38 protein-coding genes (1 of these 38 running past the window's edge) are annotated in these 57,671 nt (G+C 73.6%); 20 read left to right on the top strand and 18 right to left on the bottom strand.

Annotation, left to right across the window (positions count from 1 at the left end; all coding sequences use genetic code 11):
* A protein-coding gene (locus ACZ4TV_RS20220) for an MFS transporter (RefSeq protein WP_468136056.1) crosses the window boundary here: on the bottom strand, positions 1 to 704 show its 5' portion. 595 nt of this gene lie to the left of the window's left edge; 704 of the gene's 1,299 nt are visible here — the first part of the coding sequence; it begins with the start codon at positions 702 to 704; the stop codon falls past the left edge of the window.
* A gap of 250 nt (positions 705 to 954) precedes the next feature.
* Between ACZ4TV_RS20220 and ACZ4TV_RS20215 the strand changes: the two genes are divergently transcribed.
* The gene (locus tag ACZ4TV_RS20215) at positions 955 to 1,851 is read left to right on the top strand and encodes an arginase family protein (protein WP_468136055.1); all 897 of its coding nucleotides are present in this window, start codon (positions 955 to 957) and stop codon (positions 1,849 to 1,851) included.
* A gap of 42 nt (positions 1,852 to 1,893) precedes the next feature.
* Here the strand turns inward: ACZ4TV_RS20215 and ACZ4TV_RS20210 are convergent, their stop codons facing one another.
* From ACZ4TV_RS20210 to ACZ4TV_RS20175, 8 genes are all read right to left on the bottom strand, one after another.
* Complete coding sequence (locus ACZ4TV_RS20210; protein ID WP_468136054.1) at positions 1,894 to 2,307, bottom strand: PaaI family thioesterase; 414 nt, start codon at positions 2,305 to 2,307, stop codon at positions 1,894 to 1,896.
* Between the two features lie 56 nt (positions 2,308 to 2,363).
* Positions 2,364 to 4,388, bottom strand: a complete 2,025-nt coding sequence (locus ACZ4TV_RS20205; protein WP_468136053.1) for an NADPH-dependent 2,4-dienoyl-CoA reductase — start codon at positions 4,386 to 4,388, stop codon at positions 2,364 to 2,366.
* A gap of 246 nt (positions 4,389 to 4,634) precedes the next feature.
* Positions 4,635 to 5,795: an NHL repeat-containing protein gene (locus ACZ4TV_RS20200; RefSeq protein ID WP_468136052.1), complete on the bottom strand. Its 1,161-nt coding sequence runs from the start codon at positions 5,793 to 5,795 to the stop codon at positions 4,635 to 4,637.
* 19 nt (positions 5,796 to 5,814) lie between these two features.
* Entirely contained in the window at positions 5,815 to 6,879 is a 1,065-nt protein-coding gene (locus ACZ4TV_RS20195; RefSeq protein ID WP_468136051.1) for a gluconolaconase, read from the bottom strand.
* A gap of 366 nt (positions 6,880 to 7,245) precedes the next feature.
* Positions 7,246 to 10,269 carry an alpha-mannosidase gene (locus ACZ4TV_RS20190; RefSeq protein ID WP_468136050.1) on the bottom strand — a complete coding sequence of 1,008 codons (3,024 nt, stop codon included), beginning with the start codon at positions 10,267 to 10,269 and terminating at the stop codon, positions 7,246 to 7,248.
* Positions 10,270 to 10,320: 51 nt separating this feature from the next.
* Positions 10,321 to 11,247: a carbohydrate ABC transporter permease gene (locus tag ACZ4TV_RS20185; RefSeq protein ID WP_468136049.1), complete on the bottom strand. Its 927-nt coding sequence runs from the start codon at positions 11,245 to 11,247 to the stop codon at positions 10,321 to 10,323.
* Positions 11,244 to 12,137, bottom strand: a complete 894-nt coding sequence (locus tag ACZ4TV_RS20180) for a carbohydrate ABC transporter permease (RefSeq protein ID WP_468136145.1) — start codon at positions 12,135 to 12,137, stop codon at positions 11,244 to 11,246. The genes ACZ4TV_RS20185 and ACZ4TV_RS20180 overlap by 4 nt, the downstream gene beginning before the upstream one ends.
* 92 nt (positions 12,138 to 12,229) lie before the next feature.
* The gene (locus ACZ4TV_RS20175; protein ID WP_468136048.1) at positions 12,230 to 13,564 is read right to left on the bottom strand and encodes an ABC transporter substrate-binding protein; all 1,335 of its coding nucleotides are present in this window, start codon (positions 13,562 to 13,564) and stop codon (positions 12,230 to 12,232) included.
* Between the two features lie 400 nt (positions 13,565 to 13,964).
* Here ACZ4TV_RS20175 and ACZ4TV_RS20170 point away from each other — a divergent pair, with 400 nt between their 5' ends.
* Together ACZ4TV_RS20170 and argG are read left to right on the top strand one after the other, a co-directional pair.
* The gene (locus ACZ4TV_RS20170; RefSeq protein WP_468136047.1) at positions 13,965 to 14,183 is read left to right on the top strand and encodes a VOC family protein; all 219 of its coding nucleotides are present in this window, start codon (positions 13,965 to 13,967) and stop codon (positions 14,181 to 14,183) included.
* Positions 14,184 to 14,238: 55 nt separating this feature from the next.
* Positions 14,239 to 15,684 carry an argininosuccinate synthase gene (gene argG / locus ACZ4TV_RS20165; protein ID WP_468136046.1) on the top strand — a complete coding sequence of 482 codons (1,446 nt, stop codon included), beginning with the start codon at positions 14,239 to 14,241 and terminating at the stop codon, positions 15,682 to 15,684.
* A gap of 83 nt (positions 15,685 to 15,767) precedes the next feature.
* On the opposite strand, the gene ACZ4TV_RS20160 is transcribed toward argG, so the two are convergent.
* Complete coding sequence (locus ACZ4TV_RS20160; protein WP_468136045.1) at positions 15,768 to 16,340, bottom strand: GNAT family N-acetyltransferase; 573 nt, start codon at positions 16,338 to 16,340, stop codon at positions 15,768 to 15,770.
* Between the two features lie 231 nt (positions 16,341 to 16,571).
* Between ACZ4TV_RS20160 and ACZ4TV_RS20155 the strand changes: the two genes are divergently transcribed.
* On the top strand, positions 16,572 to 17,039 hold the full coding sequence (locus tag ACZ4TV_RS20155) for a universal stress protein (protein WP_468136044.1): 468 nt from the start codon (positions 16,572 to 16,574) through the stop codon (positions 17,037 to 17,039).
* Between the two features lie 33 nt (positions 17,040 to 17,072).
* Here ACZ4TV_RS20155 and ACZ4TV_RS20150 read toward each other — a convergent pair whose 3' ends face one another.
* Together ACZ4TV_RS20150 and ACZ4TV_RS20145 are read right to left on the bottom strand one after the other, a co-directional pair.
* Positions 17,073 to 18,014, bottom strand: a complete 942-nt coding sequence (locus ACZ4TV_RS20150; RefSeq protein ID WP_468136043.1) for a serine/threonine dehydratase — start codon at positions 18,012 to 18,014, stop codon at positions 17,073 to 17,075.
* 14 nt (positions 18,015 to 18,028) lie between these two features.
* Positions 18,029 to 18,688 (bottom strand): TetR/AcrR family transcriptional regulator, encoded by a 660-nt coding sequence (locus ACZ4TV_RS20145; protein WP_468136042.1) that lies wholly within the window; start codon positions 18,686 to 18,688, stop codon positions 18,029 to 18,031.
* A 192-nt stretch (positions 18,689 to 18,880) separates the two neighbouring features.
* Between ACZ4TV_RS20145 and ACZ4TV_RS20140 the strand changes: the two genes are divergently transcribed.
* Genes ACZ4TV_RS20140 through ACZ4TV_RS20130 form a run of 3 tightly spaced genes read left to right on the top strand, consistent with a single transcriptional unit; the run spans position 18,881 to position 24,556 of the window.
* Positions 18,881 to 20,569, top strand: coding sequence for a ricin-type beta-trefoil lectin domain protein (locus ACZ4TV_RS20140; protein WP_468136041.1), 1,689 nt, complete (start codon positions 18,881 to 18,883; stop codon positions 20,567 to 20,569).
* Between the two features lie 28 nt (positions 20,570 to 20,597).
* The gene (locus ACZ4TV_RS20135; protein ID WP_468136040.1) at positions 20,598 to 22,967 is read left to right on the top strand and encodes an alpha-N-acetylglucosaminidase; all 2,370 of its coding nucleotides are present in this window, start codon (positions 20,598 to 20,600) and stop codon (positions 22,965 to 22,967) included.
* On the top strand, positions 22,964 to 24,556 hold the full coding sequence (locus tag ACZ4TV_RS20130) for a molybdopterin-dependent oxidoreductase (RefSeq protein ID WP_468136039.1): 1,593 nt from the start codon (positions 22,964 to 22,966) through the stop codon (positions 24,554 to 24,556). The genes ACZ4TV_RS20135 and ACZ4TV_RS20130 overlap by 4 nt, the downstream gene beginning before the upstream one ends.
* Positions 24,557 to 24,599: 43 nt before the next feature.
* Here ACZ4TV_RS20130 and ACZ4TV_RS20125 read toward each other — a convergent pair whose 3' ends face one another.
* Positions 24,600 to 25,892: a putative Ig domain-containing protein gene (locus ACZ4TV_RS20125; RefSeq protein WP_468136038.1), complete on the bottom strand. Its 1,293-nt coding sequence runs from the start codon at positions 25,890 to 25,892 to the stop codon at positions 24,600 to 24,602.
* 89 nt (positions 25,893 to 25,981) lie between these two features.
* The gene (locus ACZ4TV_RS20120; RefSeq protein ID WP_468136037.1) at positions 25,982 to 26,875 is read right to left on the bottom strand and encodes a LysR family transcriptional regulator; all 894 of its coding nucleotides are present in this window, start codon (positions 26,873 to 26,875) and stop codon (positions 25,982 to 25,984) included.
* Between the two features lie 436 nt (positions 26,876 to 27,311).
* Between ACZ4TV_RS20120 and ACZ4TV_RS20115 the strand changes: the two genes are divergently transcribed.
* From ACZ4TV_RS20115 to ACZ4TV_RS20070, 10 genes are all read left to right on the top strand, one after another.
* Positions 27,312 to 34,955, top strand: a complete 7,644-nt coding sequence (locus tag ACZ4TV_RS20115; RefSeq protein WP_468136036.1) for an SDR family NAD(P)-dependent oxidoreductase — start codon at positions 27,312 to 27,314, stop codon at positions 34,953 to 34,955.
* On the top strand, positions 34,948 to 39,732 hold the full coding sequence (locus tag ACZ4TV_RS20110; RefSeq protein ID WP_468136035.1) for a beta-ketoacyl synthase N-terminal-like domain-containing protein: 4,785 nt from the start codon (positions 34,948 to 34,950) through the stop codon (positions 39,730 to 39,732). The genes ACZ4TV_RS20115 and ACZ4TV_RS20110 overlap by 8 nt, the downstream gene beginning before the upstream one ends.
* Positions 39,722 to 40,042: an acyl carrier protein gene (locus tag ACZ4TV_RS20105; protein WP_468136034.1), complete on the top strand. Its 321-nt coding sequence runs from the start codon at positions 39,722 to 39,724 to the stop codon at positions 40,040 to 40,042. The genes ACZ4TV_RS20110 and ACZ4TV_RS20105 overlap by 11 nt, the downstream gene beginning before the upstream one ends.
* Positions 40,043 to 40,049: 7 nt before the next feature.
* Positions 40,050 to 40,874: an alpha/beta fold hydrolase gene (locus ACZ4TV_RS20100; RefSeq protein WP_468136033.1), complete on the top strand. Its 825-nt coding sequence runs from the start codon at positions 40,050 to 40,052 to the stop codon at positions 40,872 to 40,874.
* Complete coding sequence (locus ACZ4TV_RS20095) at positions 40,871 to 42,064, top strand: glycosyltransferase (protein WP_468136032.1); 1,194 nt, start codon at positions 40,871 to 40,873, stop codon at positions 42,062 to 42,064. Before ACZ4TV_RS20100 ends, ACZ4TV_RS20095 begins: the two co-directional genes overlap by 4 nt.
* Positions 42,061 to 43,974: a methyltransferase domain-containing protein gene (locus ACZ4TV_RS20090; protein WP_468136031.1), complete on the top strand. Its 1,914-nt coding sequence runs from the start codon at positions 42,061 to 42,063 to the stop codon at positions 43,972 to 43,974. The genes ACZ4TV_RS20095 and ACZ4TV_RS20090 overlap by 4 nt, the downstream gene beginning before the upstream one ends.
* 50 nt (positions 43,975 to 44,024) lie before the next feature.
* Positions 44,025 to 44,990 (top strand): galactokinase, encoded by a 966-nt coding sequence (locus ACZ4TV_RS20085; RefSeq protein WP_468136030.1) that lies wholly within the window; start codon positions 44,025 to 44,027, stop codon positions 44,988 to 44,990.
* Between the two features lie 97 nt (positions 44,991 to 45,087).
* Positions 45,088 to 46,374, top strand: coding sequence for an alkaline phosphatase family protein (locus ACZ4TV_RS20080; RefSeq protein WP_468136029.1), 1,287 nt, complete (start codon positions 45,088 to 45,090; stop codon positions 46,372 to 46,374).
* Between the two features lie 20 nt (positions 46,375 to 46,394).
* Positions 46,395 to 47,645: an MFS transporter gene (locus tag ACZ4TV_RS20075; RefSeq protein ID WP_468136028.1), complete on the top strand. Its 1,251-nt coding sequence runs from the start codon at positions 46,395 to 46,397 to the stop codon at positions 47,643 to 47,645.
* Positions 47,646 to 47,654: 9 nt separating this feature from the next.
* A complete protein-coding gene (locus ACZ4TV_RS20070) occupies positions 47,655 to 48,578 on the top strand; it encodes an SDR family oxidoreductase (protein ID WP_468136027.1) in 924 nt (307 codons plus the stop codon).
* A gap of 199 nt (positions 48,579 to 48,777) precedes the next feature.
* On the opposite strand, the gene ACZ4TV_RS20065 is transcribed toward ACZ4TV_RS20070, so the two are convergent.
* The gene (locus ACZ4TV_RS20065) at positions 48,778 to 49,860 is read right to left on the bottom strand and encodes an enoyl-CoA hydratase/isomerase family protein (protein WP_468136026.1); all 1,083 of its coding nucleotides are present in this window, start codon (positions 49,858 to 49,860) and stop codon (positions 48,778 to 48,780) included.
* Between the two features lie 36 nt (positions 49,861 to 49,896).
* On the opposite strand from ACZ4TV_RS20065, the gene ACZ4TV_RS20060 reads away from it, so the two are divergent.
* Positions 49,897 to 50,460, top strand: a complete 564-nt coding sequence (locus tag ACZ4TV_RS20060; protein ID WP_468136025.1) for a dihydrofolate reductase family protein — start codon at positions 49,897 to 49,899, stop codon at positions 50,458 to 50,460.
* Here the strand turns inward: ACZ4TV_RS20060 and ACZ4TV_RS20055 are convergent.
* Positions 50,445 to 51,194 (bottom strand): AraC family transcriptional regulator, encoded by a 750-nt coding sequence (locus ACZ4TV_RS20055; RefSeq protein WP_468136024.1) that lies wholly within the window; start codon positions 51,192 to 51,194, stop codon positions 50,445 to 50,447. The genes ACZ4TV_RS20060 and ACZ4TV_RS20055 overlap by 16 nt on opposite strands.
* 63 nt (positions 51,195 to 51,257) lie before the next feature.
* Between ACZ4TV_RS20055 and ACZ4TV_RS20050 the strand changes: the two genes are divergently transcribed.
* A complete protein-coding gene (locus ACZ4TV_RS20050) occupies positions 51,258 to 52,487 on the top strand; it encodes an MFS transporter (RefSeq protein ID WP_468136023.1) in 1,230 nt (409 codons plus the stop codon).
* Between the two features lie 48 nt (positions 52,488 to 52,535).
* Entirely contained in the window at positions 52,536 to 54,530 is a 1,995-nt protein-coding gene (locus ACZ4TV_RS20045) for a CASTOR/POLLUX-related putative ion channel (protein WP_468136022.1), read from the top strand.
* 16 nt (positions 54,531 to 54,546) lie between these two features.
* On the opposite strand, the gene ACZ4TV_RS20040 is transcribed toward ACZ4TV_RS20045, so the two are convergent.
* Together ACZ4TV_RS20040 and ACZ4TV_RS20035 are read right to left on the bottom strand one after the other, a co-directional pair.
* Positions 54,547 to 56,508 (bottom strand): flavin monoamine oxidase family protein, encoded by a 1,962-nt coding sequence (locus ACZ4TV_RS20040; RefSeq protein WP_468136021.1) that lies wholly within the window; start codon positions 56,506 to 56,508, stop codon positions 54,547 to 54,549.
* Positions 56,509 to 56,685: 177 nt separating this feature from the next.
* The gene (locus tag ACZ4TV_RS20035) at positions 56,686 to 57,423 is read right to left on the bottom strand and encodes a carbonic anhydrase (RefSeq protein ID WP_468136020.1); all 738 of its coding nucleotides are present in this window, start codon (positions 57,421 to 57,423) and stop codon (positions 56,686 to 56,688) included.
* Positions 57,424 to 57,671 lie beyond the last annotated feature (248 nt).

The following is a 57,671-nucleotide window of genomic DNA, read 5'->3' as shown; positions in this document are numbered from 1 at the left end:
ATGGTCAGCGGGCGCAGCAGCGGGTGGGCCCACAGGAAGCGGAAGCCCACGACGAACATCTCCCGCAGTCCCCCGGATGCGGCCCCGGCCCCGGATCCGGCCCCTGCCCCGGCCCCGCCGCTGCGCTCACCGGTCGGCCGGGTGAACCTCACCCATCCCAGGCTGGCGGCGGAGACCAGGAAGGTCGCCCCGTCCACGCCCAGCGCCCAGTCCGCGCCCACGCCGGCCGTGATGAAGCCGGCCGCCACCGGCCCGAGCAGGGTCCCGAGCGCGAAGGTGCCCATCAGCCGCCCGTTGGCGGCGGTGAGGTCCTGCGTACGCACCAGATTCGGCACGGCCGTCACGTACGCCACATCGAACAGCGTCTTCAGTACGGCGACCAGCGCGGTCAGCACGTACAGCAGCCAGATCTGCGGTCCGGCGACCCACCAGACGAACGGCACCGCGCCGAGCAGGACCGCCCGCACCAGATCGCAGACGATCATGAGTCGGCGGCGGTCCGCCCGGTCCACCACGTAGCCGGCGAACAGCCCGGTGCCGATGGCGGTGGCGCCGGAGACGACCGTCAGCAGGCCCATCTGGACGACGGACCCGGTGGCGTCGAGGACGAGCAGCGGAAGCGCGAGCAGCGAGATGGAACCGCCGAGGACGGACAGCGCCTGGCCAAGCCAGAAGACGTTGAAGTCCTTGTTGTGCCGAAGCACACGGCTCGTACTGCGGGGTCCGGATGTGGAGGTGATGGTCCCGGCCTTTCTGACATCGGTCCGCCGCTGTGGTCCGTCCGTCGATCTCCGACACGGGGACGGTAAGTGACGAGATCCCGGTCTGTCACTCGCCTTTTCCCTTTCCGGGTGCGCGCCCCGGCGCGCTCCTCCCGGGGCACCCCGGCGTGTTGTCCGACTGCGCACCACGGCTTCTGATGGGGTGGCAGCCGGCGAGGGAAAGGGGTCGGGCGTGCGGGAACGGGCGGTCATCGAGGCGCCGTCGGTGCTGGGGCTGCGGCCATCGGGTGTCCAGGACCTGCCGACGGCCCTCCTCGAAGCCGGCCTGCTGGCCCGGCTCGGGGCGGTGTGGGCCGACCGGGTCGAAGCGCCCCCGTACGACCCGAGGCGCGACGCCGACACCGGCGTCCTCAACCCCGCCGCCATCGCGGAGTACTCCGTCAAGCTGGCCGACGCGGTCGGCCGCGTCCTGGACCGCGGCGGTTTCCCGGTGGTCCTCGGCGGCGACTGCAGCATCCTCCTCGGCAACCTCCTGGCCCTGCGGCGCCGCGGACGCCACGGGCTGCTGTTCATCGACGGCCACACCGACTTCTACCAGCCGTCGGCGGAGCCCACCGGCGAGGCCGCCTCCATGGAACTCGCCCTGGCCACAGGTCACGGCCCCGGGCTGCTCACCGACCTCGAAGGCCGCGGCCCCCTGCTGCGCGAAGAGGACGTGGTCGCCTTCGGCTTCCGTGACTCCGCCCAGTCCGCGGAAGCCGGGATGCAGCCGCTGCCGCCCCGACTGCACACGCTCGACCTCGACGCCGTGCGCGCGACGGGAGCCGCGGCAGCGGCCCGCCAGGCCGTCGATCGGCTCACCGTCGACGGCCGCTGCGGATACTGGGTCCACCTCGACGTCGACGTACTGGACGACGCGATCATGCCGGCCGTGGACTACCGGCTGCCGGGCGGACTGACGTGGGCCGAACTGGAGGGCGTGCTGGAGACGGCACTGTCAGACGAGCGGGCCCTCGGACTCGATGTCACGATCTTCAACCCGCGCCTCGACCCCGGCGGAAGCATCGCGGCGCGCCTCACCGAGTGCCTGCGCCGAGGATTCTCCGGGCGTGCCCACCCCGGAGGGTGAACCGGGCCGTTCTCCCCGATCAGGCCCTGCGTCCGGTCGAACTCACCCGAGCAGGGCGTAGACGGTGGAGGCCGTCGCGGCCGGTTCTCCGGCGCCGTCGGGGGTCAGGGTGATGTCGGCGAAGGCCATGCGCTTGCCCAGCTTCGTGACCCGTACGTGGATCAGCACGTCGGCGCCGACCACCGGCCGCTGGAAACTCGTCGACTGCTGAACGGTGGTCATCGGCCCGTACGCGCCGCGCGCGGCGGAGATCGCGATGACCGTGGCCGTGTCGGCGGCCGCCATCATGGCCTGCCCCGAGAGGCCGCCGCCGTCCCGGGCCAGTTCCTCGGACCAGGGCAGCCGCAGTACGGCGTGCCGCTCGCCCGTCTCCTGGACGGTCAGTCCGAGGGCGAGCACCCAGGGGGCGAAGTTGTCGGTGAGGATCTTGTCTGCGTCTGCGGGTGAGAACGTCACCCGGGAGATTGTGGCGGCCCGGCCGGGCCGCCACAATCCCTTTCGGCCGGCGGGTGTCAGAGGGTGGCGGCCAGCTCCGTGCCCTGCCGGATGGCGCGCTTGGCGTCGAGCTCGGCGGCCACGTCGGCGCCCCCGATCAGGTGCGCCTCCACGCCGGCCGCGCGCAGCGCCTCGTACAGGTCGCGGCGCGGCTCCTGGCCGGTGCACAGCACCACCGTGTCGGCGGGTACGAGGCGCTTCTCCCCGTCGACGGTGATGTGCAGGCCCTCGTCGTCGATGCGGTCGTACGTGGCCCCGGCGACGGAGACGACCCCGCGGTGCTTGAGCTCCGCGCGGTGGATCCAGCCGGTGGTGGTGCCGAGGTTGGCGCCGACCTTGGTCGCCTTGCGCTGGAGCAGGTGGACCTGGCGCGGCGGCGTGGGGCGGGTCGGGGCGGTGAGGCCGCCGGGGCCGGCGTACGTGGTGTCCACGCCCCAGTGACGGAAGTAGACGGCGGGGTCCTGGGAGGCGCCCTCGCCGCTGTCGGTGAGGTACTCGGCGACGTCGAAGCCGATGCCGCCGGCGCCGACGACGGCGACGCGCTCGCCGACGGGGGCGCCGTCGCGCAGCACGTCGAGGTAGCTGACCACGTGGGGGTGGTCCACGCCGTCGATGTCGGGGGTGCGGGGGGTGACACCGGTGGCGACGACGACCTCGTCGTAGCCCTGGAGGGTCGCCACGTCCGCGCGGGTGTTCAGGCGGACCTCCACACCGCTCTCCACGAGCTGGGTCCCGTAGTAGCGGATGGTCTCCTCGAACTCCTCCTTGCCCGGGATGCGGCGGGCGATGTCGAGCTGGCCGCCGATGTGCCCGGAGGCCTCGAAGAGGGTGACGGCGTGGCCGCGGCCGGCGGCGGAGACGGCGCAGGCCAGTCCGGCCGGGCCGGCGCCGACGACGGCGACGCGCTTCTTCGTCCGCGTCGGGGACAGGACGAGTTCGGTCTCGTGGCAGGCGCGCGGGTTGACCAGGCAGCTGGTGATCTTGCCGCTGAAGGTGTGGTCGAGGCAGGCCTGGTTGCAGCCGATGCAGGTGTTGATGGTCTCGGAGCGGCCGGCGGCGGCCTTGGCGACGAAGTCGGCGTCGGCCAGGAAGGGCCGGGCCAGGGAGACCAGGTCGGCGCGCCCGTCGGCGAGCAGTTCTTCGGCGATCTCGGGGGTGTTGATGCGGTTGCTGGTGACGAGGGGGATGCCCACCGCGCCCATCAGCCGCTTGGTGACCCAGGTGTAGGCGCCGCGCGGGACGGAGGTGGCGATGGTGGGGATGCGGGCCTCGTGCCAGCCGATGCCGGTGTTGATGATGGTGGCGCCGGCCGCCTCGATCTCCTTGGCGAGGTGGACGACCTCGTCGAGGGTGGAGCCGCCGGGGATCAGGTCGAGCATGGAGAGGCGGTAGATGAGGATGAAGTCCTCGCCGACGGCCGCGCGGGTGCGGCGCACGATCTCCAGCGGGAAGCGGACGCGGTTCTCGTAGGCGCCGCCCCAGCGGTCGGTGCGCTTGTTGGTCGCGGCGGCGATGAACTCGTTGATGAGGTAGCCCTCGGAGCCCATGATCTCGACGCCGTCGTAGCCGGCGAGCTTGGCGAGGCGGGCGGCCCGGACGAAGTCCTCGACGGTCCGCTCGACCTCGATGTCGGTGAGCTCGTTCGGCACGAAGGGGCTGATGGGGGCCTGGAGGGCGGTGGGGGCGACCAGGTCCTTGTGGTAGGCGTAGCGGCCGAAGTGGAGGATCTGCATCGCGATCTTCCCGCCCTCGGCGTGCACGGCCTCGGTGATCACCCGGTGCTCGGCGGCCTCGTCCTCGGTGGTGAGGCGGGAGCCGCCCTCGAAGGGGCGCCCGGCGTCGTTGGGGGCGATGCCGCCGGTGACGATCAGGCCGGCTCCGCCGCGGGCGCGCTCGGCGTAGAAGGCGGCGAGGCGCTCGAAGCCGCGCTCGTGCTCTTCGAGGCCGGTGTGCATCGAGCCCATGATCACGCGGTTCGGCAGGGTGGTGAAACCGAGGTCCAGGGGGCTCAGCAGGTGCGGGTACCGGCTCTGGGAACTCATGAGGGGCGCCTCCTCGCGCGGGGGGTGATGCACCTGTTCTAGCGAGGGGAGGGTGGTTTTGCAACTAAGTGCATAACCCGGTGGCCGCGGTCCGGCCCCGAAACCCGGTGGTCCCGGGCCTGGCCCGCTCGCCCTGTGGCGGAGTTCACTCCGACCCACCCAGCGCGCCCCACGCAGGACGCCCCACGCAAGACGCCCCCGGCTGGACGGACAGGCCGGGGGCGATGGAGGGATTGCGGTTGGCGCCTAGGGGGTGACCTTGCCGACGCCCCCCATGGCCTGGGTGGCGCGCTGGTTGATCTGCCACAGCTGGCCTTCACGGTTGCTGACGTAGATCCAGCCGTTGACGGTGTCCAGCGCGAGTCCCCCGCACGTCCCCAGGCCGGTGGCCACCACGCGCTGCGCGCCGTCCGCGAGGGTGATCTCGTGCAGGCGCCCGCCGTTCAGGTGGTCGATGGTGTACGCCCGGCCGGCGCCGTCGAGGGCCACGCGGATGGTGCTCGCCCCGGGAAGGTGGGCCACGACGCGGTGGGTGCGGGCGGCCAGGTCGAACTCGTACAGGTAGCCGCCGCTCTCCTTCCGTCCGACGTACGCCTTGCCCCGCCCGTCCAGCTCCACTCCGCCGGTGCCCTGCCCCAGGGCGGTGGCGATCGCCTGCTTCTGTCCGCCCGGCAGGTCGACGGCGAACAGCTGCCCGTCGAGCCAGCTGGCGACATAGGCCTTGCCCGCCGCGTCGAGCGCGACACCGTACGCGTACGCTACGTCGGCGACCTTGCGGAAGGTGCCCTTGTGCAGATCCACCGCGAGCAGGCGCGCACCGCCGTAGTCGGCGATGTACGCCGTGCCCTGACTGTCCACCCGCACATCGCCGATCTCGCCCAGGGCGCTCGCGACCACGCGCTGGGCGCCGGTGTCGACCTTCACCGCGTAGAGCTTCTGGCCGCCCCGGTCGGCGACGTACACCGTGTTCGACGACGGGTCGACCGCCAGGCCTTCGGATGTTCCCAGACCCGTCGCGATGAGGGCGTAGCTCTTCTTCTTGCCGATGAGCTCCGACAGGTCTTCGAGCTTCGGCATGTCCGCGTCGCCGATGCTCACCTTCGGCGGTCCGAACGCCTTCGTGGTCGCCGAGGCCATGGTGGAGGTCGAACCGGGGTCTTCGGAGACCTGGCGCTGCGCGGCGGCCATGCCCTGGGCGTTCTGGAAGAGCGGGCCCAGGAAACCCATGACGTCGAACGCCCCGTGCGCGGTCTGGCGCACAAGCCACGGGTCCCGCTCGCTCTCCAGCTTGCGCACGGCCTCCGAGACGTCCCCGGCTCCTGGAGTGTCCTTGTCCAGCGCCTGAGCGGACTTGTCGGCGGAACCGGCCTCGTCTCCGCCGTTGTCAAAGATGTTCTTGAAGGACATGGGGTTTCCTCCCGGCCCCTTAGAGGGGCTGCTTCTGGTTCTGGTAGTCGAGCACTTCCGGTTGGAAAACCCGGTGTTCTCCGGTACGGACAGCGACGATCTCGGCCGTCCCCTTCTGCAGGAACCGCTTTCCTTCGTCGGCCAGGTCGAAGCGACTGGCGTCGAGGGCGGACTCGCCGAGTTTCCACGCGATGACCCTGGAGTGTTTCGGGCCGGGGGCCTTCGACGGAGTCTCCGTCACCTCCACCGGCTCGGGATAGTGCAAGGCGACCCAGCCGCCGAACGTGACCGGGAATTCGTAGTCGAACTGGCGGATCTGGCGACGCGTCGTGGCCATCACGTCCGCCCGGCTCATGACTTCGAAGCTGACCGCCGACTGGTGCTTCCATTCGGTGGTCAGGGAACCACTGACGGATCCGGTGATCCCGAGCAGGAGCTCTCCCCACAATTCCCCGGTGCCGGTGACGGAACTAGTGGCGGTGGTGTTGCTCGTCGCCTCCGTCTGGGACTCCGTGTTGACGCCCTGGTTGTCCTTGCTGTTGAGGAGGGTGGTCTTCTGGTACTGCTTCATCTCCATGCTCTTCGCGAGCTGCTGCTGGAGCGATGCGATGGACTTCGCCCCGAAGGTGAGCTTCACCTCCCCTTGGAGCGACCAGCTGATCGTGTTCGAAATCGAGAATTCGACCGTGTCCGTCACAGTGATTTTGATCGGGTCGGTGCCGTTGATGTACGTCTGCTTGGAGATCATGTCGGGAGGAGGCTGCTGGATGTCGCTCCGCTCCTCGACGACCGGTACGCCGACATTCATAAAGGCGCGCCAGCCGCGCTCGTGCGCGGTCGCCTCTTCCTCGGGAAAGACGCCGTAGCGCACCTTGTTGAGGGAGAACCCGATCGGGTCGATCTGCTTTCCCCCTCCCTGGGGGGTCCGCTTGAATTTGTTCCGCAGTTGGTTCCGCTGGAGGATTCCGGCGGCCCTTGCGGCGATTTCGAGTTCCTCTTGGTTTCGCGTGGTCAATGGGTGGCGCATGAATACGTCGTTGATGTAGGCCGTGCCTACGTCGTTCTTCATACTGCTGGTGCCCATGCTGTTCATCCCTCCCTGCGTCGCTGATCACTGACGCTACGCATCCGGCGGCGGATGAACACCGGGCTGAACTCGCCACTGGGCGACAATCGGACAAACGCCGCTGACCAGGCACTTGATCACACTCTGGCCAGCGCGTTCGCGCGTCCGTCCACTGTCCTCGGCGAACCATTTCCTTGATCTCCGGGGCCAAGATCCACAAGTGCGATGCCGTGACCGCCGGTAACGGCGGGGCACCGCGAGGTGTCCGGAACTACGTTCCGTGGCCGCCCAGGCACCGCCGGCCCCACATCTTCCGGCTCGATCTCACCTCGGCCGAATGTTCGGCTCCGCCGGGGCGCCTTGACGACAGACCCTTGGGGCCGATCAGGCGCGGCGGAGGCGGACCGTGACGATCTGGAACGGGCGCAGGGTGAGCGCGATCGTCCCGCCGGCCGCCGGAGCGCCTACGGCGGCGCCCTCCAGGGGGCGTTCGAGCAGATCGCTCTCCACCGCCGCCGTGACCGGGAAGCCCGCCGTGAGCGTGGCCGTGGCGCGGCCGCCCCGGGACTCGTAGAGGCGGACGATCACATCGCCACCGCGGTCCTCGGCGAGCTTGACCGCCTCGACGACGACCGCGTCGTTGTCGACCGCCAGGAGCGGGGCGACCGGGCCCGCGCCGGTCAGGGTGCGCTCGGGCAGGTTCAGCGCGTGGCCCTCGCGGACCGCGTCCCCGATGCCCGCGCCGGGTGCGAGCGAGTACCGCAGGGTGTGGGCGCCCTGGTCGGTCTCCGGGTCGGGGTAGCGCGGGGCCCGCAGCAGGGAGAGCCGGACGGTGGTGGTCTGGCCGCCGTCGGCCCGTACGTCGCGGGTCACGTCATGCCCGTACGTGGAGTCGTTGAGCAGCGCGATCCCCCAGCCTGGCTCTTCCGCGTGAATCCAGCGGTGGGCGCAGATCTCGAACTTGGCCGCCTCCCAGGAGGTGTTGGTGTGGGTGGCCCGGTGGACGTGCCCGAACTGGGTCTCCGAGGCCGTCCGTTCCGCCTTCACGTCCAGCGGAAACGCGGCCTTGAGGAACTTCTCCGTCTCGTGCCAGTCCACGTCCGTGACGAGGTCGACCGTCCTGGCGCCGGCCCGCAGGGTGACGTGCTGGACCGCCTTCGACTGCCCGAAGGAACGGGTCACGCGTACGGTCGCCGCCCCCGGGCCGCTCTCGACGACCTCCAGCCCGTCCAGCTCCACCAGGTCCGTGACCTTGTTGCGGTAGAACTCGTCGATGTCCCACGCGTCCCACATGTTCGGGAAGTCGGGGTGGATCTGGAGCAGGTTCGCCGCGGTCCCCGGGGCGAGCGACTCGCGGCGCGCCTCCAGGTCGTAGACGGACACGATCAGCCCTCGGCCGTCGACCTCCACCAGCAGCCGGCCGTTGGCCACGACGTGTCCGCCGCCGTGCCGCTCCTCCACCGTGACCGGCTCCCCGGCCCCCGCCGGGCGGCCCGCTCCGCCGGCCGGGATGCCGCGCCGGGCGTGCGGGGCGCAGTTGAAGACCAGCTCCTCGGCGCCCTCCCCCGCCAGGGCCCGCTGCGCGGCGAGGGTGATCCCCTGGAGCTCCTCGCGTACCGCTCGGTACGTCTCGCGCGCCTCGCGGTGCACCCAGGCGATGGAGGAGCCCGGCAGGATGTCGTGGAACTGGTGCAGGAGCACCGTCTTCCAGATCCGCTCCAGGTCCTCGTACGGGTACGCGTACCCCGGCACCCGCACGGCGGCGGTGGCCGCCCACAACTCCGCTTCGCGCAGCAGCGATTCGCTGCGCCGGTTGCCCTGCTTCGTCTTGGCCTGGGAGGTGTAGGTGCCGCGGTGCAGTTCCAGGTAGAGCTCGCCGGCCCACACGGGAGCGTCCTCGTACTCGGCGTGGGCCTTCTCGAAGAAGGCGTCGGGCCGCTCGATCCGGACCTTCGGTGAGCCTTCCAGGTCCCGCTGCCGCCGGGCGCGGGCGAGGTGTTCGCGGGTGGGTCCGCCGCCGCCGTCACCCCAGCCGAAGGGGGTCAGCGAGCGTGAAGCCCGGCCCTTCTCACGGTAGTTGCGGGCGGCGTGCGCCATCTGGGCCCCGCCGAGGTCGGAGTTGTAGGTGTCGACGGGCGGGAAGTGCGTGAAGACGCGGGTGCCGTCGATGCCCTCCCACCAGAAGGTGTGGTGGGGGAACGTGTTGACCTGGGACCAGGAGATCTTCTGGGTCAGGAACCACCGGGAGCCGGAGAGCTTGACGATCTGCGGCAGCGCGGCGGTGTAGCCGAAGGAGTCGGGCAGCCAGACGTTGTGGGTCTCGATGCCGAACTCGTCGAGGAAGAACTTCTTGCCGTAGAGGAACTGGCGGGCCATGGCCTCGCCGCCGACCATGTTGGTGTCGGACTCCACCCACATGCCGCCGACCGGCACGAACTGCCCGTCCGCGATCTTCTTCTTGACCCGCTCGAAGAGCTCGGGCCGGTGGATCTTGATCCAGTCGAGCTGCTGCGCCTGCGACATCGCGAAGATGAACTCGGGGTGTTCGTCCATCAGGTTGACCATGTTGGACGCGGTGCGCGAGACCTTGCGCACCGTCTCGCGCAGCGGCCACAGCCACGCGGAGTCGATGTGGGCGTGGCCGACCGCGCTGATCCGGTGCGCGGAGGCGTTGGCCGGGGCGGCGAGCACCCGGGTCAGGCACGCGCGGGCGTCGGCCGCCGTGCCGGGCACGTCGCCGAGGTCGAGCGCGTCCAGCGCCGCGCCGATGGCGCGCAGGATCTCGTACCGGCGGGCGTCCTCGCCGTCGAGCTGCGTCATCAGGTCGTAGAGGACCTCCAGGTCCTGGACCAGCTCCCAGACCTCGGTCTCGAAGACGGTGAGGTCCATCCGGGCGAGCCGGTACAGGGGCTGGTCACCGCTGGTCTGCCGGTCCCCCTCGTACGTGACCGCGTGCTCGGCCAGGACCGGGTTGGAGGCGGCCTCGACGTACCACTCGACGCGCTCGCCGCCCTCGGCGCGGTCGGCCACGCGCACCCAGTCGTTGTACGGGTTGAGCGCCTTGATCTCGCCGCCGTCGGCGCGGTGGACCAGGCCCTCGCACTGGAAGCCGGGCATCATCCGGTCGAAGCCGAGGTCGAGGACGGCTTCCACCGTACGGCCGGCCCACTCGGCGGGGACCGTGCCGGTGACCTTGAACCAGGTGGTGCCCCAGGCCGGCCCCCACGGGTCGCCGATCGCGCAGGGCTCGTAGGCGGCCGCCAGGCCTTCGGCGACGGGGACGGGCTCGCCCGGGGCCTCCCAGCGCTCGACGGTCAGCGGGATCGGGTGGGAGTGGACGGCGGGCTTGACGCGCTCCTTGAGAACCCGGCGGAGGCGGTGTTCGGTGATGCTGCGGTCGTCGTGCATGACGGCTGCTCCAGGGAGGGGTGGTCGGTACGGGCGGCGGACGGGGGCGGCTCAGGTCTTGACGGCTCCCTCGCCCACGCCCTGGAAGAAGAAACGCTGGAGGGCGAAGAAGAGGAGCATCATCGGGATGAGCGCGGCCATCGCGCCGGCGGCGATGAGTCGCTGGTCGTTGACGGTCGTGGCGCCGGCCAGGGTCTTCAGGCCGAGTTGCAGGGTGTAGTTGTCGCTGTTGGTGAGGACCAGCAGGGGCCAGAGGAAGTCGTCCCAGGCACCCATGAAGCTGGTGATGCAGACGACGGCCAGGGCGCCCTTGGCGGCGGGGAGGAAGACCCGCGTGAAGCGGGTCCACTCGCCCGCCCCGTCGAGGACGGCCGCCTCCTCGACCTCCTTGGGCACGGCGAGGAAGGCCGCCCGCATGATCATGATGTTGAGGACGGAGACCGCGCCGGGGAGCCAGACACCGATGAGGGTGTCGACCAGGCCCATCTCGCGGACCGTGAGGAACATCGAGATCATGACGGACTCGAAAGGGAACATCAGGGTGGCCACCAGCACGGTGAAGACGACCTGGCGACCCTTCCAGGCGGCCCGGGAGAGGGCGTATCCGCCCATCGCCGCGAAGAGCATGTTCGAGGTGATCGCGAGGACCGCGACGATGAGGGTGTTGCCGACGTAGTGGAGCAGCGGGAAGGACTCCGCGACCCGGACGTAGTTGTCGAGCGTGGGCTGCGAGGGCAGCATGCCGTCGTACACGTTCTCGGTACGGCCGCGGATCGAGGTCAGGAACTGCCAGACGATCGGGCCGAGCATGACCACGAGCATCAGGAGCAGCGTGGCGTACCGACCGGCGAGACCGGTCCGGCGGCGCCTGCGGGCGGCATCGGCGCGCCGGGTGGTGACGCCGTCGCGGTCCCGGGTGGACACGGTGGACTCGGTGGACTCGGTGGACTCGGTGGACTCGGTGGACTCGGTGCTCACCTCTCGTCCCCCTTCGACAGACGGCGGCCCAGCAGGCTGAAGACCAGCGTCAGCAGGAACAACAGGATGGAGATGGCGGAGGCGTAGCCGGTCTCGCCGGAGAAGCCGAGGCCGACCTGCCGGATCAGGAAGGGCAGGGTGCGGGCGCCGCCGCCGGAGCCGCCGCTCTCGCCGCCGAGGATGTAGATCTCGGTGAAGACGCGCAGCGCCGAGATGGCCGAGAGGGTGCCGACCAGCAGCATCATCGGCTTCACCTGGGGGATGGTGATGCTGAAGAAGCGGCGGACGGGGCCGGCGCCGTCGATCGCGGCCGCCTCGTAGAGGGAGGTGGAGACGTTCCCGAGGGCCGCCAGGTAGAAGACCATGTAGTAGCCGAGGCCCTTCCACACGGTCACGATCATCGCGGAGACCAGCAGCATCGTGCTGTCCGTCAGGAACGGGATCGGCTCGGAGACGAGGTTCAGCCTCTGGAAGACGGTGTTGACGAGGCCGTCGCTGCGCAGCACCCACTGCCAGATCAACCCCACGACCACGGCGGAGGCGATCACCGGGGTGTAGAAGGCGGACCGGAAGAGTCCGATGCCGGGGATCCTGGTCTGGACGAGGACCGCGAGGGCCAGCGGCAGCAGGACCAGGCACGGTACGACGACCACGAGGTACAGCACGCTGTTGACCGTCGCGACCCAGAAGTCGGGGTCGGCGAAGGCGCGCCGGTAGTTGTCGAGGCCCACGAAGGTGCCGCCGCGCAGGATCTGGGCATCGGTGAGGGAGAGGATGACGGTGTTGACGAACGGCCAGAGGCTGAACAGCGTCACCATCACCAGGCCGGGGGCGAGGAAGAGGTAGGGGGTCCACCACCTGCGGTGGACCAGTCCCGTGTCGGCTTCCATGGCCCGTCGCGCCGCTCTGCGGCGCCGCCGCTGCCCCGTGGCGACGTCCACCGCCTCCGTGGCGTCCACCGCCTCCGTGGCGCCGCCGCCGGTCACTTCTCGGCCGCGTGGGCGAGGAGCTTGTTCGCCGCTTCCTCGGCCTTCTTCACCGCCGTCCGGGCGTCCTGCTCACCCTTGATGGCCTTCTGCACCTCACGTACGACGGCGTCTCCGACCTGATTGGTCCACTGGACGGGGGTGTTGGCGTCGAGCGCGGCGGTCTTCAACTGGTCGGCGCCGACCGCGCGGGCGAGGGTCTCCGCGTCCTTGCCGTCGCCCTTGTCCGAGAAGAACGGGTCGGCGAGGCCTCGGGCGTTGGAGGGGTAGATGGTGGCCTTCCTGGAGAACTCCACCTGGTTGGGGCCGTTGGTGACCCACTTCGCGAACTCGGCGGCCGCGTCGAGGTGCTTGGTGTCCTTCTTGATGCCGAGCGACTGGGCGTAAATGCCGATGTGGCCCAGCTTGCCGGTGACGGCTCCCGCGACCTGGGTCTTCGCGTAGACCTGCGGGGCGTTCTGCTTGATGTCCTTGACGAAGCCGGGGGAGCCGGGGCCGAAGACGATCTTGCCGCCGCCGTAGAGCTGATTGATGTCGGCGGACGTGAGGAGGGATTCCCTGGGCATGGCGCCCTTGGCGTACAGGTCCTTCATCCGCTCCACCCACGCGACGGCCTGGTCGGTGTCGAAGGTGAACCGGTCCTGCTTCTCGCTGAGGATCGGGACGCCCATCTTCTGCCAGTCCCCGGGCAGCCGCCCCTTGGGGTCGGCCATGAAGGCGGAGTACTGGCCACCGGACGTGGCGGCGATCTGCTCGGCGTAGTCGAAGAACTGCTCGACGCTGGTCGGCGGCTGGGCCGGGTCCAGGCCGGCCTTCTCGAACAGCTCTCTGTTGTAGGTGAGGATCTCCGGGGTCACGTACCAGGGATACGCGTACACGCTGTCGCCCTTGCCGGGCAGTTTGAACTGCTCCCAGGCGCCCGGGACGTACTCCTTGGCCACTCCCCCGTCGAGCTTGGCGACGTCGGCGAGCATGCCGCGGTCGCCGAGGAGCTGGAAGGAGTCGGTGGAGAGGTTGACCACGTCCGGGAGGGCTCCGGCCTGGGCGTCCGCGACGAGCTTCTCGTTGTAGCCGTCGCCGGGCACGTCCTCCCACTTGACTTTGACCTCGGGGTACTCCTTCTCGAAGGCGTCGATGACTCCCTGCACGTAGGCCGTGAAGGTGGGCTTCAACTGGAGGGTCCGGAAGCTGATCTCACCGGCCACCCTGCCCGTCCTCTCCGCGTCCTTCGCGTCACCGGCGCCCCCGCTCAGTCCGCACGCGGCGGTGGACAGGAGGGCGCCGGCCACCAGCGTGGCCAGAGCACCACGGGTCGGGATCGAACGGGTCATCGTCGCCGCCTTCGCAGAAGTCCGGCCTCTTTGCCGGAGGCGGTGCCCACCGTTGTCCCAAAGCAAGAACTCGTCAATGAGGCAGGGGGCGCGCTGGCTGGCGGTGCATAGGTGCCGAATGGCGCCGCAGGGCCAGGAGCACCCATGGGGCACTGATCTCCGCCAGCCTGATCTGCACTAATGCGCTTTAGTCCAAAGGCAATTGAGCATGGTATCGATTCGATAACGAAGCTGGCTGCCCGTCAAGGTTGACTTCTTATCGACGGTTCGGGGAGGCCCGCACTAATGCGCTTTACCCGCAGGGGGTGAAAGCGTGGGATGGGGGGTCAGGGCTTCGACGGTCCGCTCGGTGTACTGGTCCGCGATCGGACGCAGCGCGGGGCGACGCAGGGCGGCGGTGATGAGGTCGTCTGGCCGCTTCGGCGACCGCGCGGTGGGTCAGGCCCTCGACGATGCCCGGGCCGCCGAGGAGCGCCTGCTGGAACTGGGCGCCACCCGACCGGACCACCAGCCGGGCGGGGTCCACTGGACCGTCGTGCTCGACCCCTCCGGCCAGCCCTTCTGCATCAGCTCCACCCGTGAGGCCCTTTCCGAGACGGCCGGGTCGCGGCCTTCCTGAACCCTGGACCTGGACCCGCGTTGCATGACCATGCGGAATTATGCATACTCTTCCTATGTCTAAGGTCCTCACCTCCCTGCCCGCCGGCGAGCGCGTCGGCATCGCCTTCTCGGGCGGCCTCGACACCTCGGTCGCGGTCGCGTGGATGCGCGACAAGGGCGCCGTCCCGTGTACCTACACGGCCGACATCGGCCAGTACGACGAGCCCGACATCGGCTCGGTGCCCGGTCGCGCGAAGGCCTACGGTGCCGAGATCGCGCGCCTGGTCGACTGCCGTGCGGCGCTGGTCGAGGAAGGTCTGGCCGCCCTCGCGTGCGGGGCGTTCCACATCCGCTCGGGCGGGCGTGCCTACTTCAACACCACGCCGCTCGGCCGCGCCGTCACGGGCACCCTCCTGGTCCGGGCGATGCTCGAGGACGACGTACAGATCTGGGGTGACGGCTCGACCTTCAAGGGCAACGACATCGAGCGGTTCTACCGGTACGGCCTGCTCGCCAACCCGCACCTGCGGATCTACAAGCCCTGGCTGGACGCGGACTTCGTGACCGAGCTCGGCGGCCGCAAGGAAATGTCTGAGTGGCTGCTCGCCCACGACCTGCCCTACCGCGACAGCACGGAGAAGGCGTACTCCACCGACGCCAACATCTGGGGCGCCACCCACGAGGCCAAGACCCTGGAGCACCTGGACACCGGCGTGGAGACCGTCGAGCCGATCATGGGCGTGCGGTTCTGGGACCCCACGGTCGAGATCGCCACCGAGGACGTGACGATCGGCTTCGACCAGGGCCGCCCGGTGACGATCAACGGCAAGGAGTTCACCTCCCCCGTCGACCTGGTCATGGAGGCGAACGCCATCGGCGGCCGGCACGGCATGGGCATGTCGGACCAGATCGAGAACCGGATCATCGAGGCCAAGAGCCGCGGCATCTACGAGGCGCCCGGCATGGCCCTGCTGCACGCGGCGTACGAGCGCCTGGTGAACGCGATCCACAACGAGGACACCCTCGCCCAGTACCACAACGAGGGACGGCGCCTCGGCCGGCTGATGTACGAGGGCCGCTGGCTGGACCCGCAGGCGCTGATGGTGCGCGAGTCGTTGCAGCGGTGGGTCGGCGCGGCCGTCACCGGCGAGGTGACGCTGCGGCTGCGGCGCGGTGAGGACTACTCGCTCCTCGACACCACGGGCCCGGCGTTCAGCTACCACCCGGACAAGCTGTCCATGGAGCGCACCGAGGACTCGGCGTTCGGCCCGGTGGACCGGATCGGCCAGCTCACCATGCGCAACCTCGACATCGCCGACTCGCGCGCCAAGCTGGAGCAGTACGCCGGGCTCGGCCTGATCGGCACCGGCCACCCCGCGATCGGCGCCGCCCAGGCGGCCGCGACCGGGCTGATCGGCACCCTGCAGGAGGGCGGCGCCGAGGCCATCGCCTCCCGCGGCGAGGTCGCCGGTGACGACGAGATGCTGGACCGCGCCGCGATGGAGTTCGGCACGGACTGACCGGCCCCACCGAGCGGAAGCTTCGGCACCCGGAAGGGCCGGCCCGGCGCCAAGAGCGCCGGGCCGGCCCTTTCCCGCGTCTGTCAGCGCAGGTCGAGCCGCATCAGGACCCGGGGATGACCGGCCAGCACCGAGGTGGTGTCGGCGGCGTGGACGAAGCCGGCGCGTTCGAAGTTCTTCCGGAGCCCGGCGTACGCCATCGTCATGTCGACCCTGGCGTCACCGTTGTCGAGGGGGTAGGCCTCGATCGCCGGTGCGCCGTGGGCGCGGGCGAATTCGACGGCGCCGGCGATGAGGGCGTGGGAGATCCCCTTCTTCCGGTGGCCGGGGCGTACGCGGATGCACCACAGCGACCAGACCGGGAGGTCGTCGACGTGCGGGATCTTCCGGCTGCGCGCGAAGGAGGTGTCCGCGCGCGGCGCCACGGCGGCCCAGCCGACCGGCTCGTCGCCGTCGTAGGCGATCACCCCCGGAGGGGGATCCGCCCGGCACAGCTCGGCGACGTACTCACCTCGGGCCGGCCCGCGCAGCTCGTTGTTGAGCTTGGACGGGATCCGGTAGCTCAGGCACCAGCAGACATTGGCTTCCGGCGACTTGGGGCCCAGCAGGGTACGGACGTCCCCGAAGACGGAAGCCGGGCGAACCTCGATGGTCATGGCACCACAGTGGCACGGCGCACGGGCCGAGGCAGCTGCGCCCCCATGACGGGCATGACGGAGCATTCTTCCCGGCCCCACGATGAGGCGCGCCTCCGGTCCAACGCCGGGCCCGATCACCGGTTACGAGAGTCGTCGGCCGTCGCGACGATCGTCGCTCCAGGTCGGACTGCCCGCTCCGGGTATATATGGACGAGATCGACTATTCGGGCGGAAACGAGAGGAACCCTCGTGAGTGAGCACACCATCGAGCCGCTGATCGTCGTCGGCGTGGACGGTTCGAACCATTCCAAGGAGGCTCTGCGCTGGGCGGTCGCGCAGGCCGGGATGATCAGCGGCCGGGTGCACGCCGTCATGGCCTGGGAGTGGAACCGCGATCCGTTCGCTGTCGGCGCGGCCGCCGCCCGGCTCTCCGACGAGGAGGCGGCGACGGCCGAGGAGGCGGCCCGGCGGAAGCTGGCGGACACCGTCGCCGCGGCGGTCGGCACCTCGCCCGGGGTGCCGGTGTTCCGTCGCGTCGAGCGGGGGTCCCCGGCGCAGGTCCTGGTCGACGCCTCGAAGGAGGCGGACCTGACGGTGGTCGGCACGCGGGGGTACGGCGGTTTCAAGGGCGCACTGCTGGGATCGGTGAGTCAGCAGGTCGTGCAGTACGCCACCAGCACGGTCGTGGTCGTCCGCGAGGGCGAGGACGAAGACTGAGAGCCGGCGGCCGGCTCCGGCGGCCGGCAGGGCTCAGGCCCCGGGCGTCACCAGGTCCCGGGGGTCCGTGTTGGCCCCGCAGAGGATGACGGCGACCCGCGCACCCAGCGGCTCCGGCGCACCACGCAACGCCGCCAGGGCGGTGGCCGCACCCGCCTCGACCACGATCCGGTGCTCCTCCCACAGGGCTCGCCGGGCGGCCGTGATCGCCGAGTCGGGCACGAGGACCGACCGTACGTTCTTCTCCTGCGCGGCGACGAGCGCGTCCGCCGAGACCCGGGTGGCCCCCAGGGAGTCGGCGGCCACGGACTCCACGGCCACGTCCACGACCCGGCCCGCCTCCAGGGCCGCGTTCAGGGCCCGGCAGTTCTCCGGCTCGGCCGCGATCACCTGTACGCCGTGCTCGCGCGCGGCGGTGGCGACCCCGGCGAACAGTCCGCCGCCGCCGACCGCGACGACCACGGTGTCCAGTGCGGGCAGGGCGGCCCGGATCTCGTCGAGCAGCGTCCCGGCGCCCGCCGCGATGAGCGGGTGGTCGTAGGCATGGCTGCTGAGGGCCCCGCTCTCGGCGGCGAACTCCTCGCAGGCGGCCAGCGCTTCGGCGTACCGGTCGCCGACGAGCCGTACCTCGGCCCCGTATCCGCGCAAGCGCTCCACCTTCACGCGCGGGGCGTTGGCGGGCAGGAACACCGTCGCGGGAACGGACAGCGCGCGGGCCGCCCAGGCGCAGGCGAGCCCGGCGTTGCCCCCGGAGGCGATGGTGACGCCCGCGGCCGGGAGGGCGCCGGCCTCGTGGTGGGCGGCGAGGAAGTTGCGGGCGCCGCGCGCCTTGAAGCTGCCGGTGTGCTGGAGGTGTTCCAGCGCGTACCAGACGCCCTCGGCGGCGGGCGCCACCGTGACGGGGCGTATCCCGCCGGCGATCCGGGCGGCGGCGGCGCGCACGGCGGCGTAGTCGAGCTGCTGTGCCGGTTCCATGGTCGGTCTCCCCATCAGGTGGTGGGCCGGGCGGGCGGGGCAGGCCGGGCGGCCTCGATCAGCTGGCGCAGGGCGCCGTAGTACACCTCGTGGTCCGTCAGGGCGGGCAGTACGTCGGGCAGTGCGCCGCAGAGCACGGGGAACCGCTCAGGATCCAGCGCGGCCAGGGCCGCCCTGGAGGCGGCGGTGGCCCCGGCCGGATCCCGGTGGTCGACGAAGGCCGCGCTGCCCAGGGTCAGCAGGTACATGCGGCGGTAGACGGTCATGGCCTCGGCGGGGGTCATTCCCGCGGCCACGCTGTCCGCGAGGGCGGGCTCGACGAGCCGGGCGAGCAACTGCCGCCCGAGCCAGGGCCGGCCGCCACGCAGCACCAGCAGGCCCGGGTGGGCGGTGAGCAGCCGGTACAGCGCACGGAACCGCTCCTCGGTGGCCCGCGCCCAGTCCGTGCCGGCGGGAATCTCCGGGAGCTGCGCGGCCAGGTGCTCGGTGCAGAGGTCGAGGAGCCCGGCGAGGTCGGCGCATCGGCGCTGCACGGTGGCATGGGAGACGTCGAGCCGGTCGGCGAGGGTGCGGAAGCTCAGGCGTGCCGGCCCCTCCTCGTCGAGGATCCGCAGGGCGGCGACGGCGATGGCCTCGGGGGTCGCGCGGTCCAGGGCGGCTGAGCTTCTCGGCATGAGATACACCGTAACATACAGCGTCACATACGCCACCTCGGAGGCCATTGCACACCGTGCACCGACTCGTTCGTGTGACATCGATTGCAGCCATATTGCTGGTCATTGGCCGACAGTCAGCGACTTATGTTGACAGTCGGTAGTCACATCGCTGCACTGGGCGCACGACTGACCCCACGTCAAGGAGACTCCGTGCCGCTTCGCCTGCGTGCAACGCTCCCCTGCCTGACCGCGGCCGCCCTGTTCGCCCTCGCGCTCTCCCCCGCCCCGGTGGCGGCGGAGCCCCGGGCGACCTCGGACACCCCGCTCGCGCTCACCCCTCCCATGGGCTGGAACAACTGGGCGCATTACATGTGCGACGTCGACGAGGCCAAGGTGGTCGCCAACGCCGACGCGCTCGTGTCGACCGGGCTCGCCGCCAAGGGCTACGACACGGTGACCGTCGACGACTGCTGGATGACCAAGAGCCGGGACGCCGAGGGCAATCTGGTCGTCGACAAGGCGAAGTTCCCGCACGGCATGGCCTGGCTCGGCGAGTACCTGCACGCCAAGGGCCTGAAGTTCGGCATCTACCAGGACGCCGGCTCCCTCACCTGCGAGAAATACCCCGGCAGCGGTGCCCCCGCGGGCGGCGGCGCGGACCACTACGCACAGGACGCCCGGCAGTTCGCCTCCTGGAACGTCGACTACGTCAAGATGGACGGCTGCAACCTGTGGGTGCCGGAGGGCAGGACCAAGGAGCAGGCCTACCGGGACGCGTACACCGCCGTCGCGAACGCCCTTCGGACCAGCGGCCGTGACATGGTCCTGTCGGCCTCCGCCCCCGCATACTTCCAGCACGGTGAGTGGGGCAGCCCCGACTGGCACAAGGTCCTCGGCTGGGTCGGCGAGACCGGGCAGCTGTGGCGCGAGGGCCGCGACATCAAGGTCTACAACCCGGCCACGCCCACCGCCTCCCGGTGGAGCTCGGTGATGGGCAACTACGGCTACAACCGGTGGCTCGGCCGGTACGCGGGGCCGGGCAACTGGAACGACCCCGACTTCCTCATCGCCGGCGCCCCCGGGCTCACGGCCGCCGAGAGCCGCAGCCAGGTCGCCCTCTGGGCCATGATGGCGGCCCCCTTCATCCTGTCCTCCGAGGTCTCCAAGCTCACCCCCGAGGGACTCGCGGCCCTCGGGAACACCCGGATGATCGAGCTGGACCAGGACCCGATGGGCCGTCAGGGCGCCGTGGTCTCCTCCAACGCCACCTTCGAGATCCTGGTCCGGCCGCTCGCGAACGGCGACCGGGCGGTGGCCGTGCTCAACCGGTCGGCCGACACCCGGGACATCAGCGTGCCGCTCGACGAGATCGGACTGACCGACTGCACGGCCGACGCCCAGGACCTGTGGAGCGGGGCACGCCGTGCGGTCTCCGACACGCTGACCGGGAAGCTGGCCGGGCACGACACGGCGGTCTGGCGGCTCAGCCCGCGCGGCTGCGCCGAGGCCGCGCCGACCGGGCAGATCGTCGGGGACGGAGTCCGGTGTGCCGACGGGGCCAACACCACGGGGGTCGGCGCGGTCGTGATGGCGACCTGCACCGGAGCCCCCGACCAGCGCTGGGTCCTGGGCGACGACGCGAGCGTGCGGATGGCCGGCGAATGCCTGTCGGCGGGCGAGAACGGCCTGGTGGAGCTGGCCGACTGCGCGCCTCCGCAGGCTCAGCAGCCCGGCCAGAGCTGGCATCCCCGCCGCGACGGTGCCCTCGTGGAGGAGGCGAGCGGGCTGTGCCTGACGGCCCCGGCCGCCGTCGCCACTCCCGACGCCCCGGCCGAGCGGCTGCGGCTGGCCCCCTGCGGCGACCACCGGGTCGACCAGGCCTGGGCCCTTCCGGTCTGACCACGCCAGCGAACGGATGAGGAACCCGATGACACGAAGCGGGCGTCGCCGCCTGCCCGGCCCCCGCCCGATCGCCCTCGCCGCTCTTCCCGCGGCGCTGCTGGCGCTGATCTGCGCGGGGCCCGCACCCGGGGCCCCCGCCCCGGGTGCGGGGTCGCCCGCACGGGCCGACGTACGAGCCGACGTACGGGCCGAGGCGCGGGCCGACGCACGAGCCGAGGCACGAGCCGACGCACGGGCGGCCGCACGGGCCGACGTACGGTCCCCCGCGTACGCGGGCGCGCCGCGGAGCGGCACCTTCGACGTCGCGCCCGCGCGGGCCGCCCTGGAGCGGCTGCTTCCGCGCCACTCCGGGCAGTTCACCCTGGTGCCCGACGCGGCCGCCGGCGCCGACACCTTCACCGTGTCCGGGACCGCCGGCGCGATCACCGTGCACGGCAGCACCGGGGCCACCCTGCTCACCGGCGTCGGCTGGTACCTCCAGCACATCGCCGGGGCCGACATCGGCTGGCCCGGCGACAGCCTCGGCATGCTGCCCGACCGACTGCCGGGCGCCCCGGCGGCGGTCACCCGCAGCGCACAGGTCCCGCACCGGTACGCGCTCAACGACACGGACGACGGGTACTCGGGCCCGTACCGCTCCTTCGAGGAACACCAGCGGCAGATCGACCTGCTCGCCCTGCACGGCATCAACGAGGTGTTCGTGCAGGTGGGCGCCGAGTACCCGTACTACCGGGCGCTCCAGGGGTTCGGCTACTCCCCCGAGGAGCTGCGCCGGTGGATCCCCGGCCCCGGCCACCAGAGCTGGTGGCTGCTGCAGAACATGAGCGGATTCGGCGGCCCGGTCTCCGAGCGGCTGATGCGGGAGCGCGCCGAGCTGGGCGGGCGGATCGCCGAGCAGCTGCGCGGGCTCGGCATGACCCCGGTGCTGCCCGGCTACTTCGGCACCGTGCCGCCCGGGTTCGCCGCCCGCAACCAGGGGGCCGTCACGGTGCCGCAGGGCGGCTGGGCGGGCTTCGACCGCCCGGACTGGCTGGACCCCGCCTCACCGGCCTTCGGGAAGCTGGCCGCCGCGTACTACGCCGAGCAGCGGGCGGTGTTCGGGGACAGCACGATGTACCGGATGAGCCCGCTGCACGAGGGCGGCCGGACCGGTTCCGTGGACGTCAGCGCCGCGGCGGGCGCCATCCAGGACGCGCTGCACGCCGCCCACCCGGACGCGCTGTGGGCGGTGCTGGGCTGGCAGGAGGACCCGACCGCGGAGCTTCTGGCCGGGGTGGACACCTCGAAGCTGCTGATCCTGGACGGACTGTCGGACCGGTACAACGGGCTGGACCGCGAGGCCCGTTGGGGCGGCGCCCCGTACGCGATGGGCACCATCTACAACTTCGGCGGGCACACCACGATCGGCGCGAACACCTCCGTGTGGATCGAGCGGTTCGGCCCCTGGCGCGCCAAGCCCGACAGCGCGCTCACCGGGATCGCGTACCTGCCGGAGGCCACCGGCACCAACCCGGCGGCCTTCGACCTCTTCACCGACCTGGCCTGGGAGCCCGGCCCCATCGACCAGCGGAAGTGGTTCGCCGACTTCGCGGCCCGCCGCTACGGCCGGCCCGACGCCGAGGCCGCCGCGGCCTGGGAGGAGCTCCGCAAGGGGCCGTACAGCACCTCCTCGGGTCTGTGGTCGGAGTCGCAGGACAGCCTGTTCACCGCCCGGCCGAGTCTGACCGCGGCGGGGGCGGCGCACTTCAGCCCCAAGTCCATGCGCTACCCGGCCGGTTCGGTGCGCAGGGCCCTGGACCACCTGCTCAAGGTGGATCCGCGACTGCGCGGCTCCAGCGCCTACCGTTTCGACCTGGTGGACACCGCCCGGCAGGCCCTCGCCAACCACTCCCGGGTGCTGCTGCCGAAGATCAAGGAGGCTTACGAGGCCAAGGACCTGACCCGCTTCCGCGCGCTGACGGCCGAATGGCAGGACGGAATGCGGGACTTGGAGGCGGTCACCGGCTCCGATCCGAACTTCCTCCTCGGCCCGTGGCTCGCCGGGGCCCGCTCCCGGGGCGCCGACCAGGCCGAGCAGGACCGGTACGAGTACGACGCCCGCTCCCTGCTCAGCGTATGGGGCCACCGCGGCGCCAGCGAGGGCGGCTCCCTGCACGACTACGCGAACCGCGAATGGAGCGGACTGATCGCCGAGTTGTACGCCCCGAGGTGGGCTCACTACTTCGCCTCGCTGGAGGAGGCGCTGGTGCGGCGGGCCGCGCCGCGGGCGATCGACTGGCACGCCTTCGACGCGCAGTGGGCCGGGCGGACCACCCGGCATCCGAACCGGCCCGGCGGGGACGCGTACCGTCTGGCCGCGCGCATCTCGGCGGCGCTGCCCCCGGCGACCGGATGACCCGTGCTCAGGCCGGTCCCGGGCGGCGCCAGCAGTTGCGCGGCGCCGTCAGCGGGCTGGTCGCGGCCTTCGCCGGGCTGGCGCTGGCGGAGCTGGCCGCGGCGGCCGTCCGGCCCGAGGCCTCTCCGGTCACCGCCGTCGGCGGGGCGGTGGTCGACCTCACGCCCGTGGCCGTCAGGGAATGGGCCATCCAGCTGTTCGGCACCGCCAACAAGCTCGCGCTGACGCTCGGCATCCTCGCGGTCCTGGCGGCGGTCGCCGCCCTGGCCGGGCTGCTCGCCGTACGCCGCCTCCCCGCCGGGATGGCGGTCGCGGGCGGTTTCGGGCTGCTGGGGGCGGCGGCCGCGCTCGGCCGTCCGCAGGCCTCGTGGACGGACGCGCTGCCCTCGCTGATGGGCGCGCTGGCCGCGGCCGGGGTGCTGTACCTGCTGGTCAGGGCCGCGACGCGGCCCCGGCCGGCCGGTGCGCCGCCCGGAGGGACCTGGGCGGTGGACCGGCGCGGCTTCGGCCGGCTGGTCGCCGCCGTCCTGGCGCTCTCGGCCGGGGTGGGATTCGCCGGGCGGCGCCTGGGTGCCCACGGTTCGGCCGGAGCCACCGCCTCCCGGGCCCGCTTCGTCCTCCCCCGGCCCACGGTGCCCGCGCCTCCGGTGCCCGCCGGGGCCGACCTGCGGGTGCCGGGGCTCTCCCCCTTCCTCACTCCCAACCAGGACTTCTACCGCGTGGACACCGCCCTGGTCGTGCCGCGCGTGGACGCGGGCACCTGGCGGCTGCGCATCCACGGGGAGGGCGTCGGCAGGCCCCTCACCCTCGATCTGCGGGAGCTGCTCGCCCGCCCCCTGGTCGAGCACGACATCACCCTCACCTGCGTGTCCAACGAGGTGGGCGGCCCGTACGCGGGCAACGCCCGCTGGCTCGGCGTACGGCTCGGGGACCTGCTCCGCGAGGCGGGGGTACGGCCGCCGTCCCAGGGCGGTCCGGCCGACCAGCTGGTGGCGCGGTCGGTGGACGGCATGACCATCGGCACGCCCGTGGAGACGGTCATGGACGGCCGGGCGGCGCTGCTGGCCGTCGGAATGAACGGCGAGCCGCTGCCCTTCGCGCACGGGTTCCCGGTCCGGATGGTCGTACCGGGCCTGTACGGGTACGTCTCCGCCTGCAAATGGCTGAGCGAGCTGCGGCTGACCACCTTCGCCGCGTACGACGCCTACTGGGTGCGCAGGTCCTGGGCCGAACAGGCCCCGGTCAAGACGCAGTCGCGGATCGACACCCCGCGCCACCACGCCGGCCTGGAGCCGGGCCGCGTGGCGGTCGCCGGGGTGGCGTGGGCGCAGCACCGGGGGATCGAGCGGGTCGACGTACGGGTGGACGGCGGCCCCTGGCAGGAGGCGCGGCTCGGGGCGTCGGACGGCGTGGACACCTGGCGGCAGTGGGTGTGGCTCTGGGAGGCGACGCCCGGACGGCACACGCTGGAGGTCCGCGCGACGGACGGCACGGGCGCCGTCCAGACCGGGGTCCGGACCGGCACCGTTCCGGACGGGGCGACCGGGTGGCACTCGGTGGAGGTACGCGTCGAGGCGCTTCGCCGCTGAACCGGACAAGCGCGCCCCGTCCCCGCTCCGTCCCCGCTCCGTCTCAGAACCAGACGATGGTCAGCGCGAAGGTGGTGCCGGCGCTGGCGCCGGTGGAGTCGGTGGCGGTGGCCGTGACCTGGACGGTGCCGCTGCCCCAGGGTTTGCCGGTGATCCGTCCGGAGGCGCTGTCGAGGGTCAGGCCCCAGGGCAGGCCGGTGACGGCGTACCGGACGGGGGGCTTTCCGCCGGTGGTGGTGAGCTGGATGGTGCAGGACTGGTTGAACTTGCAGGTGTGCGGACCGGGGTGGGTGAACTTCAGGTCACCGGGGGTGGATGTGGGAGTCGGTGTCGGAGTCGGAGTGGGGGTCGGTGTCGGGGTGGGCGTAGGGGTCGGCGTAGGCGTGGGGGTGGGCGTCGGCGTGGTACCGCAGCCCGGGGTGGCCTCCGGCGGCAGCGGTACCCGCCAGATCTGCGTGTCGTTCTCCGATCCGACGAGCAGGTTCGCGCAGTCGGCGTACGTCACCGTCTCCCCCTGCGACTGGGCCGGGAGGGCGACGTCCGCGAGCTTGACCCCGGCGGTGTCGTACACGGAGGCCGTGTTGGCGCCCAGCGGTCCGCCGCTGCGCAGGGTGTACGAGGCACCCGACGGCGAGAAGGCGCCGTCGGTGGCGAACACCGGTCCGGGCCGGACGGCGGTGAGGGTGTTGACCTGCCCGGTCACCGGCGGCAGCGGGGCCTGGTAGAGCTGACCGGCGGCGCCGATGAGCTTGCTCGCGACGTAGATCCGGCCGGTGCCGGGATCGGCGAGCAGGGATTCGGCGTCGTGCTTGCCGTCGGCGTAGGAGAAGCGGTAGGTCACCGGGGTGACCGTGGCATTGGCGAGCTGGTCGGGTTCGGCGAAGCTGTGCACGGTGATTTCCGCGCGCCCGCTGAAGTTGTCGCCGATGTCGCCGACGAGGATCGCCGGGCGGCCCGTGGTGTCCTTGCCGAGTGCCAGGCCCTCCCAGTCGGTGTTGCCGACGCCGGAGACGGTGTAGGTGGCCACCAACCGGCCGGTGGCGCTGTTGCAGTCGACGGCGAAGACCTGGTTGGTGTTCCCGCTGTCGTTGACGGCGTAGAAGACGCCGGGGTGTTTGCGGCTCATGGCGAGGCCGCTGAGCTCGGCCAGGCCGCCGGGGAGGGTGCACTTCTTCTCCGGCGCCAGGTTTTCGGCGGCCGCCGCCGGGGCGGACGAGGCAGGGGCAGCGGCCGGGGATGCGGTGGCGCTCGTCATCCAGGCGAGCGCCGGCAGGATCGTGGCGAGGGCCGCGGTCGCGAGGGCGGCGGCCCGTGGGGGTGTCAGCAGTCGGGACATGCACACAATGTGATGGGACATCAGGGGGTGGCACCAGGCCCCGTCCCCTCCCGTTCGAGCATCGTTCAATGCCGCGTGGGCATGTCCGGTCAGCGCACCGGCTCCCGTACGGGCGCCTTGTGCCCGGCCTGTGCGATGAAGGCGCGGGCCGCACGGCTCAGCGGCCGCCGGGCGTGGGCGATGCCCACCGGGCGCAGCAGGGGCGGTGTGAAGGAGCGGATCTCGGCCCGGCTCCCGAAGGCCCTTGACACCACGTCGCGGTACCAGATGAGGGAGCCTCGGCCGTCCGTCACGCCCGTCACCCAGGCGAGGCGTTCGTCGACCTCCAGGGAGGGGACGGGCCGCACTCCGAGGCAGCTGAACATGGCCTCCATCTCGGTGCGCCGGCCCGTGCCCGGAGTGGGCAGCACCATCGGCAGGCCGTCGAGCATGCGGAACGGCACCGGGTGCGGCAGCCGCGAGCCGATGGGTGAGATCAGCACCACCTCCCGCTCCTGGATGTGGTGGGTGGAGAGCTCCTTGTCGACGGGCAGGTCGACCAGGGCCAACTCGGAGCGCCCCTGGGTCAGTTCCTCGACCAGAGCCTCCCGGCTGTCGTGCTGCTGGAGCCGGACGTCGACGGTCGGGTGCCGCTCGGTGAAGGCCGCGACCAGGTCGGTGGCCAGGTCGAGGGCGAGGGTGGGGGTGCTGACGAGGGTCAGGACGGCCCGGTCGTCCCTGCCGTGCGGGGTCCCGATGTCGTCGATGGCCTCCACCGCGTTGAGTACGGTGCGGGCCAGCCGGACGACCCGGGCCCCCTCCGGTGTGAGGTCCACCCCCCTTCCCCGGCGGGCGAGGAGTTCCACGCCCAGATCTCGTTCCATGGCCTGGACGGCCCGGGAGAGGGCGGACTGGGCGACGAAGACCGAGGCGGCGGCGCCGGTGATGGACCGGCAGTCGGCGACGGCGACGAGGTAGCGGAGCTGCGCGAGGGTGGGGGTCATGACCGGACGGTAACCGCGTGGGGCTGTACCTGTAAGGGCTCGTCGGGTGAACAACTGTACGGACCCCGCGTGACGTTCATGCGCGATCGGTGGATAGGCATGCCGGTGCGGCATGCCCGGGAGGATGTCCTACGCCGGGCCGGGCGGCGGGGTCGGCCCACTCCGGCGGGAAACGCCGCAGGCCACCGGCTCGGCGAGGGTGCGCCGGGGGTTCGCTCGGGGTGCGTTCCGGGCGGTCCGCCCGCGCCGACGACCCGAAGGACCGCCCTCCGCATAGCTGTTGACAGTGCACGGCGGCGACCGCACGATGCATCGCGGCGTGAGGGTGTTTGACCATTGTTCAAGCCCGCCGCATCTCCCTTCTCCCGCACTGCCGTTCGTCGGTTCTTCCGTCCTGCATTGCGCCATGTCACACAGCACTGGAAGAGGAGCGCCCGTGACCCCCCAGCCCCCGCAATCCGCAGCCACCCGTGACCTGGTCGTCGCGGTCAGTCCCTTCGAGGAGCCCCGTCCGGGGATCGTGACCGCCGCCGAGCGCGCCGGGGCCCTCGGACTGCTCGACCTCGGCCGGGACGCGGGCGCCGCGCGGCGCGGGTTCGCGGAGCTGGGCCGCCGGCTCGGCGGCGGCGGCACCGGCACCGGCACCGGCGGGTACGGAGTGCGGGTGCCCGCGGGCTGTCCGCTCGGGCCCGAGGAGCTGCCGGCCGCGGTGGACACGGTCCTGCTCGCCGACCCCGCGTCGCACACGCCGGAGCGGGTGGCCGCGTGGGCCGCGGCGGCCGGGCGGCCCCGGGTGTGGGCCGAGGTCACCAGCACGGCGGAGGCCGCGACCGCCGTGGCCGCCGGGGCGGACTCGCTCGTCGCCAAGGGACACGAGGCCGGCGGCCGGGTGGGCGGGACCACCACCTTCGTACTGCTCCAGCAACTGCTCGGGGACCCCGCGATCCGCGTACCCGTACGGGCCTACGGCGGGATCGGGCCGCACACGGCGGCCGCGGCCGTCGCGGGCGGAGCCGCCGGGGTGCTGCTCGACGCACAACTGGCCCTGACCGCCGAGGGCGAGGTGGGGCTGCCGGAGGAAGTGGCGGCCGCGCTGCGCGCGATGGACGGTTCCGAGACCCGGCTGGCCGACGGCCACCGGGTGTTCGCCCGGCCCGACCTGCCGCTGCCCGAGGGGCCGGTGCACGCTCTGCTCGGCGCCCGGGACCTGCGGGCGCAGTTGCTGCCCGTCGGACAGGACGGGGCCTCGGCGGGCCGCCTGGCCGCGCGGTACCGGACCACCGGCGGTGTGCTCCAGGCCGTACGGGCGGCCGTCACCGGTCACCTGGAGGCGGCGGCGCGGGCCCGGCCGCCGGCCGTCGCGCAGGGGCCGATGACCCGGGTGAGCGACCAGGCGGCCTTCGCCGGTGCGGTGGCCGCCGAGGGCGGGGTCCCGTACCTGGCGCTCGCGGTGATGGAGGGCCCCGACGTGCGCCGGCTCCTCGCCGAGACCGCCGAGCGGCTCGGGGAACGCCCCTGGGGCGTGGGACTGCTCGGCTTCGCCCCGCCCGAGCTGCGGCGGGAGCAGCTGACGGCCGTGACCGAGGCCCGTCCGCCGTACGCGATCATCGCCGGCGGCACCCCTGCGCAGGCGGCCCCGCTGGAGGCGGCCGGGATCCGGACCCACCTGCACGTGCCCTCGCCCGGTCTGCTGGAGCGGTACCTCGCCGAGGGGGCCCGCAGGTTCGTCTTCGAGGGGCTGGAGTGCGGCGGACACGTCGGACCGCGCGCCTCCTTCCCGCTGTGGGAGGAGCAGATCGAGCGGCTGCTGTCCGGCCCCGAGCCGGAGGCCCTGGACCTGCTGTTCGCGGGCGGGATCCACGACGAGCGGTCCGCCGCGATGGCGGTGGCGGCGGCGGCTCCGCTGGCCGAGCGGGGCGCGCGGATCGGGGTGCTGATGGGCACCGCGTACCTGTTCACCGAGGAGGCGGTGGCGGCGGGCGCCGTAGTGCCGGGCTTCCAGCGGGCGGCGATGGAGTGCGCGGACACGGTACTGCTGCGCACCGCGCCCGGACATGCCACGCGGTGTGCGGCGACCCCGTACGCCGAAACCTTCGAGGCGACCCGGCGGCGGCTGGCGGAGAGCGGAGCCGCACCGCGGGAGGTCTGGGAAGAACTGGAGCAACTCAGCCTGGGCCGACTACGGATCGCCACCAAGGGCCTCCGCCGAACGGTCGGCTCGGCGCAGCCTGAGGGCGGGGCGCAGTCACAGGGCTCGGCGCAAGCTGAGGGCGGGGGGCAGGCGGGTGCGGGCGTCTGCGGCGCGGCGGGAGCCGGGGGCAGGGACCGGCTGGAGGTCGTCGGCGAGGAACAGCAGTACGCCGAGGGGTTGTTCATGCTCGGGCAGGCCGCGACCCTCCGATCCGCGACCACGACGATCGCCGCGCTGCACAGCCAGGTCACCGAGGGAGCCGCCGCGCTGCTGGCGCGGCGGGCCCGGGATTTCGCCGCCCCCGCGGAGCCACCGGCGGCCGATCCGCTCGACATCGCCATCGTCGGCATGGCCTGCGCCTACCCCGGCGCCCCCGACCTCGCCGCCTACTGGGCCATGGTCCTCGCCGGGGCGGACGCCGTCACCGAAGTGCCGGCCGAGCGCTGGGACCCGGCGCTGTACTACGACGCCGATCCGGCACGGGCCGGCGAGCGCACCCCGTCCCGCTGGGGCGGCTTCCTCGGACCGGTGCCCTTCGACGCCCTCGCGCACGGCATTCCGCCCGCCTCCCTCTCCGGGATCGAGCCGGTGCAGCTGCTGGCCCTGGAGATCTCGGCGCGGGCCCTGGGGGACGCGGGCTACGGCAAGGACCGCGCCTTCGACCGCTCCCGTACCTCGGTGGTCTTCGGCGCGGAGGCCGGTACCGAACTGGCCGGCGCGTACGGGCTGCGCGCCCTGCACCCGGCCTATCTGGGCGACCTCCCCGCCGAGTTGGACGCCCAGCTGCCGCGGCTCACCGAGGACTCCTTCCCCGGGATCCTCGCCAACGTCATCGCGGGCCGCGTCGCCAACCGGCTCGACCTGGGCGGCGCGAACTGCACGGTCGACGCCGCCTGCGCCTCCTCGCTCGCCGCGCTGGACCTCGCCTGCCGCCAACTGCGCGACCGCGACAGCGACATGGTGCTGTGCGGGGGCGCCGACGTGCACAACGGCATCAACGACTACCTGATGTTCGCCTCCGTCCGCGCCCTGTCACCCGGCGGCCGCTGCCGGCCCTTCGACGCGGCCGCCGACGGAATCGCCCTCGGCGAGGGCGTGGGGGCGCTCGTCCTGAAGCGGCTCGCGGACGCGGAGCGGGACGGCGACCGGGTGTACGCCGTGATCAAGGCGGTGGGCGCCTCCAGCGACGGCCGGTCCCTCGGGCTGACCGCGCCGCGGCCGGAAGGACAGCGACGGGCCCTGGAACGGGCCTACGCACGGGCCGGCATCGCCCCGGGCGAGGTGGGCCTGATCGAGGCGCACGGCACCGGAACGGTGGTCGGCGACAGCACCGAACTGGCCGTACTGAGCGAGCTGTTCACCGCGTCCGGGGCGGCGGCCGGCGCCTGCGCGCTCGGCTCCGTGAAGTCGCAGCTCGGGCACACCAAGTGCGCGGCCGGGCTGGCCGGGCTGATCAAGGCGGCCCGGGCGGTCCACGCGGGGGTGCGCCCGCCGACCCTGCACATCGACACGCCGAACCCGGCCTGGCGGGCGGAGAGCAGCCCCTTCTCCTTCGATACCGCGGCCCGGCCCTGGGCGGTGCCCGCGGATCGGCGGATCGCCGGGGTGAGCGCCTTCGGCTTCGGCGGGACCAACTACCACGCGGTGCTGGCCGGTTACGGAGGATCCGAGGAGCCGCGGCACGGCCTGGAGGAGTGGCCGGCCGAGCTGTTCTGCTTCCGCGGTGAGGACCGGCGGGCGGCGGGCCGGGCGATGGCGCGGCTCGCGGCGAGGCTGGAGGAGAACGACGCGGCCGGGCGGCCGTGGCCCCTGCGGGACCTGGCGGCGGACACCGCTGCGGTATCCGGCACGGGCTCCGCCGCAGGCTCCGGCACGGTCCAGGTGGCGGTCGTGGCGGCCGATCTGGACGAGCTGGCGGCCCGGCTGGAGCGGGCGCGGGCCTTCGCGCCGGGCGCGGGGGTCCACGTACGGGAGGAGTCGCCGGAGCCGGGCCGGGTGGCGTTCCTGTTCCCCGGGCAGGGCAGCCAACGGACGGGGATGCTGGGCGAGTTGTTCATGACCTTCCCCGCCCTGCGCGGCCTGCTGGACACGGCGCCGGTGACGGTGGTGTCGGCGATGTTCCCGCCGGCGGCGTTCACCGCCGAGGGGCGGGCGGCGCAGCGGGCGGCGGTCACCGACACGCGGGTGGCCCAGCCCGCCCTCGGGCTGGCGGGGGCGGCGGCGCACCGGCTGCTCGGCGAGCTGGGGGTGCGCCCGGACTGCGTGGCCGGGCACTCGTACGGGGAGCTCACCGCGCTGTGGGCGGCGGGGGTCTACGACACGGAAGGCCTGCTGCGGCTGAGCGCGCGCCGGGCCGAGGCGATCGTGACGGCCGCCGGCGCGGATCCGGGGTCGATGGCCGCGGTGTCGGCCCCGCCGCAGGAGGTACGGGAGATCGCGGCCCGCGCCGGATGCGGGGTGGCCAACCACAACGCGCCCCGGCAGTGCGTGATTTCGGGGCCGACGGCAGCGGTGACGGCGGCGGTGGCCGCGCTGCGGGAGGCGGGGCTGTCGGCGGAGCCGATCCCGGTGGCCTGCGCGTTCCACAGCGAGGTGGTGGCGGGGGCCGCCGCGGCGCTCGCCAGTGAGCTGGCGGCGACGGCGGTGTCCGGACCGGCCGTCCCCGTCTGGTCGAACACGACGGCCGGCCTCTACCCCACTGATCCGGAATCCGTACGAAGCCTTGCCGCTCGCCAGGTCGCGGAGCCGGTCCGGTTCGTGGAGCAGGTGGAGGCGATGTACGCGGCCGGTGTCCGGACGTTCGTGGAAGCGGGGCCCGGCCGGGTCCTGTCCGGTCTCATCGGCCGGATCCTGCACGACCGTCCGCACACGGTGGTCCCGCTGGACGTACCGGGCGAGCACGGCCTGGTCCGGCTGGTCACGGCGCTGGCGGAGCTGACGGCGGCGGGCGTGCCGGTGGCGCCGGAGGCGCTGTTCCACGGCCGGACCTCCCGCCTCCCGGACCGCGCCCCGCGGCGCCCGGGCTGGCTGGTGGACGGCCACCTGGTACGCACGGCGGACGGCGCACCGGTCGCCGGGGGCCTGCGCCCGCCCCGCCGCATACCTCCGGCGGTTGCGGGCGGGGGCTCGGCTGCGGCCACGGCCGCCGGTGCGGGTTCGCTCGCCGGCGCGGTTGCGGCCACGGCCGCCGGTGCGGGTTCGCCCGCCGGCGCGGCTGCGGCTACGGCGGCCGGTGCGGTTGCGGCCAGGGATGCCGGTGCGGGTTGGCCTGCCGGCACGGTTGCGGGTGCCGGTGCGGGTTGGCCTGCCGGCGCGGTTGCGGGTGCCGGTGCGGGTCCGGCCACCGGCGCGGGTCCGGCTACGCCTGCCGGTTCCAGTCCGGCTCCGGCCGCCGACCGGCGTGAGGAGGCGGTGCTGGAGTACCTCCGCGGTACCCGCGAACTGGTCGAGGCCCAGCGGGACGTCCTCCTCGGCTACCTCGGCACCCCCGCGGCTGCGCCGAGCCGTGCCACGGGCCGGCCTCCGGCCGAGTCAGTCGGCGCCGTGGGCGCCGCACCCGTCGGGCTGCACCCGGCCGGGACACCCGGCGACCCTTGGCCCGCCATGGCGGGCGCCGCGCCGGGCGTGCCGAGCACGGCCTGGGTTCCCGCCACCGGGCCGACTCCCGGCCCCTGGCCGGGGAACCAGCCGAACGGCCAGTACCCGCAGGGGGCAGCCGCAGGCACCGGGATGCCCGGGACCGACCCAGGACCGTGGCACAACGCCCCTGCGGGCGCCGCCCCCCACACCGGTATGCCCGGCGCCCCTTGGCCCGGGCCGTGGCCCGCCACCGAGGCGGCAGGCGCAGCCCGGATACCCCCCACCGGGCCCACCCCCGACCCGCGGCCGGGGAACCAGCCGAACGGCCAGTACCCGCAGGGGGCAGCCGCAGGCACCGGGATGCCCGGGACCGACCCCGGACCGTGGAACAACGCCCCTGCGGGCGCCACCCCCAACACCGGTATGCCCGGCGCCCCTTGGACCAGGCCGTGGCCCGCCGGGGCTGTGGGCACGGCCGCTGCCCCGGGAGGGCCGGGCGGGCCGGGCGCGGCCACCCGGACCGGCATCGGGACCCCGCACACCGGCGGAGCCCCATCGGCGGACAAGGTCATGGACGTCGTGCTGGAGATCGTCCACACCAGGACCGGATACCCCCGGGACATGCTCGACCCCGGGCTCGACCTGGAGGCGGACCTCTCCATCGACTCCATCAAACGCGTGGAGATCATCGGGGCGCTCGCCGACCGGATCGGCCTTCCCCAGGACCCGGGCGGCTCCGCCGAGTCGGCGGTCGAGGAGCTGTCCCGGATCAAGACGCTGCGCGGGATCGTGGACTGGGTCACCTCCCACGCGCCCGGTGGCGCGGCGGCCCCCGACACGGGGCCCGTCGTACCCCCGGTCAGCCGGCTCCGGGTGGACCTGCTGCCCGTACCGGCGGCCACCGGCGACCCGGAGTCCCTCCGCGGCCTGCGGATCGGGGTCGTCGAGGACGGCCAGGGCATCGCGCTCGCCCTCGGCGCGGCCCTGGACGGGCGGGGGGCCGAGGCGAAGATCCTGCCCGGACCTGACAGCGACACCGGAACGAACGCCTGCGCCGACATCGACGCCGGGTTCGACGGGATCGTCGATCTGTCCGCGCTGCGGGCAGGGGCCGAGCCCGTGCTGCCCGAGGCCTTCCCCCGGCTGCGGCGCGCCCTGACCGGCGGGGTACGGCGGCTGCTCCTGGTGACCGCTCCCGGCACTCCGGGCGCCGGGCTGCACGGCTTCGCCCGCAGCGCGGCCCTCGAATTCCCCGGCACGCTGGTCCGCGCCGTGGACATCCACCCCAAGGAGGACCCGGAACGCATCGCGGCGCAGCTCCTCGCCGAGCTGACATGCGATGCCACAGCCGAAGCCGCGCCCGCGGCCCCCGCCTCCGTCGGGTACACCGCCGACGGCACCCGCGTCGCCCGCCGCCCGGTGCCCGCTCCCCTGCTCACCTCCGACGGGCCGCCGCTGCTGGACCCGGGCTCGGTGGTCCTGCTCACGGGCGGGGCCCGCGGGATCACCGCCCGTACGGCGCTCGCCCTGGCCCGCGCCACCGGATGCCACGTCGAACTCGTCGGGCGTACGCCCGAACCGGCCGCCGGGGCCGATGACTTCGGGCAGGCCCACGACCGGGTCGCGCTGCGCGCAGCGCTGATCGCCGCAGGGCTCCGTACGCCCGCGGAGATCGAGGCGGCGGCTACCCGGATCCTCGCCGAGCGCGAGGTGCGGGCCACCCTGGCCGCCCTCGCCACGGCGGCGGCCTCCGTCCGCTACCACTGCGCGGACGTCACCGACGGGCGGGCCGTGCGGGCCGTCGTGGCCGACGTACGCAGCCGTCACGGCCGGCTGGACGGCATCGTGCACGGCGCCGGGATCCTGCGCGACGGGCTGCTGCGCGACAAGCAACCCGCGGACTTCACCGAGGTGTTCACCACCAAGGTGGCCGGCGCCCGCCACCTGGCCGCCGCGGCCGCCGAGCACGGAACGTGGCCCGCGCCCCGGTTCCTGGCCCTGTTCGGCAGTGTCGCCGGGGTGTACGGCAACCGCGGCCAGAGCGACTACGCCGCGGCCAACGACGCCCTCGACGGCCTCGCGCACACCTGGGCGGAGTCCTTCCCGGGCCGGGTGCTGTCCGTCGACTGGGGGCCCTGGGCGGCGGAGGCGGGCGGGATGGTCACACCCGAGCTGGAGCGTGCGTACGCCCGTCGCGGCATCCCGCTGATCACGCCGGACGCGGGCACCGCCGCGTTCCTCGACGAACTGGCCCACGGGAGCGACGTACAGGTCGTCCTGATGGCGCAGGAAGGTCACGGCGATGAGTGAACGACAGCGGCGCGGCGGCCCCCTGCCGACCGATGCCGCGATCGTCGGGATGGGCGCGGTGTTCCCGGGGGCCGCCGATCTCGCCGCGTACCGGCGCAACCTCCTCGCCGGTACGGACTCCATCGGCGAGGTCCCGCCCGGCCGCTGGGATCCCGAGGTGTACTACGACCCGCGGGGCGCCACCGGTCCCGCGGCCGGCGACCGGTTCTACTGCCGGCGCGGCGGCTTCGTCGACGGCCTCGCCGCCTTCGACCCGACCCGGTTCGGGATCATGCCGGCCACGGTGGAGGGGGCCGAGCCGGATCAGATGCTGGCCCTGCACGCGACGGCCGAGGCGATCGCCGACGCGGGCGGCGAGACCCGGCTGCCGGCCGACCGCTCCCGGATCGGGGTGGTGCTGGGGCGCGGCGGATTCATGGGGGTGGCCACCGCGCGTCTCGACCAACGGGTCCGCACCGCACACCAGTTGGCGCAGACGCTGCGGGAGCTGGCGCCGGAACTGGGCGAGCGGCGGATCTCGGCGGTGCGCGCGGCGTTCCAGGACGCGCTGGGTCCGGAGCGGCCGGACGCGTCGATCGGGCTGGTGCCGAGCTTCACCGCGGCCCGGACCGCGAACCGGCTGGACTTCCGCGGCCCCGCCTACACCCTGGACGCGGCCTGCGCCTCGTCCCTGCTGGCGGTGGACCAGGCGGTGGGCCTGCTGGCCGGCGGGCGCTGTGACGCGGTGGTCGCGGGGGCGGTGCACCACTGCCACATCGCGACGCTGTGGAGCGTGTTCACGCAGCTGCGGGCGCTCAGCCCGAGCGAGCGGATCCGGCCCTTCGACCGCAGGGCCGACGGGACGCTGCTGTCGGAGGGCACCGGGGTGGTGCTGCTGAAGCGGCTGGCGGACGCGGAGCGGGACGGCGACCGGGTGTACGCGGTGATCCGCGGGACGGGCGTGGCCGGGGACGGCCGGGCGGCGAGTCTGATGAGCCCTCTCGTGGCGGGCCAGGTACGGGCACTGGAGCGGGCCTGGCGGGAGGCGGGGCTGGATCCGCGGGAGCCGGGCGCGCTGGGCCTTCTGGAGGCGCACGGCACGGGCACGCCGGTGGGGGACGCCGCCGAACTGGACACCCTCGCCCAGGTGTTCGGACCGCCCGTGGAGGGGGGAGGGGAGATCGGCTTCGGCTCGGTGAAGTCGATGCTGGGCCACACCATGCAGGCCTCGGGCATGGCCGGGCTGATCAAGGCCGCCCTCGCGGTGTACGAGGGGGTGCTGCCGCCGACGCTGCACCTGGAGGAGCCGCACCCGGACCTGGCGCGGACCCGGATGCGGCCGGTGACGGCGGCGGAGCCGTGGGAGCGCGGGCCGGCGCCCCGCCGGGCCGGGGTGAACGCGTTCGGCTTCGGCGGCATCAACGCGCATGTGGTCCTGGAGGAGGCTCCGGGCGCCGCGAGCCCGGTGGCTGCGGGCGCCGCGAGGCCCGTGGCTCCGGGCGCCGCGAGGCCCGTGGCTCCGGGCGCCGCGAGGCCCGTGGCTCCGGTGAGGCGGTTCCTGCCGCTGGGAGCCGCGGCCGCGCCGGTGGGGCCGGCCGCGCGGGACGACGTACTCCTCATCGGCGCGGACACGCCGGCGGAGCTGTCGGCACGGCTGGCGGCCGCTTCCCCGGCGTCCGGAGGCGAGGGGCCCTGCCGGGTCGCGGTGGTCGGGCCGACGCCCCAGCGGCTCGCACTGGCCGCGAAGGCGGTGGCGCGCGGCCGGCCGTGGCGGGGGCGCGGGGACGTCTGGTTCACGCCGGAGCCACTGGGCGGCCGGGTGGCGTTCCTGTTCCCGGGCCTGGAGCCGGAGTTCGCACCCGTGGTGGACGACGTGGCGGACCGGCTCGGGCTGGCGCCGCCCCGGCTCACCCGGGGCGCGTCGCTCGTGGAACGGGCCCTGGACGCGATCGCCACGGGCCGCTTCTTCGCCCGCGTCCTGCCCGAGCTCGGCATCGAGGCCGACGTGCTGGCGGGCCACAGCCTGGGCGAGTGGGCGGCGATGGTGGCCGCCGGGATGTATCCGCGGGAGGCGGCCGACACCTTCCTGGACTCGCTGCGGCCGGGCGATCTGCTCGTCCCGGATCTCGTGTACGCGGCGCTGGGCTGCGGTGCGCGGCGCGCGGAGGCCGCGCTGCACGGTCTGGACCGGGTGGTGGTCAGCCACGACAACTGCCCGCACCAGTCGGTGATATGCGGCGATCCGGCGCAAGTGGCCTCCGTGGTCGCGCGGTTGCGCGGGGACGGGGTGCTCGGTCAGGAGCTGCCGTTCCGGTCGGGTTTCCACACCCCGATGTGGGAGCCGTACCTCGGCCAGGTCCGCGCCGCCTTCGACCGGCTGCCGCTCGGGCCCGGTTCCCTCCCGGTGTGGTCGGCCACCACGTGCGCGCCGTTTCCCGCGGCACCGGAAGACGTACGGGAGTTGGTGGTCCGCCACCTCCTGGAGCCGGTCCGCTTCCGCGAGCTGACGCTGCGGCTGTACGAGGAGGAGGGCGTGCGCGGCTTCGTCACGCTCGGCCCGGGCAGTCTGCCCGGTTTCGTCGAGGACACCCTGCGCGAGCGCCCCCACCTCTCGGTCTCCGCCTCTTCCCCCCGCCTCCCGGGTCTGGCGGCGCTCGGCCGCACCTGCGCCGCCCTCTGGGCCGAGGGGCACGCGCCGCGCTGGGACCTGCTCTTCCCTGCGGGGCGGATGGCGCAGACGGGCTCCGGGCCGGGGTCCGCCGGCCGGGAGCAGGCGGGCGCCGCGAAGGACGGTGCGGAGTGGGTCGCGCAGGACGGTGCTGTGGAGGGCCGTGCGGCCGGGTCCCCGGCCGCACGGGGGCATGCCGTGCAGCTGGACCTCGGTTCGCCGCTGGTCCGCCTGGGCGGGGCGGCGCGTGCCGCCCTCGGCGGTGTCCTGCCCGCGGCGCCGCCCGCCCCGACCCCCACCCGAAGGCCCGCGTCGCCCCCCGAGCCGTCCGGGCCCCGGCCGGTCCTGCTGTCCGCCCTGGACGCGGTCCTCGCGGACACCGGCTCGGCCGCCCGGAGCGTCGCCGAGGCCTGGTCGGCGCTGCGCGCGCCCGATGCGGCGGCTTCCGCCGGCGGGCGCGGTGCGGGGCCGGTCCCCGGCACGCCGGCGGCCGGTGCGGGGCAGCGCCCCAACGGTTCGGGGAGGGCCACGGGGAAGCACATCCTGCGGCTCTCGCTCACCACGCTGCCCTACGTCCGCGACCACTGCGTCTACCTCCAGCCCGACGGCTGGCCCGAGGACTCGGACCGGTTCCCCGTCGTCCCCATGACCACCATGCTGGAGCTGGCCGCCGAGGCCGCACGGCGCTGCGCCCCGCCCGGCCTCGCCGTCGTCGGCTACGAGGACGTACGGGCCCTGCGCTGGCTCGCCGTCGAGCCGGCCGTCGACGTCGAGGTCACGGTCCGCGGTGACGGGCCCGGCCGACTGCGCGTCGCCCTCGGGGAGTACGCCTCGGTGGTCGTGCTGCTCGGCGAGCGGTACGGGCAGCCGCCCGCGCCCGACGACACGCCCCTGCGGGACCCCGGGCCGGCCCCCGTCAGCGCCGCGGCCCTCTACCGGGACCGGTGGATGTTCCACGGCCCCCGCTTCGCCGGGGTGCACGAGGTACGGACCGTCGGCTCGGACGGCATCCACGGGGTGCTGCGGGCCCTGCCCGACCCGGGCGCGCTCCTCGACGCCGCCGGGCAGCTGTTCGGCCACTGGATGCAGCTGCGGCTCCCGGTGGACCGGCTGGTCTTCCCGGCCACGGTGGACCGCATCCGGTTCTGCGGGCCCCCGCCCGCCCCGCTGGAGCTGGTCGCCGCCACGGCCCGGATCCGCGAGGTGCACGACGTCACCGTGCGCGGTGACCTCGAACTGCGGCGTGCCACGGGCGAGGTGTGGGCCCGGATCGAGGGGTGGACGTACCGCCGGTTCGGCGCCGACGAGCGGGTCTGGCCGATGAAGTTCACCCCGGAGGTCTGCGGCATCGGCGAGCCCCGGCCGGAGGGCTGGTGCCTGGCCCGGCGCCGCTGGAGCGATCCCGCCTCGCAGGAGCTGGTGATGCGGCGCTACCTCGGCGCCGCCGAGCGGGCGGCCTACGAACGGCTGTCGCCGCGTGCCCAGGCGCCCTGGCTGCTGGGCCGGATCGCCGCCAAGGACGCGCTGCGCCGGCTGCTGTGGGACGGCGGAGCCGGGCCGGTGTTCCCGGTGGAGGTGCCCGTCGGCAACGACCCGGCCGGTCGGCCGCTCGCCGAGTCCCCGCTGACCCCCGGCTTCCGGCTGTCGATCGCCCACAAGGACCGGATCGCCGTCGCCCTGGCCCACCCGGCCCGGCCGGTCGGCATCGACCTGGAGCCGGTGACGACCGACCCGGACGCGCTGATCCGGATCGCGCTCGGGCCGGACGAACTCCGCCTCGCCGAACGGCTGGCCGCCCGCGGCGGAGCCGGACTGCCGGCCGCGCTCACCGCCGTGTGGTGCGCCAAGGAGGCCGCCGCGAAGGCGCAGGGCAGCGGGCTGGGCGGCCGGCCCCGGGACTGGCGGGTGGCCGACGATCCGGATTCCGGCGATCCGGATTCCGGCGGCCTGCTCGTGACCTCCCCCGACGGGCACTCGTACCCGATCCGCACCACGCCGCTGACGAGCGCCGTACGTACCGACTCGCCGCTCGACCACGTCGTCGCCTGGACCGCCACCGACTCCACCGCCCCGGCCGCGGCGCCCTACCCCGTCCCCTTCCACCTCACGGAGACCCGCCATGGCACCTGACATCCTCGCCGAGATCACGGGCATGCTCGTGGAGATCGTCGGCGACGAGTACCTCCTCGCGGAGGAGGTCACGATGGAGACGACCTTCAACGAGGACCTCGCCCTGGAGAGCATCGAGTTCGTCGCCCTCGCCGAGCTGCTCCACCACCGCTACGGCGCCGGGGTGGACCTGATGGGATTCCTGGCGGAGAAGGACATGGACGCCATCCTCGCCATGTCCGTCGGCGAACTCGTCACCCACATCGGCCGGATCACGCACACCTCCCTGGCCCGGGTCTCGGCGGGTTCCTCGCCCGCGTCGGCCGGCTGAGGCCGCCATGGCCGTCGTACTCGCCCACTCCCTGCGCTTCCACGTCCAGCGGCTCCCGGCCACCGCCGGCGCCCCCGACCGCCCCGTCGTCGTGTTCCTGCACGGCCTGGTCGTCGACAACCTGTCCTCCTTCTACTGCCCCCTGGCCGTCCCGGTGGCCCGGTCCGGGCACGAGGCCGTCCTCTACGACCTGCGCGGCCACGGCCGCACCGAACGCCCGGCCACCGGCTACGACAGCCGCACCGCCGTACGGGACCTCTTCGCCCTGCTCGAGGCGCTGGACCTCGGGCAGCGCCCGGTCCACCTGGTCGGCAACAGCTACGGCGGGACCCTGGCCCTGCACGCCGCCCTCGCCCGGCCCGATCTGGTCGCCGGGCTCACCCTCCTCGAACCCCCGCTCGGCGGAGCCTGGGTGGAGAACATGGTGGACACCCTGTCGGCCGCCGCGCTCAGCCTGGAGGACAGCCAGGTGCCCGCCGAGCTGCTCGCCCTGCGCCTGCGCAAGGCCGCCAACCTCACGGCCATCGCCGACGCCCTCCTCAACCGCACCACGCTCATCGACGACATCGCCGCGAGCCGCACCTTCACCCCGGCCGACTACGCCCGGCTGCGCTGCCCGGTCCTGATCGTCTGCGGCGAACACTCCGAACTGGTCCCGGGAGCCCGGGAGCTGGCCCGCCACGCCCCGCAGGGGGCCCTGCGGATCCTGCCGGGTCTGGGGCACGACGTGCTGAAGGAGAGCAGCGGGGTCCTACGGGAAGCCGTGCTCGCCCATCTCGACGCGACGGCCGCGGTGGCGGCGCGGCCGCGGGCGGGAGCGCTGGTCCCATGAGGGTGCTGTTCACCGTGCCGCCGCTGGCCGGGCACGTCAATCCGACCGTGGCCGTCGGGGCCGAACTGGCCGCCCGGGGACACGAGGTCGCCTGGACGGGGCCGGCCGCGGCGCTGTCCCGGCTGCTGCCCGCCCACGCCCGGATCCTGCCGGCCGGCGAGGATGTGGGCGGCGGGTACGCGGCCCTGCACGAACGCTGGCGCGATCTGCGCGGGGTCGGGGCGCTGCGGTTCCTGTGGGAGGAGGCGCTGGTGCCGCTGGCCCGGGCGATGGTGCCGGGGGTGACACGGGCCGTCCGCGCGTTCGGGCCGGACGTGATGGTCGCCGACCAGCAGGCCCTGGCCGGACCGCTGGTCGCCCGGCGGCTCGGCGTCCCGTGGGCGACGTCCGCCAGCACCTCGGCCGAACTCACCCGGCCCTTCGCCGACTTCCCGAAGGTCGGCGAGTGGGTGGCCGGGCAGATCCACGGCCTGCTCGCCGAGTACGGAGCGGCGGCGCGGGATCCGGGAGGCTGGGACCCGGGAGGCTGGGACCCGCGGTTCTCGGAGCGGCTGGTGCTGGTCTTCTCCACTCCCGAACTGGTGGGAACGGCCGGGACCGGGGAGCCTCCGCCGCACTACGCCTTCGTCGGGCCGGCCTTCGGGGCCCGGCCGACCGCGCCCGGTTTCCCCTGGCAGCGGCTGGATCCGGCGCGGCGGCGGGTGCTGGTGTCCCTGGGCACCCTGAACCAGGAGGCCGGCGCCCGCTTCTACGGCGCGGTGCTGGGCGCCGCCGAACGCCTCGCCGAGGACGTCCAGTTGGTGCTGGCGGCACCCTCCGCGCTGGTCGGGGCCGCGCCGGACCACGTACTGCTCCGGGAGAGCGTGCCGCAACTGGACCTGCTGCCGCACCTGGACGCGGTGGTCTGCCATGCCGGCCACAACACCGTCTGCGAGGCCCTCGCGTACGGGCTGCCGCTGGTCGTCGCGCCGATCCGCGACGACCAGCCGATCGTGGCCCGGCAAGTGGTCGAGGCCGGAGCCGGGATCCGGGTGCGGTTCGGCAGGACCCGGGCCGAGGAACTGCGCGACGCGCTCACGGCCGTACTGGACGACCCCGGCCCCCGCCGGGCCGCCCGGAAGATCCAGGCCTCATTCGCCGCGGCGGGCGGGGCCGCCGCCGCGGCCGACCGGTTGGAGAAACTGCTATGACGCCACCCCCGCTCTCCCGGGTCCGGTGGACCTCCGCGGTGGTACTGGCCGCCCTCGGCGCGGGCACCGTACGCGCCGGACGCCGGCTGCGGGCGATCCCGGTGCTGCCGGTGACCCCGCCCGCGCCGTACGGGGTACCGCGCGCCGCCGGGTGGCGGCTGCTCACCGCCCGGGGGGTCGAGCCCGATGCGGCCACCTTCCTCGCCGCGTGCGCGCACGCTGAAGGGGAGGGCCTGCGGGTACTGGACCTGCTGCCCGCGGACCTGGCGGCCGAGCGGGTGCTGGGGCTGCTGCGCCTGGTCGATCCGGCCCGCTACCGGCAGGACCGGCTCGGTGAGGGGCGCGGGGCCGGGTTCGCCGTGCTCGTCACCGAGGAGGTGCTGGCGCGGGCCGGAGTGGATCCGGGCGGGGCGGATCCGGGCCCAGTGGGTCCGGGCGGGCTGGATCCGGTCGGACCGCGCCTGGAGCCGGCGGAACTCCTCGCGCTGACCCGCCGTTTGAAGGAGTACGCGGCCGACGCCACGGGGCTGGCCATCGCGCCCGGCCTGAGCTGCGGAGGACCTGAGCGGACACGCGGACCGGCACGGGCCGCCGAGCTGCGGGCCCAGGGGCTGCCGCCGGGGGCGCTGGCCGCCGCGCAGTTGTGCGGGCTGGCGCTGCTCGCGGGCGTCGCCCTGCGCCAGGGCCGGTGGGGCGCCGCCGCGGCCGGGCTGTACTGGCTCCAGCCGTACCTCGCCCTCGGCGGCCCGGGCTCCCCGCTGCGCCCCGCCGACCTCGCCCGGGCCACCGCGGCCCGGCCGGCGCGCTCCCTCGGCGCTGCCCTGCGTACGGCCGCGGCGGCCGGCCGGGCCCGCAGCGCCGGGGACATCGGGGACGCCGCCGCCCGGGCCGCCGCCTACCGGGACGAACTGGCCGGGGGCACCGGTCACTTCCTCGAACCGCGCCGCCAGGAGTGCCCGTGGTGCGGCTCCCGCCGGCTCACCGTCCGGGTCCGGGTGCCCGACCTGCTCCAGGGCAAGCCCGGCCGGTTCACCCTGGAGCGGTGCGGGGACTGCGGGCACGTCTTCCAGAACCCCCGACTGACCGTCGAGGGGCTGGAGTTCTACTACCGCGACTTCTACGACGGTCGCGGCGGCGAGGGCGCGGGCACGGTTTTCGGACGGCTCGGCGCCGCCTACCGGAGCCGAGCCGAGATGCTCCTCCCGCACGCCGACCCGGCGACCTGGCTCGATGTCGGCACCGGACACGGTCACTTCTGCAACGCGGCGCGGGCCGTGTGGCCGCGGACCCGGTTCGACGGGCTCGACATGGGCGACGGGGTCCGCGGGGCCGAGCGCCGCGGCTGGGTGGAGACGGGATACCAGGGCCAGTTCCCGGAGTTCGCGTCGAAACTGGCGGGCCAGTACGAGGTCGTCAGCATGTACCACTACCTGGAGCACACCCGGGATCCGCTCGCCGAACTGGACGCGGCGGCCGCGGTCCTCGCCCCCGGCGGGTTCCTGACCATCGAGCTGCCCGACCCGGAGTCCCGGATGGCCCGGCTCCTCGGCCCGGCGTGGCTGCCCTGGTTCCAGCCCCAGCACCAGCACCTCGTGCCCGCCGCGAACCTGCGCGAGGCACTGGCCGACCGGGGATTCACCGTCCTCGCCGAGGAGCACGGCCCCGCCCACCAGGGCAATGACTTCTTCGGCGCGGTGGCTCTGACCGCGACGCGGCTGGCCCCGGATCCGGACCGGCCGTGGGGTCCCCCCGCCACCCGCCGGGCCCGGGCCCTCGCCCTTGCCGTACGGGCCGCCGCCCTGCCGTGCTTCGCCGGCGCGGCGGTGCTCGACGCGCTGCGCACGGCGGCGGCCCGGCACACGGACGGCGGGAACGCCTACCGGATGCTGGCCCGCAAGGACGTCCCGTGACGGGCGCGGGTCGTGCCGCGCCCGCCGGCGCCGCGCGCAGGAGCAGGGCGGTGGCCGCCAATCCCGCCGGAGAGGCCCTGACCGACACCAGCCGACCGGACACCGCAGCAGCAGCCGACCTCGCCGGCGGCGACCTGGCCCGGCGGGCCACCGCCGATCCGCTGTTCCGCCTCGTCGCCTACGCCCTGGAAGCCGCGCACGGCCGGCCCGCGGCCGCCGTGTGGAGCGCCCCGTACGCCTTCCACCTGGGCTCCCGCGGGCTGGTCGCGGCGGCCGGCTGGCCGACGGCCGCCGCCGCGGCCCCGCGCACCGACGGCCTGGTGCGGCTCAGTTCGCTCGGGCATCCCGCTGACAGCTGCGATCTGCCGCTGACCCTGTCCGGACCGCCGCCCTCCGCACCCGCCTGGGCCGTCCGGCCGTACGCCGTGCTGCGGGCGCTGGCCCGGGCCGGGTACGGCAGCGGCGGGACCGATCTGCACGTGCAGGGCTCGCTCACGGGGGCCGCCGGGCTGGCCACGGCGGAGCCGGCCGACTGCGCGGTGGCGCTGGCGGTGGCCGACGTACACACGGGGGCGGGCGAGGGGCCGGACCGCGAATACCTGGCCCGGCTGCTGTCCGAAGCGCTGCCGGACGGCGACGACGGCTTGCGCCGGGCCGTGCTCTTCGCCCGGTCGGGCAGGGCGCTGCTGCTGGGCGCGGAACCCCGGCGGCGGCAGCGCTACGTCGCCTTCGACCCGGCCGCCTCGGGAGCGCGGCTGGTGCTGATGGCCGTGCGCGGCGAGGCCTCGGACCGGCCCCGCGAGCTGGCGCGGGCCGTGGCTCTCGCCCGCCGGGCCGGGGCGCTGAGCGCCTGGCCGCCCGGGCAGCGGCCGGGGCGGAGCGTACTGGTGCTGCTGCCCGGCGCGCGGCTGGCGGCGGTCCGGGCCGCCGTCGCGGAGGACTTCCGCGACCGGGGGCGACCCGTACCGCGGTTCCTGAACATCGCCGTGGCCGGTGCGGCCCGGCGCGAGGAATGACCCGACCGAACCACCGGGCGGACCGACCCACCGGCCCGCCCGGCCCACCGGGCCCACCGGGCCCACCGGGCCCACCGAGAAGAAGGAGGAACCACCCATGCCCATGCCCATACCGACGCCCCGCCCCTCACCGACGGCGCGCGCGAGACGCCGGGCCCGATGGTCCGCGCTCGTGGCCGGGATCGGCACGCTCGGCCTGCTGGGCGCCTTCACCGTGGCCAACTCGCAGGCCGCGGAGAACACTTCCGCCACCGTGAGCGCCGCCCCCGCACTGCCGTCGTACGACCACGTGGTGGTCGTCGTGTACGAGAACAAGCAGTACGGCGAGATCATCGGCAGCGCCAACGCCCCGTACATCAACCAGCTCGCGAACGGCGGCGCGAGCCTGACCGCCATGAAGGCACTGACCCACCCCAGCCAGCCGAACTACTTCAACCTCTTCTCGGGCGCCACGCAGGGCATCACGGGGGACGGCTGCTACGTCCCGCAGTCGATGACGGCGCCCAATCTCGGCCAGGAGCTGATCGCGGCCGGCAAGACCTTCGCGACGTACAACGAGGACCTGCCGAGCGAGGGGTCCACCGCCTGTACGAACGGCCAGTACGCGCAGAAGCACAACCCGTGGTTCGCCTTCAAGAACGTGCCGCTGAACACCGGGAAGACCTGGGCGCAGTTCCCGCAGAACAACTTCGCCGCACTGCCCCACCTGTCCTTCATCGTCCCGAACCAGTGCAACGACATGCACTCGTGCTCCGTGAGCACGGGGGACACCTGGACGAAGAACAACATCGACGCCTACGCGCAGTGGGCGAAGGCCAACAACAGCCTGCTGGTCCTGACCTGGGACGAGGACAACTTCCTGGGCTCCAACCAGATCGCCACCGTCTTCTACGGGGCGCACGTCAAGACGGGCAAGTACGCCACCCCCTTCAACCACCACCACCTGCTGCGGACCTTCGAGGACCTGTTCGGTACGACGCACGCGGGCAACGCGGCCAACGTCCAGCCGATCAGTGAGGTGTTCGTCAGCTCGACGGATCCCACGCCCACGCCCACACCCACGCCGACTCCCACACCGACACCCACGCCCACCCCGACCCCGACTCCGACGCCCACTCCAGGTGACCTGAAGCTGGCCAATCCCGGCCCGCAGACCTGCAAGTTCAACCAGTCCTGCACCATCCAGCTCAGCTCCACCGGCGGCAAGCCCCCGGTCCGGTACGCGGCCACCGGCCTGCCCTGGGGCCTGACCGTCGACGCCGGCACCGGCCGGATCAGCGGCAAACCGTGGGCCAGCGGCACGCTCCAGATCACCGCGACGGCCACCGACTCCACGGGCGCGACCGTCACCGCCGCCTTCCCGCTCACCGTCAACTGGTTCTAGACACCCGGAGGAGACGTCCCGTGTACCTGTCGACCAGCCGGGCCGCGGACATCGCCGGGGACACCCCGGCCGCGAAGGGCCCCTTGCGGGCCGTCCCCGGCACGGTGTTCGCGCTCGGACTGGTCAGCCTGGTCACGGACGTCTCCGCGGAGATGGTCACCGCGGTCCTGCCGCTGTACCTGATGGCGGGGCTCGGCATGTCCCCGCTGGCCTTCGGCGCCCTGGACGGTCTGCAGCACGGCGCCACCGCACTGCTGCGCCTCGCGGGCGGCCGGATCTCCGACCGCACCCGTCGCCGCAAGCTCGTCGCGGGCACCGGCTACGCGCTCTCCGCCGTGTGCAAGGCGGCCCTGCTCGCCGTCACCACCCCCTGGTCGGTGGCGGCGGTGCTCGCCGCCGACCGGACCGGCAAGGGCCTGCGCACCGCCCCGCGCGATGCGCTGATCTCGCTGTCCGTTCCGCCCGAGCAGCAGGGCCGCGCCTTCGGGGTGCACCGCGCCCTGGACACGGCGGGCGCGCTGCTGGGGCCGCTGGCAGCGTTCGGGGTGCTGTGGGTGGCGGTGGACGGGTACGAGGCCGTGTTCACCGTGAGCTGCTGCATCGCCGTACTGGGCGTGGTGCTGCTCGCGCTCTTCGTGCGGGAGGCCCCCGCGCCCGCCGCCGTCAGCGCCCGGGCTCCGCTGCCCCCCGTACGCACCCTCCTACGCCTTTCCGGCCTGCGGCGGCTCTGCCTGACCGCTGCCGTGCTCGGCCTGTTCACGGTCGGCGACGCCTTCCTCTACCTGCTGCTCCAGCGCCGGCTCGACCTGGCGGCCGGGTACTTCCCGCTGCTGCCCGTGGGCACGGCGGCCGTGTTCCTGCTGGCCGCGCTGCCCGTGGGCCGGCTCGCCGACCGGCTGGGCCGCCACCGGGTCTTCCTCTGCGGGCACGTGCTGCTGCTCGCCGCCTGCCTGCTGCTCCTGGCCCCGGTACCGGCCGGGGCGCTGCTGGCCGTCGGTGTGCTCGCGCTGCTCGGCCTGTTCTACGCGGCCACCGACGGGGTGCTGATGGCGGCCGCCGGGCCGCTGCTGCCGGCCGAGCTGCGCACCACCGGGCTCGCGGTGCTCCAGACCGCGCAGGCGCTGGCCCGGTTCGCGGGTTCCCTGCTCTTCGGGGCGGTCTGGACCCTGTGGGGGCCGGGCTGGGCGCTGGGGCTGGCGGCGGGCGGGCTGCTGTTGTCCCTGGCGGTGGTGGCCGTGTTCGGCAGGTTTCGGGCAGGCGGACCGTCGTAGGGTCGGGGCATGGCGGAAGCACAGCGGACTCTCGAAGGCAGGGTGGCCCTCGTGGCCGGGGCGACGCGGGGCGCGGGCCGCGGCATCGCGGTCCAGCTCGGCGCGCAGGGCGCGATCGTGTACGTGTCGGGGCGCAGCACCCGGGGAAGGCGCTCGGAGTACGACCGGCCCGAGACGATCGAGGAGACCGCCGAGCTGGTCACCGCGGCGGGCGGTCAGGGGATCGCGGTGGTCGCCGACCATCTGGTGCCGGGCGAGGTGGAGGCGCTGGTCCGGCGGATCGACACCGAGCAGGGGCGCCTGAACGTGCTGGTCAACGACATCTGGGGCGGGGAGCTGCTCTTCGAGTGGGACAGCACGGTCTGGGAGCACGACCTGGACAAGGGGCTGCGGCTGATGCGGCTGGCGGTGGAGACCCATGCCATCACCAGCCATTTCGCTCTGCCGTTGGTGCTGCGCGAGCCGGGCGGGCTGGTGGTGGAGATGACGGACGGCACCGCCGAGTACAACGCGAGCAACTACCGGGTGTCCTTCTTCTACGACATCGCCAAGTCCGCCGTCCTGCGCATGGCGTTCGCGCTGGGGCACGAGCTGGGGCCGCGCGGGGCGACGGCGGTGGCGCTGACCCCGGGCTGGCTGCGCTCGGAGATGATGCTCGACAACTTCGGGGTGACGGAGGCGAACTGGCGGGACGCGCTGGCCCGGGTCCCGCACTTCGCCATCTCCGAGACCCCGGCGTACGTGGGCCGGGCGGTCGCGGCGCTCGCCGCGGACCCGGAGGTGTCGCGCTGGAACGGCCGTTCCCTCTCCAGCGGGCAGCTCGCGCGGGTCTACGGCTTCACGGACCTCGACGGCAGCCGACCGGACGCCTGGCGCTACCTGGTCGAGGTCCAGGACCCGAACCGCCCGGCGGACACGACCGGCTACCGCTAAGGCCCACGGCCCGCGGCCGTTTCGGAGAGGCGGCGCGCCGTATCGGAGGCGCGCGGGGCGAGGAGCAGGACGCGGTCCGTGGGCACGGCGGGTGCGGCGGGCATGGCGGGCATCGGGACATGCTGCCGGGACACGGGCCGCCGTGACACCAGTTTTACCGCACGGATCGTCGCGGCGGTCCGGCTCGGCCGCGGCCGGGTCAACCCTCCGGCAGACGCAGTTCGCGGCCCTCGCCGAGCGGGGCGAAGAACCGCTCCACGTCCGCGTCGGTGACCTCGGCCAGGGTCGGCGGGGACCAGCGCGGATCGCGGTCCTTGTCGACGACCTGGGCCCGGATGCCCTCCACGAGGTCGGGCGAGCCCAGCGCGTTGCAGGAGACCCGGAACTCCTGGGCCAGCACCCGCTCCAGCGTGCCGAGGGCCACGGCCCGGCGTACGGCGGCGAGGGTGACCTTGAGGGCGGTCGGGGACTTGGCCAGGATCGTCTCGGCGGCCTCCTTGGCCGCCGGCTCCCCCTGGCCGAGCAGCCGCTCCACGATCTCCTCGACCGTGTCCGCCGCGTAGCAGTGGTCGATCCACCACCGTCGGCCGGCGAGTTCACCGGGCTCGGGCGTGGCGGCGTACCGCGGCAGCACCTCGTGGGCGGGCGCCGTGGCGAGAGCGGCGGTGAGCTCCGGGAGCCGGCCGGCGGGTACGAAGTGGTCGGCGAGCCCGCAGAGCAAGGCGTCGGCGGCGCCCACGGGGGCGCCGGTGAGGGCGAGGTGGGTGCCGAGCCGGCCGGGGGCGCGCCCGAGCAGCCAGGTCCCGCCGACGTCGGGGACGAAGCCGATGCCGGTCTCGGGCATGGCGACGCGCGAGCGCTCGGTGACGACGCGCACGCCGCCGTGGGCGGAGACGCCGACGCCGCCGCCCATGACGATGCCGTCCATGAGGGCGACGTACGGCTTGGGGTAGCGGGCGATCCGGGCGTTGAGCCGGTACTCGTCGCGCCAGAAGCCGGCGGAGGCGGTGGTCCCCGCCTTGGCGTCGTCGTGGATGGCCCGGATGTCCCCGCCCGCGCACAGTCCGCGCTCCCCGGCTCCCCGGATCAGGACCTGGTGGACGGCGGGGTCGTCCTGCCAGGCGCCGAGCGCCTCGTCGATCCGCAGCACCATGGGGTGGGTGAGGGCGTTGAGGGCCTTGGGGCGGTTGAGGGTGACCACCCCGGTCCGGCCCTCGACGTGGAACAGGACGGTGTCGTCGGCCGTGCGGACGGTGTCGGCGCTGTCGTCTTCGGTCTTCACAGCGATCAGTATGTCCGCGGCGTAGGGTGGGCCGGTATGCGGAAGATCATCCTCATGATGTCGGTGTCCCTCGACGGATACATCGAGGGTCCCGAGCGGCAGATCGACTGGCACGTGGTCGACGAGGAACTGCACCAGCACTTCAACGACGAGGTCCGCGCGCTGGGCGGTTTGCTGGAAGGCCGCGTGACGTACGAGCTGATGGCGGACTTCTGGCCGACCGCCGACGCCGACCCCGCGAGCACCCCGGTCATGGTCGAGTTCGCCCGCCTCTGGCGGGAGATCCCGAAGTACGTGTACTCGCGCACCCTTCAGCGGGCCGACTGGAACACCACGATCGTGCGGGACGTCGTGCCGGAGGAGGTCGCCGCCCTCAAGGCGGCCCCCGGCGGTGACCTGGTCGTCGGCGGGGCCGATCTCGCCGCCGAGTTCCTGCGCCACGACCTGGTGGACGCGTACCGGATCTATGTGCACCCGGTGCGGATCGGCCGCGGCAAACCACTCTTCCCGCCCGTCGACAGCGGCACGGTCCCGCTGCGCCTGGAGGGCACCCGCACCTTCGGCAACGGCGTCGTACTCCTGCGCTACGGCCGCCCGTAGGCCCCGGGCGTCTGCCCGAAGGCCCGGCGGAAGACGTCGATGAACGCACTCGCCGACGACCACCCGCAGCGGTGCGCCACGGCGGTCACCGGGACGCCGGCGGCCAGCAGCCGCAGCGCCCGGTGCAGCCGCAGCTGGGTGCGCCACTGCGGGAAGGTCATGCCCAGCTCGGCGCGGAACAGCCGGCTCAGCGTCCGCTCACCGGCGCCCGCCCCCGCGGCCGCGGCGAGCGCCGCCAGCCCCCTCTGATCGGCGGGGTCGGCGTGCAGCAGCGCGCACACCGCCGCGAGCCGCGGGTCGGCGGGGGCGGGCAGGTGCAGCGGCTGCAGCGGCGAGGCCCGCAGCTGGTCGAGGAGCACCCCGAGCAGCCGTCGCCGCTCAGGACTGCCGTCCTCGGGACCGCGGGTGTAGGCCAGGATCAGCTCGCGCAGCAGCGGGCCGACGGCGATGACCGCGGGCGCGTCCAGCGACAGCGGGTTGAGACGGGTCGGCAGGCCCACGGAGTGCAGGTCGGTACGGCCGAAGGCGCGGTGCTCGTGCACCGTCCCGGCCGGGATCCACAGGGCCCGGGTGGCGGGGGCCACCCAGGTGCCGGCGTCGGTGGTGATGGACAGCACGCCGGAACCGGCGTAGGCGATCTGGTGGTCGTCGTGACGGTGCGGATCGATCCCGATGTCGGTGTCGAGCTCGCGGATGCTGGTCGCGGCCCGCGGCGTGTGGCGGATTTTCTGCATCACTCGGCAATTTATCGGAAGCGGGACGCCGCCGGGGAGGGCGATTCTCGATCGGTGAAGTCAATGACCGGAACAACTCCGCTGCGGCGCCGCACCGCCGCCCTCTCGGCGGGCCACTCCTGCGTCGACGTCTACCAGGGCGCCGTCGCCGCGCTCGTGCCCTTCCTCGTGGCGGAGCGCGCGTACGGGTACGCCGCCGCGTCCGGCATCGTGCTCGCCGCCTCGCTCCTCTCCTCAGTGGTCCAGCCGCTCTTCGGGATGCTGACCGACCGGCACCCGATGCCCTGGCTGATCCCGGTGGCCACGGCCGCAGCCGGGCTCGGCATCGCGCTGGTCGGGCTGGACGCCGGGTACCCGGCCACGGTGGCCGCCGTCGCGCTCTCCGGGCTGGGCGTCGCCGCGTACCACCCGGCGGCCGCCCGGCTGGTCCGTGCCACGGTGGGCGGGGCCGGGCACACGGCGATGAGCTGGTTCGCGCTCGGCGGCAACATCGGCTTCGCCTGCGCGCCGCTGCTGGTCGTCGGCGCCCTGGCGGTGCCCGGCCCGGCCGGCTGGTGGCTGCTGGCCGTGCCCGCCGCGCTCGGTGTGCTCCTCAACCTGCCGCCGTCCGGCGCCCGGACGAGCAAGGCGGCCGAGCCGGCCGCGTCCGGCGCGGTGGCGTCGCGGGACGACTGGCCGGCCTTCCTGAGGCTCTCCCTCGTCGTGATCGTCCGGTCCGTCGTCTTCATCGGCCTGAGCACCTTCATCGCCCTGTACGTACGCGAGCGCGGCGGCGGTGAAACCGCCGGGGCCGTGGCCCTGTTCGCCCTGTTCGCGGGCAGCGCGGGCGGCACCCTGCTCGGCGGCCGGCTGGCCGGGCGGTGGGGCCGGGTGACCACCGTCCACCGGTCCTACGCCGCGGCCGTGCCCGCCGTCGCCGGGATCCTCCTGCTGCCGCTGCCGCTCGTGTACGTCTGCGCGGCGCTCGCCGCCGTCGCCCTGTACGTGCCCTTCTCGCTCCAGGTCACCCTGGGCCAGGACTACCTCCCGACGCGCATGGGAACGGCGAGCGGGGTCACCCTCGGCCTGACGGTGAGCGTCGGCGGCCTCGCGGGCCCGCTCATCGGCGCGGCCGCGGACGCCGCCTCGCTGCGCGCCGCCCTGCTGCCGCTGGCCGTGCTGCCGGTGCTGGCGTGGGCGCTGGCCCGGCGGCTGCCGGAACCCGTACGGGAGCCCGTACCGCAGGAGCCCGTACCGGACACCGCGGGGGCGTCGGGGCCGACCGCCCGAGCGGCGAAGGGGGTTCACCCGTAACCGACGGGACGCCGGTGGGTTAGCAGCACGGAAGACGAGGGAGTTCGCATGGCGCAGCGGCACAGGACGACCTTCCGGCTGCGCCTTCGGTACCGGTTCGACCATCTGGTGGCAGGCGGAACCACCGCGCTCATCGGCTGGTTCGCCCTGGCCTGCCTTGCCGTGGTGCTCCCGGCGAGCACGGTGCTCGTCTGGGCCGACCGGGCCGCCCCGACGACGCTCTCCGGCCGGCTCACGGCCGTGTGGGTCAGCGTCGGGCAGACGCTCAAGATCGGTGGTGCGGTCGGCCCGCCCCTCTACGTGCTGGCCTCCGTGGCACTCGCCCTGGTCGCCCTGCTGTTCGTGTCGACTCTGGTCAGTCTGATCACCACCGGCATCAACCGGCGCGTCATGGCGCTGCGCCGCGGCCACTCCACGGTGCTGGAAGCGGGGCACACCGTCGTGCTGGGCTGGTCCGACCAGGTCTTCCCGGTGGTCGGGGAACTGGTGGCCGCCAACGCCAACCAGCGCAAGTCGGCCGTCGTCGTCCTCGCCCCGAAGGACAAGGTGGAGATGGAGGACGAGATCTCCACCTGCGTCACCGACGCCGGCAGGACGAGGATCATCTGCCGCAGCGGCCGCACCACCGATCCGACCGTGCTCGCCCGGGTGAGCCCGCAGACCGCGAAGGCCGTGCTCGTCCTGCCTCCCGACGGGGACGCTGGCGACGCCCACGTGGTGAAGACCCTGCTCGCCCTCAACGCGGCGGTCCCGCAGTCCGGTGACGGGGTGGTGGTCGCCGCCGTCCGTGACACCCGCAACCACGTCACGGCCGCGCTGGCCGCAGGGCCCGGCGGACACGTCCTGTGTGTCGACGACATCATCGCCCGGCTCCTCGTCCAGACCGCCCGCCAGCCCGGTCTCTCGCTCGTCTACCAGGAATTACTGGACTTCGAGGGGGACGAGTTCTACACGGCGGCGGCCCGGGATCTCGCCGGCCGCACCTTCGGCGAGGCCCTTCTGGCGTTCACCACGTCCTCGGTGGTCGGTCTGCTGCGCTCTGACGGCGCCGTCGCGCTCAATCCGGACCCGGGCACGACGATCGGTGCGAGCGACCGGATCATCCTCGTCTCGCAGGACGACGACACGGCCGTACCGGCGGACGCGGCACCCTGGGTCGACGAGGACGCGATCGTCACGGCCCGCCCCCGGATCCCCCTCGCGGAACGCCTGCTCCTGCTCGGCTGGAACCGCCGCGCCCCGCTCATCGTGGAGCAGCTCGACCAGTTCGTGGGCCCGGGAACCACCCTGGACGTGGTCTCCCTCGCCGACGATGCGACCACGCCGACCGCCTCCGGCGTCGCGGTGTCGGGGAGCCGTCTCGAAGTGACCTTCCACAGCGGGGACATCACCGATCCCGCGGTCCTCGCCAAGCTGGACGTCCCCTCGTACGACAGTGTGATCGTCATCGGCGAGACGGGCCGCGAGACCGGGACCGGAGCTGGGGCTGCGGCTGGGGCTGAGACCGGGACCGGGACCGGGACCGGCGCCGGGACCGGGACCGGGACCGGGAGCGGGACCGGGACCGGGAGCGGGGCCGAAACGGATGACAGGACGCTGGTCACGCTGCTGCACCTGCGGGCGATCGGGGACCGCGCACAGCGCCAGCTCTCGCTCACCACCGAGATGTCCGACGACGGCAACCGGCTGCTCGCGCCCGCCCGGGAGGGCGCCGACTTCATCGTGAGCGGTCGGCTGATCAGTCTCCTCATGACCCAGATCTCGGAGAGCCGCTACCTCGCCGACGTCTTCGCGGAGCTGTTCGACGCGGAGGGGAACGAGCTCTACCTGAAACCGGTCGCGGACTACGTCCGGACCGGTCGCGAGGTCGCGTTCGCCACCCTCGTCGAGTCGGCGCGCCGCCGCGGCGAATGCGCGGTCGGCTACCGGCTGCGTTCCCAGGCCGCCACGGGTCCCGCCTACGGCGTGCGGCTCAATCCCGACAAGCGGCAGCGGGTCCGCTTCAGCGAGCACGACTGGCTGATCGTGCTCGCCGGGAGCTGACGGTCCATCCGGCGGCTCAGACCACCGAGTGGACCTCCAGGGCGGTCCGTACCGCGGATTCCAGGGCTCCCTCGATCCACGCCGGCTTGATGGAGGTGTGGCATCCGGCGAAGTGCAGGCTGCCCTCGGACGTGCGGACGTGCGGGAAGAGCTCGGTGTGCTGACCGGGCAGCAGCACGGAGGCCTCGCCGTAGGCGTACGGGTCGCGCATCCAGGACTGGGTGCGTCCGACGCCGGTGTAGAACACCTCGATCCGCTGCCCGAACACCTCCTGGACCCCGGCGAGCGCGCGGGGGTAGCGCTCGTCGTCGTCCAGGGAGTCCCACTTCAGGGCGTCGTCCGACCAGCTGTAGGAAGCGAGGACCACCCCGCCCTTGCTGCCCTCGACGGGATAGGAGGGCTGGAACATGAAGCGGTTGGGGTTGTCGGTGGCCGAGCCGCCACCGATGACCCCGGCCGCCTCGGGCTGATCGCGAGTGGCGCTGCGGCAGGCCGCGTAGTGCGCGCGCTGGGCACCGGAGATGTGGGCGCTGTTCACGGAGGAGTGGGCGCCCAGCAGGGCGCCGTCCTCCGGGGTCCGCCCGAGCTGGTACTTGCGGTACAGGCCGGGCTGTACGGCTTCCAGCTCGCGCTTCCAGTCGGCTTCGTCGAACTCCCACCAGCGACGGCTGAATTCGAGCAGCACCTTGGTGGCCGCGTCGTAGTGCAGTTCGGTGATCGCGCGCCGCTTTCCGTAGGAGAGCGCGGGAGCGACCGGGATGTGGCGCAGTCCGGAGAAGGGGACGGTGATGATCGCCGTGTCGCCGGTGAAGGTCTCGCGCCGCACGGCGCTGCCGCCGCGGCCCTCGGAGACGGTGTCGATGGAGACCTTGCCCTCCCCGTGCGTGATCCGGGTGGCGCGGCGGTCGAGCCGTACGAGGTCCTTGACCCGGGCGTAGAGGGCGTCGGCCAAGGTGGCGGTTCCGCCGGGCAGTTCGAAGAAGGCCGTGTCCGGACTGATCAGGGAGGCCCCGATGAAACTGTGCACGAAGGCGAGGTGCAGGCGGGAGGTGAGGTTCTCGACGGTGCCGATCAGGTCGATCGTCCGCTCGTCGAGCTTCGCCTCCTCGGTGAGATAGCGGTACATCGACATGTGGCCGTAACGCTGGATGACGCGCGCCCAGCCCTCGACGAGCGCCTTGTCCTTCTTGCCCTCGATCTCCTTGCGTACGGGCGCGAAGGCGTTGCGTACGATCTGCGCGGCGGGAAGGGACTCGTAGGCCGCCGGGACTCCGAAGGAGCGGTTGAGGGCCTGCGGGCTGCGCGCGTAGTCGGCGCGGCGGACGCGGATGCCGTTGACGAAGATCCACGTGCGGTAGGCGGGGCGGCCGGACCCGTCGACGTCCACCAGGTGGAAGCGCCGGCGCTGTAGACCGAGGCTGTCGATCAGTCCGGTGACCAGCGGGTGGCTGTCGGGGATGCGCATGGCGCCGGCCTCGGCGTACTGCTTCGGGTCGGCGAAGGGGGCGGCGGACTTCTCGTGGCCGCCGGCGCGGAAGGTCTTGATCCGGCCGCCCACCCGGTTGCCGTTGGCCTCGATGACGGTGACCTGGTGGCCGGCCGTGTGCAACAGGTGGGCGGCGGTGAGTCCGGCGGGCCCGGCGCCGACGATCAGCACCTTCTTGCGGGTGCGGGAGCGGGGCAGGCCGTTCTTCAGAAGGATGTCCGCGTAACGGGGCACCAGGGGCTGGTCGTCGTCGTCCCGTACGAGGATGGCCCGGGCGATGGTGAGGCAGGTGTCCCAGTCGGTCGGCGCGACGCCGGACGGAGCCCGCGAGGTACCGGCGGAGGCGGCGGCGACCGTCAGCGCGCCGGCCCCCGCTACTGCGGCGGCGCCGGCGATGACGGTACGGCGGGAGTGTCGCTGGGCGGGCGCCGGACTGGACGCCGGGTCGGGCTCGTTCGCGGAGTCGGGCGCGGGGTCAGGGTCGATGATCATGACTCAACTCTCGCGGCCGTCGGGCGCCTTGAGCGCTCAAAGGGGCCGGAGCGGGAAATAATCACCCGGACGTGCGGCGCGGGCCGCCTGGGCTGACGAACTGGATTTCGTGCGACGCCTCCCCCGCGCCTCCTCCGCGTACCCCGCGTACCCCGTGTACCCCACGTATCCAGCCGGTCAGTGGATCCGGCGCACCCGCTGGCTCGTGAGTTCGTACCGGGCTCCGACCACGGCCAGCTCCCTGGCCGTCACCTTGGCCGCCAGTTCGGGTTCCGCGGCCAGTCGCGACCGCACCAGCCGCACATTCGCGGTGATCGCCGCATCGATCCGCGCGGTCCCCCGAAGGCGCCGGTCGATCGCGGGGTGGATCTGATCGGCCAGGTACTGCATGTGGCCCGGCAGCGGCGCTCCCCCCTCGTCGGCCCGGACGGCCGCGGCGACCGCCCCGCACGATTGGTGCCCCAGGATGACGATCAGCGGGATGCGCAGTTCCAGAACCCCGTACGCGATGCTCCCGAGCACCGCCTCGTCCAGTACCTCCCCCGCCGATCGCACGGTCAGCAGGTCGCCCAGGCCCTGGTCGAAGACCAGCTCCGGGGGAACGCGGGAGTCGACGCAGCCGAGGACGACGGCGAACGGATGCTGGCCACTGACCAGCGTCCGCCGCACGGTCCGCGTCTGGTCGGGGTGACGCTCGTGGTACGTCCGCCAGCGCGCGTTCCCCGCCACCAGTTCCCCCAGCGCGGACGCGGGCGTGGTGGGCCGCGAACCGGCCGCTCCGCCGGCTCGGGAGGCGGCCGGGATCCCGGCGGACCCGGCCACCAGTCCGGTGCCCACGGCCACCACGCCCGTCAGCACCGCCCTCACGAGGCGGCGCCGCCCGGGGACCCCCTGACCTTCAGGTTCAACCCTCATATCAGGACAAGCTATGCACAGGCGGGCCTGGAGGGCGTGCGCCGTACGAGGCGTTGGCGCGGCCTTGGCGAAGTCTTGGCAAAGGCGCGCACGCTCGCAACGCGGGTCGGTGGCTGCGGCGTCCGCGCCCAGCCCTAGGGGGTGTCCGGCGGGTCAGGGTCGGATAGCCCGGGTCGTCTGGTGCCGTGCATTGCAAGGCGGAGGAGGGAGTCCATGCGGAGCATCGACGACCGACGACAACGCGGCAA

The sequence above is a fragment of the Streptomyces sp. NPDC028910 genome (genome assembly GCF_055564955.1).
Note: the sequence above shows the minus strand (reverse complement) of the source record. Positions and strands in the feature narration are given on the sequence as shown.

Coding starts and splice junctions, on each gene's coding strand:
- ACZ4TV_RS20205 (WP_468136053.1), bottom strand. CDS start 4,388: ATGAGTTCCCAGAGCCGGTACCCGCACCTGCTGAGCCCCCTGGACCTC.
- ACZ4TV_RS20200 (WP_468136052.1), bottom strand. CDS start 5,795: ATGTCCTTCAAGAACATCTTTGACAACGGCGGAGACGAGGCCGGTTCC.
- ACZ4TV_RS20195 (WP_468136051.1), bottom strand. CDS start 6,879: ATGGGCACCAGCAGTATGAAGAACGACGTAGGCACGGCCTACATCAAC.
- ACZ4TV_RS20190 (WP_468136050.1), bottom strand. CDS start 10,269: ATGCACGACGACCGCAGCATCACCGAACACCGCCTCCGCCGGGTTCTC.
- ACZ4TV_RS20180 (WP_468136145.1), bottom strand. CDS start 12,137: ATGGAAGCCGACACGGGACTGGTCCACCGCAGGTGGTGGACCCCCTAC.
- ACZ4TV_RS20175 (WP_468136048.1), bottom strand. CDS start 13,564: ATGACCCGTTCGATCCCGACCCGTGGTGCTCTGGCCACGCTGGTGGCC.
- ACZ4TV_RS20170 (WP_468136047.1), top strand. CDS start 13,965: ATGAGGTCGTCTGGCCGCTTCGGCGACCGCGCGGTGGGTCAGGCCCTC.
- argG (WP_468136046.1), top strand. CDS start 14,239: ATGTCTAAGGTCCTCACCTCCCTGCCCGCCGGCGAGCGCGTCGGCATC.
- ACZ4TV_RS20160 (WP_468136045.1), bottom strand. CDS start 16,340: ATGACCATCGAGGTTCGCCCGGCTTCCGTCTTCGGGGACGTCCGTACC.
- ACZ4TV_RS20150 (WP_468136043.1), bottom strand. CDS start 18,014: ATGGAACCGGCACAGCAGCTCGACTACGCCGCCGTGCGCGCCGCCGCC.
- ACZ4TV_RS20145 (WP_468136042.1), bottom strand. CDS start 18,688: ATGCCGAGAAGCTCAGCCGCCCTGGACCGCGCGACCCCCGAGGCCATC.
- ACZ4TV_RS20135 (WP_468136040.1), top strand. CDS start 20,598: ATGACACGAAGCGGGCGTCGCCGCCTGCCCGGCCCCCGCCCGATCGCC.
- ACZ4TV_RS20130 (WP_468136039.1), top strand. CDS start 22,964: ATGACCCGTGCTCAGGCCGGTCCCGGGCGGCGCCAGCAGTTGCGCGGC.
- ACZ4TV_RS20125 (WP_468136038.1), bottom strand. CDS start 25,892: ATGTCCCGACTGCTGACACCCCCACGGGCCGCCGCCCTCGCGACCGCG.
- ACZ4TV_RS20120 (WP_468136037.1), bottom strand. CDS start 26,875: ATGACCCCCACCCTCGCGCAGCTCCGCTACCTCGTCGCCGTCGCCGAC.
- ACZ4TV_RS20110 (WP_468136035.1), top strand. CDS start 34,948: ATGAGTGAACGACAGCGGCGCGGCGGCCCCCTGCCGACCGATGCCGCG.
- ACZ4TV_RS20105 (WP_468136034.1), top strand. CDS start 39,722: ATGGCACCTGACATCCTCGCCGAGATCACGGGCATGCTCGTGGAGATC.
- ACZ4TV_RS20100 (WP_468136033.1), top strand. CDS start 40,050: ATGGCCGTCGTACTCGCCCACTCCCTGCGCTTCCACGTCCAGCGGCTC.
- ACZ4TV_RS20095 (WP_468136032.1), top strand. CDS start 40,871: ATGAGGGTGCTGTTCACCGTGCCGCCGCTGGCCGGGCACGTCAATCCG.
- ACZ4TV_RS20090 (WP_468136031.1), top strand. CDS start 42,061: ATGACGCCACCCCCGCTCTCCCGGGTCCGGTGGACCTCCGCGGTGGTA.
- ACZ4TV_RS20080 (WP_468136029.1), top strand. CDS start 45,088: ATGCCCATGCCCATACCGACGCCCCGCCCCTCACCGACGGCGCGCGCG.
- ACZ4TV_RS20070 (WP_468136027.1), top strand. CDS start 47,655: ATGGCGGAAGCACAGCGGACTCTCGAAGGCAGGGTGGCCCTCGTGGCC.
- ACZ4TV_RS20060 (WP_468136025.1), top strand. CDS start 49,897: ATGCGGAAGATCATCCTCATGATGTCGGTGTCCCTCGACGGATACATC.
- ACZ4TV_RS20055 (WP_468136024.1), bottom strand. CDS start 51,194: ATGCAGAAAATCCGCCACACGCCGCGGGCCGCGACCAGCATCCGCGAG.
- ACZ4TV_RS20050 (WP_468136023.1), top strand. CDS start 51,258: ATGACCGGAACAACTCCGCTGCGGCGCCGCACCGCCGCCCTCTCGGCG.
- ACZ4TV_RS20045 (WP_468136022.1), top strand. CDS start 52,536: ATGGCGCAGCGGCACAGGACGACCTTCCGGCTGCGCCTTCGGTACCGG.
- ACZ4TV_RS20040 (WP_468136021.1), bottom strand. CDS start 56,508: ATGATCATCGACCCTGACCCCGCGCCCGACTCCGCGAACGAGCCCGAC.
- ACZ4TV_RS20035 (WP_468136020.1), bottom strand. CDS start 57,423: ATGAGGGTTGAACCTGAAGGTCAGGGGGTCCCCGGGCGGCGCCGCCTC.